This is a genomic window from Niallia sp. FSL W8-1348 (assembly GCF_038006745.1).
In the GTDB taxonomy this organism is placed as follows: domain Bacteria; phylum Bacillota; class Bacilli; order Bacillales; family Cytobacillaceae; genus Niallia; species Niallia alba.
Window position 1 is genome coordinate 115,343 of record NZ_JBBOVV010000001.1, and the last position, 57,671, is coordinate 173,013.

General features: G+C 35.4%; 55 protein-coding genes, 4 pseudogenes, 3 riboswitches and 1 other annotated feature. Of the genes and pseudogenes, 27 read left to right on the forward strand and 32 right to left on the reverse strand.

Translation table 11 applies throughout. From position 1 onward, the window contains the following. Positions 1–451 precede the first annotated feature (451 nt). A complete protein-coding gene (locus NST60_RS00680; protein WP_224428180.1) occupies positions 452–1,783 on the forward strand; it encodes a methyl-accepting chemotaxis protein in 1,332 nt (443 codons plus the stop codon). A 248-nt stretch (positions 1,784–2,031) separates the two neighbouring features. On the opposite strand, the gene lysS is transcribed toward NST60_RS00680, so the two are convergent. The 7 genes from lysS to NST60_RS00715 all read right to left on the reverse strand — a co-directional run bounded on the left by lysS (position 2,032) and on the right by NST60_RS00715 (position 7,968). Then, positions 2,032–3,495 carry a lysine--tRNA ligase gene (gene lysS / locus NST60_RS00685; RefSeq protein ID WP_224428181.1) on the reverse strand — a complete coding sequence of 488 codons (1,464 nt, stop codon included), beginning with the start codon at positions 3,493–3,495 and terminating at the stop codon, positions 2,032–2,034. 95 nt (positions 3,496–3,590) lie between these two features. After that, positions 3,591–3,872: a binding site (T-box leader), on the reverse strand. Positions 3,873–3,912: 40 nt separating this feature from the next. Continuing rightward, positions 3,913–4,404: a hypothetical protein gene (locus tag NST60_RS00690; RefSeq protein WP_198013228.1), complete on the reverse strand. Its 492-nt coding sequence runs from the start codon at positions 4,402–4,404 to the stop codon at positions 3,913–3,915. A gap of 89 nt (positions 4,405–4,493) precedes the next feature. After that, the gene (locus tag NST60_RS00695; protein WP_016204659.1) at positions 4,494–4,808 is read right to left on the reverse strand and encodes a DUF3892 domain-containing protein; all 315 of its coding nucleotides are present in this window, start codon (positions 4,806–4,808) and stop codon (positions 4,494–4,496) included. 54 nt (positions 4,809–4,862) lie between these two features. Then, the gene (locus NST60_RS00700; RefSeq protein WP_169188431.1) at positions 4,863–5,288 is read right to left on the reverse strand and encodes a VOC family protein; all 426 of its coding nucleotides are present in this window, start codon (positions 5,286–5,288) and stop codon (positions 4,863–4,865) included. Between the two features lie 690 nt (positions 5,289–5,978). Further along, complete coding sequence (locus NST60_RS00705) at positions 5,979–6,269, reverse strand: DUF4359 domain-containing protein (RefSeq protein WP_169188430.1); 291 nt, start codon at positions 6,267–6,269, stop codon at positions 5,979–5,981. Between the two features lie 301 nt (positions 6,270–6,570). Beyond that, positions 6,571–7,290 (reverse strand): YebC/PmpR family DNA-binding transcriptional regulator, encoded by a 720-nt coding sequence (locus tag NST60_RS00710; protein WP_016204662.1) that lies wholly within the window; start codon positions 7,288–7,290, stop codon positions 6,571–6,573. 282 nt (positions 7,291–7,572) lie between these two features. Then, positions 7,573–7,968: a hypothetical protein gene (locus tag NST60_RS00715; protein ID WP_341097980.1), complete on the reverse strand. Its 396-nt coding sequence runs from the start codon at positions 7,966–7,968 to the stop codon at positions 7,573–7,575. Between the two features lie 111 nt (positions 7,969–8,079). Here NST60_RS00715 and NST60_RS00720 point away from each other — a divergent pair, with 111 nt between their 5' ends. After that, entirely contained in the window at positions 8,080–9,417 is a 1,338-nt protein-coding gene (locus tag NST60_RS00720) for an ISLre2 family transposase (protein WP_341097941.1), read from the forward strand. A 12-nt stretch (positions 9,418–9,429) separates the two neighbouring features. Here the strand turns inward: NST60_RS00720 and NST60_RS00725 are convergent, their stop codons facing one another. The 4 genes and pseudogenes from NST60_RS00725 to metE form a co-directional block, all read right to left on the reverse strand. Next, positions 9,430–10,056, reverse strand: a complete 627-nt coding sequence (locus NST60_RS00725) for a methyl-accepting chemotaxis protein (protein ID WP_341097981.1) — start codon at positions 10,054–10,056, stop codon at positions 9,430–9,432. Then, complete coding sequence (locus NST60_RS00730) at positions 10,053–10,919, reverse strand: HAMP domain-containing protein (RefSeq protein ID WP_224428182.1); 867 nt, start codon at positions 10,917–10,919, stop codon at positions 10,053–10,055. The genes NST60_RS00725 and NST60_RS00730 overlap by 4 nt, the downstream gene beginning before the upstream one ends. Beyond that, positions 10,903–12,578, reverse strand: a pseudogene (locus tag NST60_RS00735) (pyridoxal phosphate-dependent decarboxylase family protein). Before NST60_RS00735 ends, NST60_RS00730 begins: the two are co-directional and overlap by 17 nt. 55 nt (positions 12,579–12,633) lie before the next feature. Beyond that, positions 12,634–14,919 (reverse strand): 5-methyltetrahydropteroyltriglutamate--homocysteine S-methyltransferase, encoded by a 2,286-nt coding sequence (metE, locus tag NST60_RS00740; protein ID WP_224428183.1) that lies wholly within the window; start codon positions 14,917–14,919, stop codon positions 12,634–12,636. Between the two features lie 221 nt (positions 14,920–15,140). Continuing rightward, positions 15,141–15,329, reverse strand: a riboswitch (cobalamin riboswitch). A gap of 79 nt (positions 15,330–15,408) precedes the next feature. Beyond that, positions 15,409–15,519, reverse strand: a riboswitch (SAM riboswitch). 221 nt (positions 15,520–15,740) lie between these two features. Here metE and NST60_RS00745 point away from each other — a divergent pair. The 4 genes from NST60_RS00745 (at position 15,741) to NST60_RS00760 (ending at position 18,869) form a co-directional block, all read left to right on the forward strand. Then, positions 15,741–16,070, forward strand: coding sequence for a YolD-like family protein (locus NST60_RS00745; RefSeq protein ID WP_016204667.1), 330 nt, complete (start codon positions 15,741–15,743; stop codon positions 16,068–16,070). Between the two features lie 15 nt (positions 16,071–16,085). Continuing rightward, entirely contained in the window at positions 16,086–17,351 is a 1,266-nt protein-coding gene (locus NST60_RS00750; protein ID WP_224428184.1) for a Y-family DNA polymerase, read from the forward strand. 231 nt (positions 17,352–17,582) lie between these two features. Further along, complete coding sequence (locus tag NST60_RS00755; protein ID WP_016204669.1) at positions 17,583–18,323, forward strand: AAA family ATPase; 741 nt, start codon at positions 17,583–17,585, stop codon at positions 18,321–18,323. A gap of 72 nt (positions 18,324–18,395) precedes the next feature. Next, entirely contained in the window at positions 18,396–18,869 is a 474-nt protein-coding gene (locus NST60_RS00760) for a hypothetical protein (RefSeq protein ID WP_101729973.1), read from the forward strand. 26 nt (positions 18,870–18,895) lie between these two features. On the opposite strand, the gene NST60_RS00765 is transcribed toward NST60_RS00760, so the two are convergent. Continuing rightward, entirely contained in the window at positions 18,896–19,141 is a 246-nt protein-coding gene (locus tag NST60_RS00765; RefSeq protein WP_224428243.1) for a hypothetical protein, read from the reverse strand. Between the two features lie 119 nt (positions 19,142–19,260). Then, positions 19,261–19,343, forward strand: a riboswitch (cyclic di-GMP riboswitch). Between the two features lie 72 nt (positions 19,344–19,415). Here NST60_RS00765 and NST60_RS00770 point away from each other — a divergent pair. Then, positions 19,416–19,610: a hypothetical protein gene (locus tag NST60_RS00770; protein ID WP_145999680.1), complete on the forward strand. Its 195-nt coding sequence runs from the start codon at positions 19,416–19,418 to the stop codon at positions 19,608–19,610. A 172-nt stretch (positions 19,611–19,782) separates the two neighbouring features. Further along, complete coding sequence (locus NST60_RS00775; RefSeq protein WP_101729975.1) at positions 19,783–20,250, forward strand: hypothetical protein; 468 nt, start codon at positions 19,783–19,785, stop codon at positions 20,248–20,250. A 19-nt stretch (positions 20,251–20,269) separates the two neighbouring features. Here the strand turns inward: NST60_RS00775 and NST60_RS00780 are convergent, their stop codons facing one another. Then, positions 20,270–21,319 carry an LLM class flavin-dependent oxidoreductase gene (locus NST60_RS00780; RefSeq protein ID WP_101729976.1) on the reverse strand — a complete coding sequence of 350 codons (1,050 nt, stop codon included), beginning with the start codon at positions 21,317–21,319 and terminating at the stop codon, positions 20,270–20,272. A gap of 185 nt (positions 21,320–21,504) precedes the next feature. On the opposite strand from NST60_RS00780, the gene NST60_RS00785 reads away from it, so the two are divergent. The 4 genes from NST60_RS00785 (at position 21,505) to NST60_RS00800 (ending at position 23,305) form a co-directional block, all read left to right on the forward strand. Continuing rightward, positions 21,505–22,062: a GNAT family N-acetyltransferase gene (locus NST60_RS00785; RefSeq protein ID WP_016204674.1), complete on the forward strand. Its 558-nt coding sequence runs from the start codon at positions 21,505–21,507 to the stop codon at positions 22,060–22,062. A 17-nt stretch (positions 22,063–22,079) separates the two neighbouring features. Next, positions 22,080–22,322 carry a DUF2164 domain-containing protein gene (locus NST60_RS00790; protein ID WP_016204675.1) on the forward strand — a complete coding sequence of 81 codons (243 nt, stop codon included), beginning with the start codon at positions 22,080–22,082 and terminating at the stop codon, positions 22,320–22,322. Between the two features lie 271 nt (positions 22,323–22,593). After that, positions 22,594–22,923: a YolD-like family protein gene (locus NST60_RS00795; protein ID WP_016204676.1), complete on the forward strand. Its 330-nt coding sequence runs from the start codon at positions 22,594–22,596 to the stop codon at positions 22,921–22,923. A 16-nt stretch (positions 22,924–22,939) separates the two neighbouring features. Then, on the forward strand, positions 22,940–23,305 hold the full coding sequence (locus tag NST60_RS00800) for a hypothetical protein (RefSeq protein WP_016204677.1): 366 nt from the start codon (positions 22,940–22,942) through the stop codon (positions 23,303–23,305). Positions 23,306–23,422: 117 nt separating this feature from the next. Here NST60_RS00800 and NST60_RS00805 read toward each other — a convergent pair whose 3' ends face one another. Beyond that, positions 23,423–23,977 (reverse strand): AAA family ATPase, encoded by a 555-nt coding sequence (locus tag NST60_RS00805; RefSeq protein ID WP_169188425.1) that lies wholly within the window; start codon positions 23,975–23,977, stop codon positions 23,423–23,425. A gap of 160 nt (positions 23,978–24,137) precedes the next feature. Here NST60_RS00805 and NST60_RS00810 point away from each other — a divergent pair, with 160 nt between their 5' ends. Both NST60_RS00810 and NST60_RS00815 read left to right on the forward strand, forming a co-directional pair. Continuing rightward, positions 24,138–24,995 carry a manganese catalase family protein gene (locus tag NST60_RS00810; protein WP_101730570.1) on the forward strand — a complete coding sequence of 286 codons (858 nt, stop codon included), beginning with the start codon at positions 24,138–24,140 and terminating at the stop codon, positions 24,993–24,995. A 418-nt stretch (positions 24,996–25,413) separates the two neighbouring features. After that, positions 25,414–26,016, forward strand: coding sequence for a cupin domain-containing protein (locus tag NST60_RS00815; protein ID WP_169188424.1), 603 nt, complete (start codon positions 25,414–25,416; stop codon positions 26,014–26,016). A gap of 513 nt (positions 26,017–26,529) precedes the next feature. Here the strand turns inward: NST60_RS00815 and NST60_RS00820 are convergent. Beyond that, positions 26,530–26,709 carry a hypothetical protein gene (locus tag NST60_RS00820; protein ID WP_040344164.1) on the reverse strand — a complete coding sequence of 60 codons (180 nt, stop codon included), beginning with the start codon at positions 26,707–26,709 and terminating at the stop codon, positions 26,530–26,532. Between the two features lie 167 nt (positions 26,710–26,876). Here NST60_RS00820 and NST60_RS00825 point away from each other — a divergent pair, with 167 nt between their 5' ends. The 4 genes from NST60_RS00825 (at position 26,877) to NST60_RS00840 (ending at position 29,822) form a co-directional block, all read left to right on the forward strand. Further along, the gene (locus NST60_RS00825) at positions 26,877–27,371 is read left to right on the forward strand and encodes a hypothetical protein (RefSeq protein WP_341097984.1); all 495 of its coding nucleotides are present in this window, start codon (positions 26,877–26,879) and stop codon (positions 27,369–27,371) included. A gap of 118 nt (positions 27,372–27,489) precedes the next feature. Continuing rightward, positions 27,490–28,614 (forward strand): IS4 family transposase, encoded by a 1,125-nt coding sequence (locus NST60_RS00830; RefSeq protein WP_100525935.1) that lies wholly within the window; start codon positions 27,490–27,492, stop codon positions 28,612–28,614. Positions 28,615–28,862: 248 nt separating this feature from the next. Then, complete coding sequence (locus NST60_RS00835) at positions 28,863–29,318, forward strand: CBO0543 family protein (protein ID WP_341097986.1); 456 nt, start codon at positions 28,863–28,865, stop codon at positions 29,316–29,318. Positions 29,319–29,351: 33 nt separating this feature from the next. Continuing rightward, entirely contained in the window at positions 29,352–29,822 is a 471-nt protein-coding gene (locus NST60_RS00840; RefSeq protein ID WP_016204683.1) for a CBO0543 family protein, read from the forward strand. A gap of 88 nt (positions 29,823–29,910) precedes the next feature. Here the strand turns inward: NST60_RS00840 and NST60_RS00845 are convergent, their stop codons facing one another. Continuing rightward, a complete protein-coding gene (locus NST60_RS00845) occupies positions 29,911–30,618 on the reverse strand; it encodes a DNA alkylation repair protein (protein WP_016204684.1) in 708 nt (235 codons plus the stop codon). 148 nt (positions 30,619–30,766) lie between these two features. On the opposite strand from NST60_RS00845, the gene NST60_RS00850 reads away from it, so the two are divergent. Together NST60_RS00850 and NST60_RS00855 are read left to right on the forward strand one after the other, a co-directional pair. Next, a complete protein-coding gene (locus NST60_RS00850) occupies positions 30,767–31,315 on the forward strand; it encodes a GNAT family N-acetyltransferase (RefSeq protein WP_016204685.1) in 549 nt (182 codons plus the stop codon). Positions 31,316–31,467: 152 nt separating this feature from the next. Then, complete coding sequence (locus NST60_RS00855; RefSeq protein ID WP_341097990.1) at positions 31,468–31,959, forward strand: CBO0543 family protein; 492 nt, start codon at positions 31,468–31,470, stop codon at positions 31,957–31,959. A 130-nt stretch (positions 31,960–32,089) separates the two neighbouring features. On the opposite strand, the gene NST60_RS00860 is transcribed toward NST60_RS00855, so the two are convergent. Further along, complete coding sequence (locus tag NST60_RS00860; RefSeq protein ID WP_341097991.1) at positions 32,090–33,742, reverse strand: ABC transporter ATP-binding protein; 1,653 nt, start codon at positions 33,740–33,742, stop codon at positions 32,090–32,092. Between the two features lie 230 nt (positions 33,743–33,972). After that, positions 33,973–34,818, reverse strand: a complete 846-nt coding sequence (locus NST60_RS00865) for an AraC family transcriptional regulator (protein WP_016204689.1) — start codon at positions 34,816–34,818, stop codon at positions 33,973–33,975. A 281-nt stretch (positions 34,819–35,099) separates the two neighbouring features. Between NST60_RS00865 and NST60_RS00870 the strand changes: the two genes are divergently transcribed. Then, positions 35,100–36,092, forward strand: a complete 993-nt coding sequence (locus tag NST60_RS00870) for a DUF3231 family protein (RefSeq protein ID WP_016204690.1) — start codon at positions 35,100–35,102, stop codon at positions 36,090–36,092. Positions 36,093–36,426: 334 nt separating this feature from the next. On the opposite strand, the gene NST60_RS00880 is transcribed toward NST60_RS00870, so the two are convergent. Continuing rightward, on the reverse strand, positions 36,427–36,870 hold the full coding sequence (locus NST60_RS00880; RefSeq protein WP_016204691.1) for a cell wall hydrolase: 444 nt from the start codon (positions 36,868–36,870) through the stop codon (positions 36,427–36,429). Between the two features lie 406 nt (positions 36,871–37,276). Here NST60_RS00880 and NST60_RS00885 point away from each other — a divergent pair, with 406 nt between their 5' ends. Beyond that, complete coding sequence (locus tag NST60_RS00885; RefSeq protein WP_016201461.1) at positions 37,277–38,392, forward strand: IS4 family transposase; 1,116 nt, start codon at positions 37,277–37,279, stop codon at positions 38,390–38,392. A gap of 220 nt (positions 38,393–38,612) precedes the next feature. Here the strand turns inward: NST60_RS00885 and NST60_RS00890 are convergent, their stop codons facing one another. The 8 genes from NST60_RS00890 to modA all read right to left on the reverse strand — a co-directional run bounded on the left by NST60_RS00890 (position 38,613) and on the right by modA (position 48,160). Next, positions 38,613–39,611: an NADP-dependent oxidoreductase gene (locus tag NST60_RS00890; RefSeq protein ID WP_341097992.1), complete on the reverse strand. Its 999-nt coding sequence runs from the start codon at positions 39,609–39,611 to the stop codon at positions 38,613–38,615. 40 nt (positions 39,612–39,651) lie between these two features. After that, positions 39,652–39,987, reverse strand: a complete 336-nt coding sequence (locus tag NST60_RS00895) for an ArsR/SmtB family transcription factor (protein ID WP_016204693.1) — start codon at positions 39,985–39,987, stop codon at positions 39,652–39,654. A 307-nt stretch (positions 39,988–40,294) separates the two neighbouring features. Next, a complete protein-coding gene (gene cydC, locus NST60_RS00900) occupies positions 40,295–42,013 on the reverse strand; it encodes a thiol reductant ABC exporter subunit CydC (protein ID WP_016204694.1) in 1,719 nt (572 codons plus the stop codon). Beyond that, entirely contained in the window at positions 42,013–43,743 is a 1,731-nt protein-coding gene (cydD, locus tag NST60_RS00905; RefSeq protein ID WP_016204695.1) for a thiol reductant ABC exporter subunit CydD, read from the reverse strand. The genes cydC and cydD overlap by 1 nt, the downstream gene beginning before the upstream one ends. A gap of 39 nt (positions 43,744–43,782) precedes the next feature. Continuing rightward, positions 43,783–44,796, reverse strand: coding sequence for a cytochrome d ubiquinol oxidase subunit II (locus NST60_RS00910; protein ID WP_016204696.1), 1,014 nt, complete (start codon positions 44,794–44,796; stop codon positions 43,783–43,785). Continuing rightward, complete coding sequence (locus NST60_RS00915) at positions 44,793–46,145, reverse strand: cytochrome ubiquinol oxidase subunit I (RefSeq protein WP_169188419.1); 1,353 nt, start codon at positions 46,143–46,145, stop codon at positions 44,793–44,795. The genes NST60_RS00910 and NST60_RS00915 overlap by 4 nt, the downstream gene beginning before the upstream one ends. Positions 46,146–46,690: 545 nt before the next feature. Then, entirely contained in the window at positions 46,691–47,347 is a 657-nt protein-coding gene (modB, locus tag NST60_RS00920; protein WP_169188418.1) for a molybdate ABC transporter permease subunit, read from the reverse strand. Between the two features lie 6 nt (positions 47,348–47,353). Beyond that, positions 47,354–48,160 carry a molybdate ABC transporter substrate-binding protein gene (gene modA, locus NST60_RS00925; RefSeq protein ID WP_016204699.1) on the reverse strand — a complete coding sequence of 269 codons (807 nt, stop codon included), beginning with the start codon at positions 48,158–48,160 and terminating at the stop codon, positions 47,354–47,356. A gap of 152 nt (positions 48,161–48,312) precedes the next feature. Between modA and NST60_RS00930 the strand changes: the two genes are divergently transcribed. After that, the gene (locus tag NST60_RS00930) at positions 48,313–49,239 is read left to right on the forward strand and encodes a substrate-binding domain-containing protein (RefSeq protein WP_169188417.1); all 927 of its coding nucleotides are present in this window, start codon (positions 48,313–48,315) and stop codon (positions 49,237–49,239) included. Positions 49,240–49,570: 331 nt separating this feature from the next. Then, positions 49,571–49,735, forward strand: a complete 165-nt coding sequence (locus NST60_RS26705) for a helix-turn-helix domain-containing protein (RefSeq protein WP_445304402.1) — start codon at positions 49,571–49,573, stop codon at positions 49,733–49,735. A 65-nt stretch (positions 49,736–49,800) separates the two neighbouring features. Here the strand turns inward: NST60_RS26705 and tnpA (NST60_RS00935) are convergent, their stop codons facing one another. Further along, positions 49,801–50,268, reverse strand: coding sequence for an IS200/IS605 family transposase (gene tnpA, locus NST60_RS00935; RefSeq protein ID WP_341097993.1), 468 nt, complete (start codon positions 50,266–50,268; stop codon positions 49,801–49,803). 154 nt (positions 50,269–50,422) lie between these two features. Between tnpA (NST60_RS00935) and istA the strand changes: the two genes are divergently transcribed. Together istA and istB are read left to right on the forward strand one after the other, a co-directional pair. After that, positions 50,423–51,859: an IS21 family transposase gene (istA, locus tag NST60_RS00940; protein ID WP_341097994.1), complete on the forward strand. Its 1,437-nt coding sequence runs from the start codon at positions 50,423–50,425 to the stop codon at positions 51,857–51,859. Further along, positions 51,856–52,620, forward strand: a pseudogene (gene istB / locus NST60_RS00945) (IS21-like element helper ATPase IstB). The gene istA and the pseudogene istB overlap by 4 nt, the downstream one beginning before the upstream one ends. Positions 52,621–52,697: 77 nt before the next feature. Here istB and NST60_RS00950 read toward each other — a convergent pair. Together NST60_RS00950 and NST60_RS00955 are read right to left on the reverse strand one after the other, a co-directional pair. Further along, positions 52,698–52,925 (reverse strand): annotated as a pseudogene (locus NST60_RS00950) (GNAT family N-acetyltransferase); the annotation flags it as partial. Between the two features lie 97 nt (positions 52,926–53,022). Next, positions 53,023–54,675, reverse strand: a complete 1,653-nt coding sequence (locus NST60_RS00955) for a glycoside hydrolase family 13 protein (RefSeq protein WP_254415004.1) — start codon at positions 54,673–54,675, stop codon at positions 53,023–53,025. A gap of 112 nt (positions 54,676–54,787) precedes the next feature. Between NST60_RS00955 and NST60_RS00960 the strand changes: the two genes are divergently transcribed. Next, positions 54,788–55,465, forward strand: coding sequence for a cupin domain-containing protein (locus NST60_RS00960; RefSeq protein WP_341097997.1), 678 nt, complete (start codon positions 54,788–54,790; stop codon positions 55,463–55,465). A 13-nt stretch (positions 55,466–55,478) separates the two neighbouring features. Here NST60_RS00960 and tnpA (NST60_RS00965) read toward each other — a convergent pair whose 3' ends face one another. Both tnpA (NST60_RS00965) and NST60_RS26710 read right to left on the reverse strand, forming a co-directional pair. Further along, positions 55,479–55,946 carry an IS200/IS605 family transposase gene (gene tnpA / locus NST60_RS00965; RefSeq protein WP_100525941.1) on the reverse strand — a complete coding sequence of 156 codons (468 nt, stop codon included), beginning with the start codon at positions 55,944–55,946 and terminating at the stop codon, positions 55,479–55,481. 918 nt (positions 55,947–56,864) lie between these two features. Beyond that, positions 56,865–57,263, reverse strand: a pseudogene (locus NST60_RS26710) (NUDIX hydrolase). Between the last annotated feature and the right edge of the window lie 408 nt (positions 57,264–57,671).

Genomic DNA, 57,671 nt, shown 5'->3' on the forward strand with positions numbered 1-57,671 from the left:
GTCTATGTTTGGTACTGTCATCCTGCTAAGATGGCAGCCCTAGCTAATAGATGATTAATACACTTCAATTGAATCCTTGTTAATCAGATGTTTATCTTATTTATCTATTCGAATACTGGTTAGGCTTACTCTGTCCTCTATACTTTACAATTCTACAAAACTTTTATAAATCCTTGTTTAACTAATCTCCACCAATCCATTTCATCTATCGTCTCTTAAGGTTAAATTAAGGTTAATTCGTAATAATAAAATCCATTATCAGTTCAAAAAGATTTGCAATAAGGAGGATCATAGAAGAATTACTTAAAAACCAGAAGAGAAAAAATGATTTTACTAGGTTTTATGCTTAAAAATATATAATTTTTTCTAATTATTATATATCCACCGAATGCCAATTTATCTATTATTAAGCATTCAAAAATATTAAACTATAAACGGCGGTCATGACTTTATGAAAAAAATATCTACAAAGATTATTCTCTTATCATTATTAAACTCTGTGTTAGTCGCTATTATTAATGTTGGCGCATCATTAATCATGAGTAGTAGCGGTAGTGAAACTGCTGATCCGACTTCGAACGTAGAAGCGGCACAACAAATGCAAACAGGATTTATGATTCCTACACCAGTATTGTGGGGATTGTTTATTTCTTTAATTATTGGCGTTATATTATCTTATATTCTAGGAAAAGCGATTGAAAAACCAATTGTGAAAGTGACGGAATTTGCCCAAAAAACGGCTGATTTAAATTTAGTTGATACAGATGATGAGTTAGAAAGATTAATAAAAATAAAAGACCAAACTGGCCATATGGCAAGAGCACTATATGAAACTAGAAAAACACTGAAGAATCTAACTTCTGACTTACAAATAGTGTCTTCAACTGTCACTAATCACTCAAATAGCCTGAGTAAAAATACAGCTGAAAATGTAAGCTCCATAACCCAAATGGTGAAAACGATAGATCAGCTTGCAACAGGTAACTCTGAACAAGCCGAGACAATGAGTGGGATTAGTAAGACTTTATCAGGTGTCGTTTCTTTAATCGATGGGATAGCTACGAAAACTTCTGAAAATGTAGAACAAGCTGCACACTCGTTAGAGTCTATTACGGAAGGTCAATCCAGTGTCGATATTCAGACAAAGAAAATGGAAGAAACGCTTCATGTATCAAATGGAGTAAATCATTCCATTAACGAATTAAAAGGAATGATTAATCAAGTTACTGGTTTTGTTGGTATTATTACCTCCATTGCAGAACAAACAAATTTATTGGCATTAAATGCATCTATAGAAGCTGCTCGAGCTGGCGAGGCTGGAAAAGGATTTTCCGTGGTAGCAGATGAAATTAGAAAGTTAGCAGAAGAAACTTCTAATTCAGCAAGTGAAATAACATCCATTATTGAAAAGACTTCTGAGAAGACAGACTTAGCTGTTTCCAATATTGAACAATCCAATAAATTAGTAGCTGAACAAAAAGAAGCCTTAAATATTACAAAAAAGGCTTTTGATAAAATTAGAAGAATGCATGAAGGTATTGTCGATGGATTTACACAAACAGCCGCCGCTATGAAGACTGTAAATAAAAATTCTCAAACAGTGTCTAATCAAATTCAAGACTTAACATCACATGTGGAAGAAGTAGCTGCAAGTACAGAAGAAATATCTGCAGCAGGACAAGAACAATTAGCTTCTACTGAAATCATTGCAAGTGCTGCTAAAGAGTTAGATATTTTAGCAGTGCAGTTAAATAAACAGATTAAAAAGTTTCAAATTTCCTAAAGGTAGATAAATCTGAAATTAGGCTGATGCTTTATTCCTTTTTATGGTTATAAAATCGCCATTTTCCTTTTGAATTTATAGAAATTAGGAAGCTGGGACATAAGTATTTTTCAACCAAATAACCCCAAACAGTTATACGAATCTTTCTTAGCATGTACGTATAATCGTTCGGGGTTTTATTCATTTTAAGAAAGAAGATTTGTGGTGATCACCCGCAGACGGAATACAGGTGAAATTACTAGAAAGTTTCATTCAATTTTTTTCGTTAATGGAAACAATATACAATCTTTAATCGTCTCACTATCTGTTAACACCATTAATAAACGTTCAATTCCGAATCCCCAACCAGAAATTGGCGGCATTCCATATTCCATTGCCAATAAGTAGTCCTCATCCATCTCCATTGCTTCTAAATCACCGCCACTTTTCAAAACTGCTTGTGCCTCTAATCTTCTTCTTTGTTCGATAGGATCTACTAATTCTGAATATGCATTGATAATTTCCGCCCCATTAACTACTAATTGAAAACGATCGGTAATTGCTGGATTATCATTATTCGCTCTTGCTAATGGTGATAAATCAATTGGGTGGTTGATTAAAAAGGTTGGTTCTATTAATTGTGGACGACACATTTTTTTATATAGAAGATCGATAAAGTTCCCCCTACCTAAAGTTTCGATACTGTCTTGTTCTAAATAAATATTTCTCCGCTTTGTTTCTTCATATAAGTCTTTTACATCGGGAAATAAATCGATATCAATGCCTGTATCTTTTAGAATTAACTCCCTAAATGAAACAACATTCCATTCTAAAGAAAAATCAATTGTTTTTCCTTGAATAGTAATAACGGTTGTATCAAAAGCATGGTTCAGAACATATAAAATCATTTCACGCATGAGAGCCATTGTATCTTCATAATTCCAATAAGCTGCATAGCCTTCCACCATTGTAAATTCTTGAAGATGTTGAGGACTGATCCCTTCATTTCTAAAGCATTTTGCAAACTCAAATACTTTTGTAAAACCACCTACAATTAATCTTTTCAAGTAAGTCTCTGGTGCAATTCGTAAATTTAATTCTGTATCTAACGAATGATGATAGGTTCTAAATGGACGAGCTATCGCACCAGAAGAAGTATGCTGTAATACAGGTGTTTCCACTTCTAAAAAATCTTTTTCTTCAAGAAATCTACGAACGGCACGCACTAACTTTGTTCGCAGTAACATCCGATCTTGTGTTTCTTTTGTCATCATTAAATCTAAATAACGTTGTCGATAACGGGTATCTATATTGCTTAATCCATGCCATTTTTCTGGCAATGGGTGCAATCCTTTTCCAAGTAAAACATATTTTTCAATCCGAAGCGTTTTTTCCTTTGTTTTTGTCGAATACATCTTCCCTTCCACGCCAATAAAATCGCCTACATCAAAAAAGTTCCCGAAATCAATAGCAGACTGCTCCCCAACCTCCTCTTTTTTCAAAAGTAGTTGCAGACTCCCTTGTATGTCTGAAATGGTGATAAAACTAAATTTACTAAACCGACGAACCCCCATGATTCTTCCTGCTACTTGAACTCCTGATGTACCATCTTCAAGCAATGACGCTTCATAAAGTTCATAGTTTGTCTGGAATCTTTCTGGATATATCAAAACCCCTTCTGATCTTAAAGTCTCTAATTTCTCTATTCTCCGAGTTGTTTGTTCCTGACTCATTCTGTTGCACTCCCGTCTTTTTGTTCGTTTATCGAATCTTTACATACCAATTTATCTATTAAAATAAAAAAACTCCCACCCCCAAGATTATTCATCTTGAGGACGAGAGTTATTATTAACAACTTCGTGGTACCACCCCAGTTTATTGATATGTTGCCACATCAACCTCTTCGGGTACGGCAACGCTAAATAGTTGATTATACCCTATCTCTATAACGGGAGATCCCGTCGCAGTATCACAAAAAAATGAACCATCATCTTTGATCCGTGCGAAAGCTCCAAGCCTTTTTTCATTAAGATCCTTATTACTCCTTTTCACCAACCGGAGCTCTCTTTAAATAATGAATCAAAATTACTCTTCTCTTCTTAGCCGAATATTCCGTATTTATTTTAGAAATATTAACTTATATAAAAATTTTAGTCAATAGAAATATTGATCATTTTTTTTAATAATGGGGCTAATACAGTTATGCTGTTTGGATGTGCTAGCATACTTACAAAGCTTGTAAATTCTTCAGCGCTTTTTATTAATTCTTTCATAAATATCCGTTCGTCAAAAAGGAATTTTTCCATTTTATTATTTATAATACGGAATAACACCTGCTTTTCTTTCCTTGTATGAATCCTTTCCATTTTCCAGATTTGATTGTGAATGAAATAACTTGTTTCTCCATATCCATTTTCCAAGTATTGTAGAGTCATTCGAAGAAACCCAATCCACATTAATTCAACATCATCGCAATGTTCCTCTGAAATAACGCTTTGATCATAATATGTTATATGTATGAACCCCTCTAGCAAACTGTTGTTTCGCATTTGGTAATCACTTGATATGCTTATTGCTTTCTCATCTGTAATATTGACTTTATCTCTTTTCAAATCAAATATATATGTGTTTATACTTATCACTCTCTCACCCCAATGGACCTTACAGCAAATATAAGTGGATCGCATAGAAGAGAATATCCAAATGAACATTCTCTTCTTCCTTTTTCCTTTTAAAAAGAAGGCAAATTATCTAAGTTATTTTCTTTAATCCCATCTGGTTCACTACGTATAATATCTCTGCCATACTTATGAAAAACATCAACATGCGCAAGCTTCCCTGCTTTTGCTTCTTCAAGGGCGGTAATATAATCTAATTCTCTTCCACTACTTGTTTTAAAAGCAATAATATCATCATCATCATTTTTACGAACTGCAACAATTTGCTCTACACCTGAATCAATTTCCTCAGCGGCTTCCATTTGCGCTTGGCCTTTTGCTTGTTGTAAGTATTCGTCATATATTTTTTGATAGTCTTTTTCATCCATAATGCCACCTCCAAAAACATAGTGTGCTCTGGGGATGATAGAGTTATGTATTATTTATTTTTGTTGATTAATTAGATATTTCTCTTTAAAGCTTGGACTTAACTCACTCCATACATCAAATTTATTTCCATCCAAATCGTAAAAGACAAAATTATTACCTGGATGCCCTCTATCCTCGATATTACCAACCGTAACTCCTTTTTCCTTTAGCAAGGAATGAAGTTTCCTTAATTGGTCAATTCCGTCTACTTCAAATGTCATGAAAAAATGCTCATTGCCTCTATGATCTTGAAAAATAGCCTTTACTCCTTCTTTTGCTTTAACAAGAAAGAAGCTTTGGTTTGCAAAGTCCAGAATGGCTTTATCTTCATTTCTGAAATTTTCTATTGCTCCTAATTTTTCTTGATACCAGTTTGAAGCTACCTCTGGATTTACAACAGGGAGATAAATCGTTCCCACTCTGTGGATTAGTGTATTCATTATTATTCTCCTTTTGAATAGGGTACAATTTCTTCTTATATTCAGCGATAAGGAAAATATATCCTTTTCTTTGTATTTTGTTTATATATAGCGTGGTTTGGCTGATATATTTATTTTTTGGCTGATTTCCTCGCTACTTTGGCTGATATATTTATTTTTTGGCTGATTTCCTTGTTACTTTGGCTGATATATTCTTTTTTCGGCTGATTTCCTTGTTACTTTGGCTGATATATTCTTTTTTTGGCTGATTTCCTTACTGAGTTTCATAATTTCACAAAAGAGATTCAGGAATCGATGTAAAATTCGTAAATCCCGATGCAACTGCCTCCAAACCAATGATTATTAATGCAATTAATGGGGAGCTTTCAAGCAAATTAGACCATAACAAAAAAACACTGTTATAGAACATATAATATCAGAAATTATTAAAATGTTTTTTCCTGATACCTTATCAATTATAGTTCAGGTTATGCTACTACCAATTAGACCCCCAAATGCAGCTATTAAAGTGCATATATTTTTTGATAGTCTGTGGATTATTGTATTCATCTTGATTAGCCCTTTTTTGATAAAGTAAGAATACTAACTTCATTCGACAAAAGGAAAAGATATCCTTTCTCTTTCTTTTGTAAAAAACAGAGTTTGGTTAATCGAAGCTCTTATCCCAGCAAAAAAGAGTAGCTTAAAATGCTACTCTCCTTCCTTTAACCATATAAAGTTATTGAATATCCCTATTGCTAACAAAGCTTTATCAGTATTATTACTATATTTTGTTTCATAGAGCGTAAACAAGACAAAATCTTTTTTCGTTGTACCCATTTTAATCAAAGATCCACCAAGTAATCCTAGTAATGGTCCCTCTTCTTGTTTAATTTGATCCCCAACCCATTCTGCATATTCATCTTTATCTGAAGGATTAGTTACAATAGAAATCATTAAGGCAAAGCAAAGTAGTAAAAGCAGCCAGTATCTTTTCTTCATAAGATCCATCCTTAATTTTTTCTTCTAGTATTTCCTAATTTATGAAAATCCATCCTAGAAATACACAACAAGAGAATCAGGGAGCTTTTATGAAAATGGGGAAATAAATTATGAAGTGGTAATGTTACGAGTCATGTTAATGTCAAGTTGTTTAGAAAAGCAAATGCTGTAACTGAGCTCGGCGAAACATTTTTGATTTTCTAATCATATAAAAACTCTTAATCACCATCTGCTACCAATAAAGAAAAGCCCCACTCTTGTATGATTTCTGTCATACAAGAGTGGGGCTCAATTCTCTATATTACTCGCCTAAATCCACATTATGATACACTTGCTGCACATCGTCTAGATCTTCAATTGCATCGATCATTTTCTCGAATTGTGCTTGTGCTTCTGGATCTAATGTTACGTCGTTTTGTGCAAGCATTGTTAGTTCAGCTACAGTGAATTCTGTTACGCCTGCTTGTTTGAATGCTTCTTGTACGGCATGGAATTGATCTGGTTCTGCATATACAATAACAGAATCTTCTTCTTCCATGATATCACGTACATCTACGTCTGCTTCCATTAGAAGCTCTAATGCTTCTTCTTCTGTTTTTCCTTCTACGCCGATAACTGCTGTTGCATCAAACATATAAGAAACGGAACCACTTACTCCCATGTTTCCGCCATTTTTACCAAATGCGGCACGAACATCTGAAGCTGTTCTATTTACGTTATTTGTTAAAGCATCAACGATTACCATCGAACCGTTAGGACCAAAGCCTTCATAGCGAAGCTCGTCATATGTTTCTTCTGAACCGCCTTTTGCTTTTTCAATTGCACGGTCAATAATATGTTTTGGTACACTATATGTTTTTGCGCGCTCTAGCACAACTTTTAGCGCTTGGTTAGATTCTGGATCTGGTTCCCCTTGTTTAGCCGCTACAAAGATTTCACGTCCGAATTTTGCATAAACACGACTAGTATTTGCGTCTTTTGAAGCTTTTTTGTCTTTAATATTGTTCCATTTACGACCCATTATGAACACTCTCTTTCTGCTTATACATTCAACTTATTTATTATAGATAAAAACATGGTACTTCTTCAACTTTTATTTGTTATGTTTCGGCATTTATCTAACTGCCGTTTCTTAAAGCCACTAATATTATACATGAAATGTTGATTTTATTCAGCTTTTTGCTCAAAACTTTATGGCGAATCTTTGACAGATCTCACCATATAAAAAGGAGCGACCCATAAATTAGACAGCATCTTGAATGATACAATCAATAATTTAGGAAGCTCCCCCTTTTTAGTAGTATTAAAGTTTAAATTTATTTACGATTGTTTGTAGTGATTCTGCCATTTGAGATAAAGTGTTTGTTGCTGACACCATTTCTTCCATCACAGCTGTTTGCTCTTCCGATGCGGCGGACACATTTTGGGCATGTCCTGAAAATTCGCTAGAGCTCTCAGATAGGTTATCCAGTGATGTGGCGATTTTACTGCCACTTTCGTTCATTTCAACCACTTTTTCTTCCATAGCTGAAATTTGATTTGCGACAATATGAACAGACTTGCGAATATTTTCAAATGAAGAGCCTGCTTCGTCCACAGTCATAATGCCTGTTCGAACGGCTTCAGTATGAGTAAAATGTTTGTGGGAGAATAAATATCCTTTTTGTCTAGTTGGGGGACTCGTCCCCCAACTAGACAAAAAGGCCACCAAGCGAAAGCGCGGTAGCTGGAAAAAATTAAGTATTAAAAAAGAGAGCTTCCTTTTGTAAAGTAGAGTTTGACTAGAAAACTACGAAAAGGAGAGGCTCTCATGAATCAATGTAACATAAAAATGCCATCATTAAAAGAATTGGAAAAAACTTTATTTCGAACACTACAAATGACGTTTCAAGAAATCCTTGTTCAAACGTTAGAAAATTGGGATCAAGAGATTGCCAAGCAACGAGACAAAAGAAGATTTGCTTTACGTGATAAACGAGAAATACGATTAGATACAGCGTTTGGAGCTGTGGAGCTGAAGCGTAATTATTATTTTGATCGTGTGACTAAAAAATATATTTGTCTATTAGATCACTATATACAGTTTCAGGGGAATAAGGGATTTAGTCCGCTACTAGAAGAATGGGGGCTAGAACTAGCGACAAATGGCTCCTCCTATCGAAAGGCGGTGGAAACGTTCGAACAATTTTTAGGCTATTCGGCGATGAGCCACGAAGCATTACGGCAACATCTTCTTCAAACAAGCGTACTTCCCGCTAAGGAAAAACGCCCTTTTCAAAAGGTATTGTTTGTAGAAGTAGATGGATTATATGTGAAGAGTCAAGAAAAGAAAAAGCGTGGATGGGAGTTGAAATTCGCCGCTGTACACGAGGGATGGAAAGAAAACGGAAAGCGAATCAGGCTCCGAAATAAAAGGCATTTTCTTTATGAAGGAAAAGAACCCTTTTGGGAAGCCTTTGAAACGTTCTTACAGAATCATTATGCGTATGATCCTACCCAAACCTTGCTTATTATTAATGGTGATGGAGCAGGCTGGATAACGGCATGTCGGGAGTATTTTCGGGAACGCGCCTTTTTCACCATGGACCGTTTTCATGTCGCTCGTTCGATGAAGCAACTAATGAAGAGCCATCCTCGATACCGCTACATGAAAAGAGCGTTAAGAAACTACCAGGTAGAAACATTACTTCTAGAGTTGAATAGCGCAGTAGGAACAATGGATACACCAGAAAAAGAAGAAAAACTAGAGCATTTCCTTGCCTTTTTAACGCATCATCAGGAAACCATAAAAGATTACCGTAGTTGGTTACAGGAAAAAGGTGTGGACACGACAGCGTATCGTCCAATGGGAAGTGCAGAGGCGATGATGAATCAATTAGCCAAACGATTAAAGAATGGAAGAGCATGGAGCAAAAAAGGGGTCATGAGCATGGCGCGCTTGTGGATTGGATTGAAGGATGACCTATCCATCCAAACGATATATGGGAAATGGGAAAAAGCCACGGAAAAATCAAAGAAAGAGCATCGAGCGAAAAGAAAAATACCCACAAAATTAGTAACAGAAACCGTGCGTCAGAACATGCCATACTTAAATCAAGCGATTGGAAAACCCGTTCACTTTGCCTTACAGGGATTAAAAGGTTTTTAAAAAATGAGAGAATCAACAGTTGGAAGAACAAAACCAATTGGAAAGCGGATACAAACTTAGAGGTTTTACTTTATAAAAAAGGGAGCTAAAAAAACTCCCACAAAAACTTGACTCAATCACGGCTTCATATCCTTTTGACATCGTCTCAACAGTTTTAATCGGCTGATCTTGGATGAAGACGATTTTTTCACTAATTTGATTTGCCGCGCTAGCTGATTCTTCTGCAAGCTTTCGAACTTCTTCTGCTACTACCGAAAATCCTTTTCCATGCTCTCCAGCACGTGCTGCTTCGATCGATGCATTTAGCGCTAGTAAATTTGTTTGCCCAGCAATATTTGTAATCAAAGTAACTATCTCATTAATTTGATTAGAACTTTCATGTAAATACTTAATGACATCAGCCGATTCGCTAACATTCGTATTAATAATTTGCATTTGCTTAATCGCTTTGCCTACAACATTCGAGCCCTCTTCTGAAATTTCGGCTGTTCCTGTTGCAGCATTCGTAACCTCTTTAATTTTCCCAGTCATATCTTCTAAATGATGCGCAATTTTTTCTACTGCCCCACTAATTTCTTCAATTGCATTTGTTTGTTCATTTGTTCCAGATGCTACTTCTTGTATCGAGTCATTAATCATCTAATAGAAAAGCTTGTTTGCTCGGTGCTAGAATATAGTTGCTGAGAAGTTGCTGCTACTTGCTCCGAGTTGATGGATACCTCACCAATTAAATCTTTTAGTTGTGTTACCATTTTGTTAACATTAGCTGTTAAAGCGCCTATTTCATCATTAGATGTCACCTTTAATGTCTCACTAGTGAAATCTCCTTCTGCCAGAGGTTCTACATATTTTGCTAATGCTACAATTGGTTTAGAAATACGTTTGCTCATCCAGTATGCAATAAGACTACCAAGTAGTAATACGATTAAAATAAGGCCTACCAATACATAGATAATTTGTGCGTATAATTCTTTTATAAAAGAAGCATCCATATCTATCCCAAGTATTGCTTGTGTCCCATCCACATGTACAAATATAGATTTGTGGGTACCAAATTCATCCTCATAAATTTCACTGAATAATTTTTCTCCTGCTAAAGCACGATTCATCTCCTCAGTAAATGGATATTCACTTCCGTTTTCCTCTGTCTCACTTAATGCAATGATATGCCCATCGTCTCCCGCTTTGCCTAAGACGTAGACATTTTCTACGTTTGTTTGTGCTTTTAAGTCATTTAATGGACTAAGCAGCTTTTGATATGCTTCTTGATTTCCTTTTTCTGCTTCTTCTATATATTCTCGTTCAATTTCATTAGCAGCTACTTGAAGATTGGCTTCTAATGTTTGTTCAAACCCTTTTAATACTTGATTTTCGACGATTCCTCGCGTAAATACTATCGTAACAGCAGTAAAGATTAAACTACTAATAATTAGCGGGAGTAAATATCCTTGTAAATTTTTCTTAAAGATAGAACTTTGTTTTTTCTTAGTAGCTAAGCTCAAGTTCTTTTTCCTCCTGTTCTGTCACTAATTCAGCGTTTTTTAGGATTTCTGCTATTCTTGGTTTCAAAAATTCAATGATTTCATCCATATGCTTTTCTTCTGTAAAAGGAGAGATAGAGAAAAATTTGGAAGCATATACTGGATAACGTTCTTCTGAATCGTTTGCTGCAATCATACACACCTTTTTCGTATCCCCAAAAAAGTATTCTTCTCTATCTCTTCCGAGTAGTTCGAATAACTTCTGATTTAGCTGATTCATTTGTTCGATTGCTGTGCTTGATGATTTACCAGCCATTTCTTCCTTCCATTCTGCTTTCTCTGCGTATAAACGGAATACGCTAACAGGCCCAATCGTAGGATTAATAACGGAAACAGTTGGAAACTGCTTTTCTAATTTTTCACGGAATGCTAGATTAACACGAACATAGTTTGCTAGTATTTGTTGATAGCCCTCGACTCCAAAAGCTTGTAATGCGGCATAAATCGCAATCGAACTTGCCACTCGTGAGCATTCTAGTGTATAACCAGTATGATAGCTGCCATAACCATGATTACCAACATATGGAGTCTCAAATTCTTCTAAATCTAGTAAACCTAGAGAGCCTCCGTCTTTTGCTAAAAATAAGCTTGTTAAATAAGGTGTCTGTCCAAGCTTTTGGAAATCAAAGCACAAACTATCTGCTAAAGATACATACTGCATGCGTTCTTTAATACTAGCTAATCCTTCTAACACATTTTCTTCAAATTGCAATGGTTTTTTTTCAAAATCATAAGAGGTAAAAAGACTATAAAAGCCACCTAATGCGGAGTCCGCATGGACATGAATATCCTCTATTCCGTATGTATCCATTAAGGATGCAATTACATCTTTTACCTCTTTTACATTGTCAATTCCAAACGAGTCAGTTGTACCAGTTGTTGCTACAATATATATAGGTATGCCGCCCGCTTCGATTACATTTACTAATTTCTCTTTTAAATCACCAATGTCCATCGAATGATCTTCTGTTGTTTTCACACGGATTAAATGGTTGCTTCCGATTCCTGTTGCTTCGACCGATTTTAGTAAGCTATAATGAGCGCCTTCTGATGCAAAGCAATATAAATTAGAAGGAATCCCTTCTTCTTTTGCTTTGGGATATTTTTTCGCAATAGCTAAGCGTAAACCTGTAAATACAGCCCCTTGTCCGCCCCATGTTGTATATCCAAAGCTTTTCGTATGATCGTATCCTACTAACTTAGACATCATGGAAACAACCTTCACCTCAGCTTCAGCTCCAGCTGGTCCATATACATCCCATAAATTATTTCCATTTACAAGAATGGTTGTCAGCATTCCAATAATCCCTGGAATACTTGCCATCGGTAATACATTGGTTACAAATTTATGTGTATGGTATGGATGTCCTTTTACTAATTCTAGTAAATCTTCAACTACTGCTTACATATTTTTCCACTTTATAGAACGATTGATTGCTCCACTAGCTGCCGATAAAAATCATCATCTCTGTTCTTTGTTTCCCCAAGAATAGATTTATTCGGATTCTTATAGGAATCTACCTCTTTAATTAATCTATTCCTTAAATCTAGTAAATACTGTTGCTGCTCTTTGTTTCCATCTTCACTTGGAAATAGGCGCTGAATCTCTTGTAGTTCCATTTAACTACCCCCTAAAAAAAACTCGCGACTAATGTCACAAGTTTTTTGGGATCTTTCACAAATTCTTCACTACTAGTTTTTCTCTTGTTTCTTTTGCTGCCTCTACCATTACCTCTAATGCACCGATTGTTTCTTCTTCATTTCTTGTTTTCAATCCGCAATCCGGATTAATCCAGAACAAGTGTGGATCAAGAACGCCTAAAGCATGTTCAATGTTTTGGGTAATTTCTTCTTTTGTCGGCACCCTAGGACTATGTATATCATATACACCAAGCCCGATTCCTTTATCATAGGTTTTCTTCGCAAATGTTTGGATAAATTCGCCGTGACTTCTGGAAGTTTCGATCGAAATTACATCCACATCCAGAGCATCAATGGCATCAATAATGTCTTCAAAATTCGAATAACACATATGTGTATGAATTTGCGTTTCTTTTTCCACAGAAGTTGTTGCAAGTTTAAAAGAGTAAACTGCTGTGTCTAAATATGGTTTCCATCTCTCCTTTTTTAATGGCAACCCTTCACGAATGGCCGGCTCATCTACTTGAATCATGCGAATATCGTTTCTCTCGAGCTCCTCCACTTCTTTCTTAAGGCTGAAAGCTATTTGTTTCGCTACTTCTGCTCTTGAAATATCATCTCTTACAAAGGACCAGTTTAAAATCGTAATCGGTCCTGTCAGCATTCCTTTTACAGGCTTAGTTGTCAGACTTTGAGCATAGACGGTTTCTTTCACCGTCATTGGCTTCACATACGCTACATCTCCATAAATAATAGGTGGTTTCACACAGCGGGAACCATAGGATTGAACCCAACCGTATGTTGTAAACTGAAAACCAGCTAGTTTTTCACCAAAATATTCAACCATGTCTGTCCGTTCGAATTCTCCATGTACAAATACATCTAATCCTAAGTCTTCTTGAATCTCAATCCATTTTTTTATTTCTGCTTGAATGAAAGTTTCATATTCTTCATTGGTTATTTCTCCTTTTCGCCATCTTAACCGCTCCTTTCGTACTTCCTTGGTCTGCGGAAAACTTCCAATCGTGGTTGTCGGAAGAATTGGGAGCGAAAAAGCTCCTTGTTGTGCTTGCTGTCTTATCGTTACATTTTCACTTCTTTCTGGCTTATCAGAAGCTCTATTTAATTCTTCATGAAGGATTTGATTATTTCTTGCTGAGGAAGCGTTTAATTTGCTAATTGCTTCTACACTTTGGTCGATTTGTGCTTGAATGGCTGCTTTTCCTTTTCTGACTCCCTCTGTTAACGTACTTATTTCTTGCAATTTTTCATCAGCAAAAGAAAGTGCTACTTTTACAATTGGATCTATTTGCTCTTCCTTCACCGTTACTGGTACATGAAGTAAGCTTGATGATGGCTGGATAATGATAGTTTCACTTCCTACAGCCTTCTGGATCTCCGCAAGCAAGCCCCATTTTTCTTCTAAATTAGTTCTCCACACATTTCTGCCATCAATAATGCCTGCTGCAAGGATTTTATCTTCAGGAAATCCGTATTGCTGAATAGATGCTAAATGTTGTCCGTCATCATGAACAAAATCTAAGCCGATTCCTGCTACAGGTAAAGAAATGATAGTTTCATAATCTGTCACGGCGTCAAAATAGGTTTGAAGAATCACCTTTAATTTTGGTGCCGCCTCTTGCAAGGTATGATATATTTGCTGCGTTATTTGCCATTCTCTTGGTGTAACATCTGTGACTAAATATGGTTCGTCTATTTGAATCCATTTCACTCCTTCTGCTTCTAGCTCCTTTAAAATCTGCGCATATAAAGGAAGATAAGATGCCACTGTTTCTTCCAGTTTATCTTCTTCATAGCCTTTTGCTAATTTTATAAAGGTCAGTGGTCCTAACAATACTGGTTTTCCTTCGATTCCTAATGCTTCTTTTGCTTCCCGATAAAAGAACAGCGGACGATTTTCTGTTAATGTTGGCTTTCTTTCCCCGAGCTCAGGTACTATATAGTGATAGTTTGTATTGAACCACTTTTTCATTGCTGCTGCTACTGCAGTTGTATTTCCACGCGCAATCTGAAAATAAGTTTGTAAAGGAACCTTGCCCCCATTATAAGCAAATCTTGATGGCACTTGCCCGAACATAGTAGCCGTATCTAATACATGGTCATAGAAACTAAAATCACCGACAGGAATTAAATCAATTCCTTGCAACTTTTGCTTCTGTAAGTTTTTCAATCGAAGGTTCTTCGTTTCTTGCAAAAGCTCTTCTTCCGAACAGTCACCCTTCCAGTAACGCTCCAATGCTCTTTTCCATTCTCTTTTTTCTCCAATTCTCGGATAGCCTAAATTAGAACTTTTGTACATTCTGCTTCCCCATTTCCTATTTTTTTATCTCAGGCAAAAGTTAGTAAAAAAAGTCTGACGTCCACATTGTATCTATATAGAAGCTCTCTACCTTCTTGCTTCTTAGATAAATAGTGGAGTCAGACTTTTATGAGATACGCTCATTTAAGTTCAGCACTAACTAGAATTGAGACAATCTTTATCCCAACACATATTCTCCCTCCTCTATATCCACGTAGAGTAGCTTGCTTACAAAATAGGCAGGTCTCCTGACTTAGAATCATCACTCCTTCTCCCCTTCCCATCTAAAAAAGACAGTGGATATGAGAATTTGCTCCTCCTCACAGTGGCGGGACCGTGCCGGACTCTAACCGGTCTTCCCTTTTAAGCTATGAAGTGGAATTCACAGCACCTATTTGCGGTTATTCAGTTTTTTCGTTCATTACGAGAAAAATAAAAACCTCCCTTATTTATAAAATAAGAGAGGCTCCGTCTTGTATCTTTATCCCCCTCTTATTTTTCAAAGCCATGAATGGCTTTGCTGGAATTAGCACCTTTTCTTTAAAAAGAATGGTTGCTGAGGTTTCAATGGGCCAGTCCCTCCACCTCTCTACATAAGAGTTTTTATTCACTTTTTCGAATTAACAAAATATTAGCACGATAAATTCTTGTTGTCAATTCTTGTTTTATTGATTATTAAGAATTCTTTTGATAATTTTGGATGCGCAAAATTTTAAACGTTATAATCTTTTTCCTCATTTTACAAGTTATTTTTCTTTTATCTCTTCTTGATTACGAACGTTTGTTCTGTTATAATAGAGCCACTGAGGAGATGATTTAAAATGCTACGTGATCGAGGCACGATTAAATGGACAGCGATGATGTTGCCAGAGCATGTTCAAAGTATAAAAGACGCTCTAGAGGAAGCAAAAAAAATAAAAATGCCTATTTTAGAAGAAGATAAAATACAAGAAATGGAACTACTTTTACTCGAAGGAATCGAATATAATCTTTTGCTTCACTATGATATTTTTAAAAATGGGACGATTTATCGTTTAACCGGCCAAACAACCTATATTGATCATTTAAAACGTGAGCTTCGTATTCTAGATACGAATAATCATACGCACTCTATTCCTTTTCACAGCTTAGTAAACATACAAAACGATTAAAAAAGGAGCATTACCGTGTTTGATTATACACAATTTCCCAATAGAGCGATTCTGTGTATTGATATAAAAAGCTTCTATGCGAGCATTACCGCTGTCACAAAAGGATTAGATCCCCTCACCTGCCATCTTGTTGTGGTCGGAAATACCGAGCAAAAGGGTAGCGTTGTTCTAGCGGCATCTCCTGCCATGAAGAAAGACTTTCGCATAAAAACAGGATCTAGGCTTTTTGAAATACCAGATGATTCAAGAATTATCGTAAGTAATCCACAAATGGGACTATTCGTTCGGGTATCGACCGAAATAACGAAATTGTTTTTTCGATACGTCCCTCCTTCTGCTGTTCATACCTACTCTGTCGATGAAAGCTTTCTTGATGTAGGCGGAATGGAAAAAAGCTTAGGCACCCCATTGGAAATAGCACAGAAACTAAAAGCAGATATTATGCGGGAGTTTGGTTTGCCTTCCACTATTGGAATCGGCCCAAATATGCTTATGGCAAAGCTTTGCCTTGATTTAGAAGCAAAAAAAGCAGATAACGGAATCAGCAGCTGGTCTTATGAAGACATTCCTCATAAGTTATGGCCTATTTCCCCTTTACGCGATATGTGGGGGATTGGAAAACGAACGGAAAAAACATTAAATAATATGGGGATTTTCTCTGTTGGCCAATTAGCGCGTTATGATTTAGCGTTGCTGGAAAAAAAATTTGGCATTATGGGTAACCAGCTTTACCATCATGCCTGGGGAATTGATTTATCTGAAATCGGCGCACCCATTATGCAGGGACAAATCAGCTATGGTAAAAGCCAAATTTTATTACGGGACTATAAGAAACTCCAGGAAATTAAATCTGTTCTCCTTGAAATGTGTGAAGATGTAGCCAAAAGAGCACGAAGCAACCATCATGCAGGGCGAACCGTCACATTAGGTATTTCATACAGCAAAGATGAATTTAGCGGCGGTTTTCTACGCTCTCGAACAATCGAAAACCCAACGAATATAACCATGATTATTTATCAAGTTTGTCTGGAATTGTTTCAGGAAAACTACCGGGGACAAACTGTTAGACAAATTTCTGTTTCTATTACAAAATTAGAGAATGATTATGACTTGCAATTAGATTTATTTGATACAGGTGGCTGGAAAAAAAGAAAGCTTGGATATGTTGTTGATACTATTCGAAATCGCTATGGATCGACTGCTCTCCTCCGTGCTGTTTCCTACACTCCTGGCGGTACTGCCTTGCAACGAGCTCAGCTTCTTGGCGGGCATAAAAAATAAAAGCTGTTTTCTAAAGAATTGTTGTTTTTTTCAATAGAAAAAAACAATTAGTTGGAAAATTGGAGCAGCTGGAATACACGAGACGCCACGGGGATTAGCGAGACAGTCTGAGACCCCAGAAGCGAATGAGGAGGCTTAAGCTTAGCCCCACGGAAAGCGAAGTGTATTCCGGCTGCGGGTAATCGCAACAAACTTTACGAAAACAGCCAAAATAAAAAATGAGGTGTATCAATGCTAAAGAGAATCCGATTAAAAGAGGAAAATATCCTGTCAAAAAGTCAATATCCTTTTACTATCCCTGCCCTTAGCAATTTAGGCTCTCTTGATTTCAAAAGTAAGGTGACGTTTTTCGTTGGGGAAAATGGATCTGGAAAGTCTACCTTACTTGAAGCTATTAGCTATCAATGCCAATTCAACACAGCAGGCGGCGGCAGAAATAACAGTTATGACGTTCATTCTTCCCAGTCCGATTTAGGAGAATATTTGCAGCTATCCTGGTCCCCTACTAAGCTAACGAATGGATTTTTTCTACGGGCAGAATCTTTTTATCAATTTGCTACACATATTGATCAACTGGATGAGCTCGATCTGAAAAAAAAATATGGAAGCTATGGTGGTAAATCATTATTAGAGCAATCGCATGGTGAATCCTTTCTCTCTCTCTTTCTTCATCGCTTTAAAGGAGAAGCAATTTATTTACTGGATGAGCCTGAAGCAGCATTATCACCGCAACGGCAACTAAGCTTTCTCCGCATCCTCCATGATTTAGCGGAAACAGAAGACTGCCAATTTATTATTGCCACCCATTCTCCTATTCTATTAGGGTATCCTAATGCAACGATACTGAGCTTTGATGGAGACCAAATAGAGGAAACAGAGTACGAAAATACGGAGCACTATCAAATCACTAAATACTTTTTACAATATCGTGAGAAAATGTTAAAGGATATATTCGAGGAAGAGGATATGTAAAAATTTAAAAAACAGGATAATCTAATCAAAAAAGTAAATAGTATAACTATCTGATTGCTTAAGGGGATTGCTATGATTGGATTATTGCTCTCTGTCTTTTTATTTAACTTTATTGCTTATAAAACAAATAAGAAATTAACATGGAACCAAATTTTACATATATGGCTATTCACTATCTCTTTCCAGCAACTTTTTGATTTATATGTAGATGTAGGATACCATGCCTACTGGTACTTCAGTAAATCAGAAGTGGATTGGGAATCCATTATTCACATTTTATTTTTAGTACCACCTGTCAATATTATTTTCCTAAATCTTTATCCGATGAAAAAGAGTGTTCTACATAAAGTTTTATTTATTTTCATATGGAATTTTATCATTGTAGGATATGAGTGGCTCACTTTACTCCCATCTCCATGGGGTTATTTTCATTATGGCTGGTGGCGACTCTCCTACTCGTTTCTCATTAACCCGATCTTATTATTTATTTTAATAAAATATTATAAGCTAATATCTAAGCTGGAGAAGAAATCCCTTTCGGCGTAATTCCTGGAGTGAGTACGCCTTAGTTTTTAGTTTTTTCTTATGATTGTTTGGTTTGGCTGATATATCGAATTTTTGGCTGATTTCTTCTTGCGTTTGGCTGATATATTGAATTTTTGGCTGATTTCCTTTTGCGTTTGGCTGATATATCGAATTTTTGGCTGATTTCTTCTTGCGTTTGGCTGATATATTGAAGATTTGGCTGATTTCTTCTTGCGTTTGGCTGATATATCGAATTTTTGGCTGATATCCCCAAACATGCGGATTAAAATCATTATTTATCCTTTCCATTTCTGCTTACTAGACAATAAATAGGACTATAAACTCACTTTTTTTACAAAAATATAAAAAAATCATGACTATATACCTTGAATTAACGGAATAACATGGTAAAATTAAATTTGGGCAAATTTTACGAAAGTAAAAGACGCAAAGCCACGGGCCTAAAGCAACTGCTATGGCAGCCGGGTTGCCAAGATTATATCGTATATCTTGTTAATAAAATCTTCCTGTCTAATTTGCCTTATAAAATTAGAAAAGAGGAATGTTATGGTTATGTTTTACCCAACTGTAGTAACTGATGAAAAACCGTGTGTTAGACATGTTGTAAAGGACAAAAATTATTGTATGTGTGGATCGAAGTATAAATCGTATTCCACCTTTAAAAGATCTGACTTTAAACGAATTGAATTTAAGCAGGTAACTGATATCACTTGTCCTTACTGTCAATCCATCATTAATTAATGATGGATTTTTTATTTTGTACGGCTTACGCTCACAGACACAGATCAACTTTCGCTACTGTATATTTTTCGATTCAAATTATCATTTTTAGGATAGTATCGAAAAATTGACGAAAACTAAAAACGGTTTCATTTTTCACCATTAAAAACTTTTAAAATGGAGATGGCGACCTATGTCGATTGTTTTTTTGCGAATATGCATGGTTTTAATAAGTTGGGGAAGCCTGTTGTTTCTTCCAAAATCAATTATCAAAAAATTTATTCCCGTCACTTTTTTCTCTGCTTCTATTCTTTTAGTTGAAACACTTTTATCCCTTATCTTTAAATGGTGGAAAGTAAAAGGTGGATTAAACTCACTAGTCGCAGATGCATTGGGATTTATATTCGGCCCTTTTGTAGTCATTAATATTTGGATATTTCATTTAACACATAAAAGGTTTCTTGTATATACATTAGTAAATTTAATCATGGATCTTATTTTTGCTTATCCGTTAAATGCATTTTTTCAAAAAGTAGGCTTCTATAAATTGAAAAAATTCACATCTATTCATTTATTCTTGACTTCATATGGCCTGTCTTTTCTTAATTACTGGTTTCAAAAATTTATCGTATCAGATAAAAATATTGGGAATGCTCGCTAAGAAGCATTCCCGATATTTTTTAGCTTTCACTTTCCCATGCTGCGATTTCTTTGCGGACAAGTGGAGCTACTTCTGTACCAAGCAATTCAATTGCTCGCATCACTTGATCATGGGGCATGCTGCCAACAGGAACATGGAGCATAAAACGAGTAATACCAACGTTTTTGCGCAAAGCAATAATTTTATCTGCTACTGTGCGTGGATCTCCTACATACAGTGCTCCGTTTTCACTCCGGGCTGCATCAAAGGTTTCTCTTGTATAAGGTCCCCATCCTCTTTCTTTTCCAAGTACATTCATTGCATATTGGGTAGACGGGAAGAAAGCATCTGCTGCGAGTAGTGTATCCTCTCCAACGAACCCATGAGAATGAGAAGCAACCGTTAACTTTTTCGGATCATGGCCAGCATGCTCAACTGCACGGTAATAGAGATCTACAAGAGGTGCAAATTGCGCTGGATTTCCTCCAATAATTGCTAGAACTAGCGGTAAACCAAGAATCCCGGCACGTACTACAGACTCACTATTTCCTCCGCTTCCAATCCATATTGGCAATGGATCTTGCACTGGACGAGGATAGACGCCTAGATTATTAATGGCTGCACGATGCTTTCCACTCCATGTTACTTTCTCTGATGCTTGCAATTTTAAAAGCAAGTCTAATTTTTCATCAAATAATTCATTATAGTCATTTAAATCATAGCCAAAGAGCGGAAATGATTCAATAAAGGAACCGCGGCCAGCCATAATTTCGGCACGTCCATTAGATAATCCGTCCAAAGTTGCAAAGTCTTGAAACACGCGGACTGGATCATCGGAAGAAAGAACGGTAACTGCGCTTGTTAAACGGATATGACTTGTTTGTGTGGCAGCTGCTGCTAAAATCATCGCAGGTGCTGAGGCTGCGTAATCTTTTCGATGATGTTCCCCTACACCAAAGACATCTAACCCCACTTTATCTGCTAAAATAATTTCCTCTACTACTTGGCGAATTCTTTCTGCATGGCTAACTACCTTCCCTGAATGTGGGTCTGGTGTAGTTTCCACAAATGTACTTATTCCTATTTCCACTATCTATATATCCTCCTTAAGAAAACACAATAATCGTAAAGCAAAATGATCACTTCTTCTCCTATTAAAACAGGAGATGTCTCGAATTACAACTATTGTGTTCACGAAGAAAAAAAGTAATGAACTTCCAATCGATTTCCCTTACAATGAAAGAACATACATAATTTAACTGGAGGGACACATAGATGTTTCAGTATACAATCAATGAGGATTTAACCTTAAGAGTGTTTCGTTTAGACGATGCGGAAGAATTTTTTCAATTAACAATGAAAAATAAAACTTATTTAAAAGAATGGCTCGGCTGGCTCGATTACACGCAAACAGTAGATGACACAAAAGAGAATATTCGCCAAAGGCTTCAAGGAATTCTTGAAACAGGAGGCTACCCAAAATCTGTTGCCATCCTGTATAAAGGAAGTATAACTGGAACAATCGGCTACAATGAGATTAACCGTACGAGTAAGATTGGGAAAATTGGCTACTGGTTAGGTGAAGAATATCAAGGAAATGGAATTATGACAAAAGCATGCCAAGCTTTTATTTCATATGGATTCACTGAATTAAATCTTAACCGTATCGAAATTGCTGCAGCAACCGAAAACAAAAAAAGCAGAGCACTTCCAGAAAGACTAGGGTTTACAGAAGAAGGAATAATCAGACAAGCGGAATGGCTTTATGACCATTATGTAGACCATGTTATCTATGGTTTGCTGCGCGAAGAATGGGAAAAGAGCCCAAAATAAAAAAAGGTGGAGTTACGATGTTTTATAAGCTTACAAAAGAACAGCAAAATGCCATGATTGCAGATATTCAATACTTCTTCTCACAAGAAAGAGAGGAAGAGATTTCTGAATTTGCCGCAGAAAGAGTACTAGACTTTGTGAAGGAATCCCTTGCTCCTCATTTTTACAATGCTGGGGTTAAGGATGCCAGAAAAATAGTCGAAGAAAGAGCAAGCTCTCTTGAAGACGAGCTATTAACGCTGGAAAGGCCTACTAAATAAGAGACTTTTGTTCTCTTTCTATCCAAAGGTGAGGCTCAGCCCTCTCCTTCTTTTTGTTCCTTTTCGAAAATCAACTCCCTATAGATTTGTTTCTATTCACAAAAAAGTATCGGACGTGATTCATCTTCCATTGTGTTCATACTCTGCGCATTTTTTCATTTACATATATTTGTTCATTTAGCATACACTAAAAACGAACAAACGTTCTTAAAAATATATTGAAAGGAACAAGCGTTCTAGTTATTATAATAGATAGAAGGAGTGTGTTTTCATGATTAAAGACCGTGGAACAAAAAAATGGGTAGCGCTAATGCTGCCAGAACATGTTGCTGCTGTGAAGGAAGAGCTATTAAATGAGAAGAAAGTGAAAAAACCAAAATTAGATCAAGAAAAGTTAAATGATATCGATTTACTGATTCACGAAGGAATGGAATACCATTTGTTCCTGCAATTTTCATTATTTAAAAATGGGTTTATCGAAATACTCATTGGAAGAACCGTTTTTATTGACTACATAAAAAGAGAACTTCGAATTGAGGAAGAAACCAATACCATTCACTATATTCCATTTCATCTGCTGATCGATGTGGAACGCTTGTAATTTAGAGGAAATCACCATGAATAGACTATCAAAGGAAGACACAAAAATACTGGAACATCTCATTTATTTGCCCCTCTTACTAACTGTTTTAGAAAGAGATTACCAGCAAGCAAAAACAACTCCCTTTAAACTTAATCAAGTTTATCTAAATTTAATTGAACATACGATGAAAAAAGTCCAAGATGACTTAAAAGGATTCAAGGAAAAAATGCGTCAAAAGAAAATAAAACTAATAAAGGGCAATTTGGATAAGAACTTTACCGAATACCATTACTATGTAGCAAACTATCACGAAGTCCATCGATTTGCTAATACAGAATTAAAAGCAAATACAGAGAAGTTATTATCTTACTATTTATTTAAGGAAAATGATGTTTTTTAAGATTTTTTTGCCTTATTAGATAAAAAAGATTAAAAATCCTGAGTGGAATGGAGCCGAGGAAACTGCACTCTTCACTCAGGAACCATATTTTTTAGCAGCATGTTTATAATTAATGCTCTAACCTTTTGTAAGATTAACAATCAAATCCCTAATAATAGGTACATCTTCTTCCTGCTTCACTGTGAATAGATAATCGGCTTCCCCTTCTGCTGGATCTAGTGCCATGCCCCCTGTTTGCTCATGCTGACGATTAAGAATCTCTTCGTAAGTAGACGCCGTTCTTAAACGTAATATATCCCGCTCACTTTTGGCAATTCGCACCTTTAGTAGGTCTATCGGAAGATTAAAATGTACAAGGACCGTCATAAAACCATTTGTTTTATAATATCGAAGCAATTCCATCCGACTTTCGCGATTACGATTAGCATTACTTAAAATAAGATGACAGTTAGAATGATTAACAGCATAATCCACGATTGTTTTTGTCAGGGCATGTTTAATATGATTAGCTCCATCCTTTGGCAAAAGTTTTTCATAATATGTCTGTAAAAATTCAGCATGATTATCTTGATCAATAACAAGCGCATTTCTAAGCCTGCTTTCTAGCATCTGGGCAAATGTTGACTTTCCACTGTGCGTCATGCCAACCGTCATGATGACTAACCTATTCATATTTTTCCCTCCATCAAATAATTACTACATTTACTCTAACAAAAGCAAACACCTTTTCCTATCAAAAAATTTCCATTTTTGAAGCTTCCTGTATAGCCTTATCCTCTTTTGGAATGATAAAAGGGATGTGCAGATTATGAAAAAGGAGATAGATGTACGCATGTATTTTTATAGAGAAGATTTAATCAATATGATTGTCCCCGACAAGCCAGATCCCAATGCCGCAAAAGTGTTGCAAGAAGCATTAGGTGGGCAATTTGGAGAAATGAGAACAATGATGCAGTTCTCTTTTCAAAGTGCCAACTTCCGCGGAAAAGCAAAGCAATATCGTGATCTTATCCGCGGGGTGTTTTTGGAAGAACTTAGCCATGTAGAACTTGTTCAATCCACGATTAATCAATTGCTGAACGACTCAGGTGAAAATATGCCAGGTAATTTAGCCAGTGACGGTGCACCTTTAGATGATGTAATCAAAGGCGGCGCTAACCCCCATCATTATATTATGGGCGCTAAATCCTCTCTTCCTGTTGATGCAGGGGGGAATCCCTGGAATGCATCTTGGGTATATGATCATGGGAATCTAATCGCAAATCTCTTAAATAATGTTGTTCTAGAGTCAACAGGAGTGCTGCAAAAATCACGAATTTATGAAATGAGCAACAACAAAACATTAAGAGAAACAATTGCCTTTTTAATCGTCCGCGATAACGCGCATCAAAATGCCTTCGCTAAAGCATTAGAAACATTAGGCGTAGATTGGGGAAAAATTCTTCCTGTTCCTAACTATGATATTAATAAATATCCAGAATGTCGAAAATATGTGGACATGGGCTTCCATAATGCACAATTTAATTTCAGGCTCGATAATACAAGAATCGGTGAGATTTTCCAAGGAACAACCCCTAGCCGAAATAACGGCGACTTGAATGTTGTTCCACCACCTCAAGGTTATCCAGTTCCAGAGCTACCAGATATGCCAAATGAACATGCACCTGGTCTTTCTGATTTAAATAATTAATTTTATATAAAAAAGAAGCTGAAACATAAGTATTTTCAACCAAATAACCCCGAACGATTATACGTACATGATAAGAAAAGTTCGTATAATTGTTTTGGGGTTTTATTCATTTTAAGAAAGACGGTTTGCGGTGATCACCTGCAGCCTGAAGGCACTTCGCTTTCCATGGAGCTGCGTGTATTCCGTCTGCTTTGTATTTCCTACTCATTATATTTTCTTTTAAAAAAATGATGGAACGAGTTGGTTTCGCCACGAAATTAGAGATTGTTCGTCTTTATCTATTATATATTTTGTTTTGTCCCAGTCTGTTTTTCTTGCCATTTCCTCTTTATCACCATTGTGATTTCAAAAGCATATAAAAAAATAAGATACTATTCCTTTTCTTTGTGCCAAAATTTATGTATTGGAGGCAAATTTCATGTCAAAGTCGGGCTATATTCCTGATAACACTAATATTCATCAATCAAGCGGAACTCCCAATCTTATTTATAATACGCGTGACAATGTGCTTTTTGAAAGAAATCCAGAAAATATCGCTTATAAAGTAACCTCTACTCAGTTGCCAGCCATGATTGGTGGGTCATTTGTCGATTTATTTTTAACAAAAGGACATATGAGAGAACCCCATTGGCATCCAAATGCTTGGGAATTGGATGTCATTGTATCAGGAGAAGCGATGATTTCCATTGTTGATCCTGATACACGGAAACTGCATCATTACCATGCAAAACCTGGTGATGTAGTATTTATACCAATGGCGTGGTGGCACTGGATTCGACCAGCCACAGATAAATTGCATTTACATCTCTTTTTTAATAATGACCAATTTGAAAGTGCGGAAGGTTCTGATACATTGCGCCTAACTCCGCCAGAAGTATTTGAAGCAGCTTATGGAATAGATTCAAAAAAGGTTGCTGATGCATTTTCAGCACTGAAAGAATCTGTTATCATCGGTCCGCCTGATTCAAGCCGAATCCAACCACCCATCAGCTTCAAAGCAAGAAAAAACGTCCCCAGATAAGATATCCATACACATTAATCAAAAAAGCATTGATTATTGAGCTTCCTTATTAGTTATATAAAGTTCAACTAACCATCAGTGGGGGTTTTCCTTGCTCCCCCACTGATGGTTAGTTGAACTAATCGGACCTTTACGGACAGTTAATCTCCCACCTTTCTTCCTCGTATACTCATAAGCTTGGGGGAGTCTTACTGTCCGTTAAGAGTGGGATAAAAAATCGCTCTACTCAGGATGAATGAGCAGAGCTTTTGCTTGTTCCTAGCTGGCAAAAATATTGGTTGTCCATCCACTTTATCATATGCATTCATTTCGATTTGGCTATTGAAAAACAGCATTTTTTTCTCCTGATTCTTGGAGAACTTACATAGTACAGATAACCAAATTTAATTTTAATGAAATAAGTGCATTATCTTACTTCTACCTCAATATATATGATCAGGCAGGTGATAATTTGATGTTACAATTGTTTCTAGAATTAGTCTCATTTCTAATCCCTATTAACAAATACAAAATCTAAAGTTTAATGGTTATGTTTGGAAACATTATGATAAAGACAGCAAGCAGTAAATATGTTTGCTGTTTTATCATCGAATCCCCTCTTCTAATCTCCACCGCTCCAACTTTCTTCGTTAAAAGGGCAACCCATTGTATATAAGAATCCCAAAATCGCAATCTAGCATTTATGTTTAGCAACTAACTCTTCCCATTCCTCTATAGACAACTAAAATCGTTACAAATATAAACACATTAAAAAAATACTTTTTAAGAATCATTTTGCATCTTTATAAATGACTCTAAATGTAAGAAATTACTATTTAAATTTCAGGTATAATTTAGTAAAATAAAGGAAATATTATGCAATGATAGGAGAAATGATCAATGTGGTTGGCTTAATAATTTCAATATTTGTTTTTAACTACTGTGCTTTCCGATTAAATAAACATTTAAACAAAAATCAAATTCTACATATCTATATTTTTTCCATAGCGTTTCAACTATTATTTGATATAATAATTGATTTTAAGCTTCATGCATATTGGTATTTTACGATAGCAATAGAGTGGCATGTTTTATTGTATGCTTTATTTTTAGTACCTCCAGTTAATATACTCTTTCTCAATTGCTTTCCATTCAAGAAATCTATTACAAAGAAAATAATTGCCATCTGCCTATGGAATTTTGCTTTCTTACTCTATGAATTCATTGCCCTTTTCCCAGAACCTTGGGGCTACTTCCATTATGGTTGGTGGAAATGGTGGTATTCCGCTTTACTTAATCCTTTTTTATTATATTTAGTTATTACATATTATCGTTTTATCCAAAAAATAGAAAAATCAACACTAGCGTCGCATTAAAATAATACAACGCCTTCCGGAAATCTGAATTTTCTGTAATATTAATGATACACAAAAAAATCCTTTATAATGGTTGGACGGTAGTAAACCATCCAAATCCAACATAAAGGACATAAGCATGGATAAGTTTACACGAAAAACATCATTTGAACAATGGTTTTCACCGATTTCCTCCACAAAACTTGAAGAATTGGTTGAAACCCATCAATTAAATTACTATACAAAGAAGCTACACATCGCTTCATTCCTGAAATTACTGCTGTTTGCGCAGCTGAATGAAACCGAAAGTCTGCGTGCTGTCAGTGATACATTGTTTTCAGACGACCTACAAAAAGCAACGAATTTGGAATCGATTAGCTTTTCACAATTAGGACGTCGATTAAATCAAGTACCGACAGAGGTGTTCCAGCAGGTGTTTCTAGATTTAGTCGCGCAAATTCATGAGAAAACGGATTTTGATAAGCGACGTAAAATGACAACACCACTGAAAATCATCGACTCGAGTACGTTGCCACTGAATTTGAACAATCATAAATGGGCTAAGTTCCGCAAAACAAAGTCAGGCATTAAGCTTCATTTACGTCTTGTTTACTTAGAAAAGGGTTGTTCCTATCCAGACAAAGCGGTGTTAACGAATGCGATCGAACATGATCGAGGTCAGCTAGAAGTACTCGTTGACGACAAAGAGTGCATGTACGTCTTTGACCGTGGCTACTTGGATTACGAGCGATTCGACCGCATGACCGACGATGGTTACTTCTTCGTTTCACGCTTGCGGAAAAACGCTGTAACTCATCAAATCGAGGAATTTGATCTTCCAAAAGATTCAACCGTTTTATCAGATGAAATGATTTCCTTGGGCACAGCACAAAGTCGAGCAGGTAATGAATTCAGACAATTGAAAGTGTTGGATTCAAAAGGAAATGAGTTACACCTCATAACGAATCGCTTCGACTTGAGTGCAGATGAAATCGCTGAATTGTATAAATCACGCTGGGCAATCGAGCTGTTTTTCAAGTGGATGAAGCAACATTTAAACATCAAAAAGTTCTACGGACAAAGCGAACAAGCTGTGCATAATCAAGTGTACATCGCGATGATCGTCTACTGTTTACATGTACTGGCTCAGCTGAGTACAAATAGTTCACGGACGTACTTACAAATCAGTCGGTGGCTAAAAGCAGCACCCTGGAAACCAGCACGTATTTGGATTCGAAAAATAGCAGGAAGAGCTGTCCCGTAAAGGTTTAACCGTTTCTGTCGCCCTCGCCAAAGGTTATAGTAAAAAAATGGATGATTACTACCTCTGTTCGCGTGTCTTCGTTTTTCTTCTCAAACGGGAATATCAGAAAACAGAATATTCAGTTAGAATTTATGCGACGTTAGTGAAAAATCAATATAACTTAATAAACTAGGACTTCACTTTTCGGATACTTTCTTTCCTAATGGTAATACTATGATTAACTATCTATTTGAGCAGGTGAAGTTACCATGAATATGGAAAGATGGATTTTAGTCGGAATTATTGCAATAAGCATTCTTGCTATTTTCTTGTTTGTTCCGAGAAAAAAAGCTAGAGAAGCGTGGGTATTATTTTTATCCCTGCAGATTATCACTTGGCCTGCTGGATTACTTGCAGTTGAATGGAAAATGATTGACTATCCAATTCAGCTTTTCTCCTTTGCAAACGAATTTAATCGTTCTAGTTTTACGTTTGAATTTTTTCTTTTTCCCGTAACAGCGATTATTTTTAGTTTATACTTCCCTAAAAAATTCAGGAAAATCGGTACATTCTTTTATTACTTCCTCTTTGCTGGATTCTTCACTTGTCTGGAAGTTATCATAGAGAGACATACAGAACTCGTGGACTATCAAAGTTGGCACGGCTCTTATACACTAATATCCGTAATGGTCACATTATTTATTAACCATACCTATTATAATTGATTTAAAAAAGAGCTAAAAGGAACGGAAATATAAATGAATAAGGAACTAGTTATTTTACTTCTTTCATGGATTGTCTGTTTGTTTTTACTCATTAAATTTATTCCAAAAGAGAAAAAACGGTATTTTCAAATTATCTTTTTATTTGCTCATGCTACAGCATGGATATTTCAACTTATCCAAGTAAATATGAAGTTAGTAAGCTTTCCATACCGAGAATTTGAGCAGGCAACAAAAATGAGTTTCTCCCTCTATTATTTAGTTTTGCCGACCTTTGCTGTTTTTTTCATTCTTTATTATCCGGAAAAGAAGAATTGGATAAGAGTATGGATTCATTACCTAATTTTCAGTAACGGTATGCATCTTTATATGTTTTTAATAGAGAGAAGCAGTGATCTTGTGCATGATATTGACTGGCATTGGTGGTTTGCTGTCAGTATTGATCTAATTGTTTTATATCTTGTTAAAAAGTTTGCTTTCTGGTTTAGGAAAGGCTTTAAAGAATGACAATAAAACAAAAGGCCAAATTTCCCTTTTTGACTATAGGGGAATTTGGCCTTTGTTTCGCTATTCTACTTGGAAAGTTTGATTAGGTTTAGCATCTTACATATTTACGTTTAAAGCCAAGCATGCCTCTATCTACTTCCTTTTGAATTCTTTCCGAAACATTAGAAACAGTGCTTTTTTTCTTGCCCTTCTTAATTTCCACTAATCCTACATCTTTAGCAGTTTCGACTGCTTTCTCATGAAGGGGCACAAAGGAAATAGCCACAGTAGCAATAAAGTTATTCATCGCCGATTTCACCGTATCTGGAGATTGGTGAATTGTATTTTTCACTTGATCGAGCATACTCGCAAGCTTACTTTCACTAAATTCAGCGTCCTGTCGATTTCCTAAAAGCCAGCAATAACAACTCCACCCAGCTGACATTCGTAGTTCTTCCCCGCTCTCAATCCATCTATCAGCAACAGCTTGGGCAAAATTTGTTTCTGCTAAAGATACTGCCACCACGAAATCGGACAGCATATAAAAATAAGCAGCATCTATCCATCGCTCAAAATCTTCCTCTGTCATAATTGGAGGATCACAAATGACACCAGCAAAATACATGGCATCATAGTTACCCGTTGCATATAGCTCTTCAGCTAAAGGCTGATTTTTCTTTATTTTTCTAGCAATCGGCTTCATCGCCCCAGTTGCTACACCAAAAACTGGCTCCTTAGCACCATTGTTCATATACATCTTTTTCAGCCTTTCCTTTCCAAGTGCTTCGAGTTCTTGCATAACGGTTTCCAAATCCATTGTATCCCTTCCTCCTCCAAAATTCTTGCATGTTATTCTTACAGACGCTTCCTTCTATCATGAAAATATAGAAAAAAAAGGATTTATCCGTTCGTTTGTTGAAGTATGTACTAAAGTCTATTGTATTTACTATTAAGGAGCATTGTCAATGAAGCATACATTCCCAATTATCGAAACAGAGCGTTTACGCTTAAGAAACGTAACTTCTGAAGATGCTAAAGATATGTTTACATACTTATCTGATCAAGAAGTTGTTCAACATATGGGGCTTGAACCATACAAGTCTGTTGAGGATGTCTTAGAGGAAATAGATTGGTACAAATCAATCTGGGAAAAAGGCACTGGAATAAGATGGTGCATTACATTAAAAAACGAAGATACCGTGATCGGTAGCTGCGGTTTTCTAAATAGGCAGCCAAAGCATTATAAATCCGAAATAGGCTACGAATTAAGCAGAAAGTATTGGGGCCAAGGCATCGCTGGCGAGGCATTAGAAGCTGTGCTTGCGTATGGATTCCAGCATCTTAACTTAGAAAGAATCGAAGCATTAATCGAGCCATTAAATATATCTTCACAAAAATTAGTGGAAAAACACGGTTTCTTACGTGAAGGTTTATTGAGACATTATGAATATACATGCGGAAAATTTGATGATTTATATATGTACTCTATCCTTAAGGGAGATTTTAAGGATTAACCAAAGCCCTGTTCTATGAGCAGGGTTTATTTAAAGTTTATCGCTACCATAGCCTTACCATATTCTTCAACTTATTCCCCATTAAAAATTCACGATGAAAAATTCTTCTTTGGTTAAACTAAAATTAAAACAAAGGAGAATGAAGAATTACGATGAAGAGACAAAAACATGAAAAAATGTTCTTAAGAATTTTATGTATGATAGGAATTGGTTCTTTCTTTCATCTACTTCGAAAACCTCCATTAAAAGATTGGCTAATTATTTTCTTACTGAAAAGTTATATAGCCTCTATTTTAGATAATCTTTTAGTAAAAAAAGGATATCTAACCTATCCAGTAAAATTGTTAAAAACATTTGATGTTAGTGTACTATTTAGCTATCTGCTTTTCCCTGTAACTTGTATCTACTACAATCAAGTAACGAAAAATTCAAGCATTGCAGGGACATTGATGAAGACCTTATTGTTTAGCGTTCCCTCTACATTTGCTGAACACTGGATCGAAAGAAAAACAAATTTAATTAAATATAAAAAATCTTGGACATCCGTACATAGTTTTCTTTCAATCGCAGGAACGTTTTTATTGGTGAAATTAATAATGGGCTTGGTTAGCAAAGCGGCTATTAGGCAATCTGGAGAGAACTGATTGCCTTTTATTCCATTTTACTATCTTTCTTATATCCTTTATAAAACTTCGTAAAAGCGAATATAAACTTGCTACTGTTCGTTTAGATTATTAATTTATCTTCTATATAAAAGGAACGACTTCATAATTCTTAAGATTTTTCTAAACACTTAGTTCCATTGTCAATTTTATGAAAATTACCGTCTTTGTAATGGAATATAATGTTCATATAATGTAAATATGCATCTGAATGCTCAATGAAAATACATATTTTATTCATTCGTAAATCAGCCAAATTCCGAAAAATTTTCTCTGCGGTGCTTATATCCAGCGAACTAGACAACTCATCAAAAAGAAGAATATCAGTGTTTGGTTTAGCTAGCGTTTGGGCGATAAGAACTCTCTTTCTTTCTCCTCCTGAAAGCCTACTACCATTCATACCAATTGGGATATCCTGATGCCGTTCTAAAACATTTTCAAGACAACTTAATGATATCAATTCATTGAATTGTTTTCTTGTTATGTTAGGATTGGCTAATTTGATATTTTCCTCGATTGATAAATCAAATAGATAGGCATCCTGCATTAAATAGGAGACATGAGGCTTCGCGATTGATTGACCACCTTTATAAAATTCCACGCTATTTTCCCCTGTATCATACAACTTGGATAAAATCTTCGCTAAGGTGGACTTACCACATCCGCTAGGTCCCATAATACATATGTTAGCTGGTTTCGTGACAGTAAAGCTCAGATTATCAATAATATTTTTATTTTCATAAGCAAAAGATAGTCCCGAAACTTCCATTGTGTCAATCGATTCAACCACAGCATTTAGGAGACTATCTTCTTTAAGGGAAAAAATACTGTATATACGGTCAAGGGAAATGCGAAGTTTTGTTGTTTTATTGCGAATCTCAACAATTTCTAAAAAAGGGTCTGTCAGCATATGGTTATATAATAAAATCGCAAGCATACTACCAATTGAGACCTGTTGTTGGTGTACCATAAATGCAGATACGATAAGGATTGTTCCAATTGATAGCATGAACAATAAACCAATAAGATTTTCTGAAATATTTTCAATGTAGCTTTGCTTTATATTAATCTTCTTTAATTTGTTATTACGCTCCTGTACTTTCGTTGTATAATGTTCTTTATATTGAAAAACTCGAATGGTTTTGATACCAGAAATCCCTTCCAGAAAAACTTTCCACAATTGATGCGATCCTTTTCTTTGGTTGGTAATATTGATATCTGTTCTTTTTTGAATTGCATGAGAAGCAAAAGCTGTTATGATACCTAATGGAACCATTATAAACGTAAGCTGAATGTTAATTGTAAGCATGTAAATCAAAGCAGTACAAAAAGAAGTAAAGGCAAAAACAGATTGGATAACAGGCTTCATTAATTCATTATTAACATAGGTACAATCTTCCATTAAAATATTGGATGTTTCAAATACATTCTTTTTCTCTAATGCCAATAGATCTGCATACATCAATTTTCGAAAAAGTTTTAGCTGTAGATTATTTCCAACATTGTATTGTACATAGTCTGCCATACTTCGGGAGATTGCTTGAAAACAATAATTTATAACTTGAAATAATACATAAAGACAGCCAAAATAGACAATTTGACTTGCTGTTGCTTCTTCCGAAAGACTGTTAACAATCTTCTCAACAAATTTAATTGGTACTAATGCAGTGATAGCAGAAATGATTAGTAAAAAGATTGTAAATAAAAACAGCCACTTTAATCTAGTTGTACTATGATCTCGAAAACAATTTATAATTTTTTGCATGATCTACTTCTTCCTATTCCATTAATTTTAAGTTTTTTCTCCTTTGCCATTTATTAGATATAAAAAATCATGTGATTTCATTCACAAAATATATTAGAATTAATAGATTTATTTAAAATTTTAAAGTAGCGGAAAAACATTGTCAATATATCCCAACACTTTCCTAACAAACAGCCCTCTCTATGAAAAAAGAAGGCTTTTTGTTATTCAAACCAACATTTATAAAAGTCTTATTTAGAAATGATTGGCACCCATAATTCATGCCGTGGTTTGTGTCCTGGCCCATAGTAACATTCCATGCATGGTAGATTGGCAAGTTCATAACCAGATGTAGGAACCCACTCGGCATATAATCGTTTCCAGGCTTCTACAATATTTGGAAAAACAGCCCATGTTGCTGGTGGAATAATTAATGTTTCCATTCCTTCCCTTGCATCGCCATCATACCGAACACCCGTAAAATAATTAAATGCTTCATCCATTATGGCCGCTTCTTTCCCACACACACCCAAGATCCCTTCCAGCGAACACTTTGGATTTTCCCATGACAGATCAATCAATTCCTGCATAAATCCATCTTTTTTCGCCTTACTCCAAATCGTTGGAATTGTTTTAAACGCTCGACTTGTTTTAACCGAATTACTCTTCCCAATGATTCTTAATTCAAAGTCTAAATTTTCGATTCTATATTCCATTTCCGTATCTCCTTTTATGGATAACTGAAAGGAGATTTTAGGAAAGGCCTTCAGTTGTGTTCCTTGCTGGCGGCATTCCGAAGGTTTTATTCCATGTAATTTTTTAAAAGCGCGAGAAAAAGCATCAGCTGATTCATACCCATACATATTCGCAATCTCTAAAATTCGCTTATCGCTTTTTTGCAACTCAAACGCAGCAAGAGTTAAGCGTCTGCGTCTAATATATTCGGATAAAGAAATTCCTGATATAGATGCAAACATTCTTGAAAAATGAAATTCCGAACAATAAGCAATCTTCGCTAATTGTTTGTAGTCTATTTCTTCTTCTAAATTCTCTTCTATGTAGTCTAAAACATTGTTCATTCGATCAAGCCAATCCATACATTTCCTCCTTTCGTTATCTATTTTAAGAAAATGAAAGACGTTTCGTACGACATTTATTGCCTAAAAAAGTAGCTTTTATAGAGGTAAAGGACAGCTGTGGCATGACTCCACATTCGTGGAATAATATTTGTTGCTTTTAGCAAAAAAAGAAATTTTAGATTCTCTCCGTTCTTTCCTCTATTTCAATCTATAAGCTCCCTTCATCTCCTTACAAAAATTAATAGCAAAAAGATATTTAGGGCATACTATCATCAGTTTAATAAATTGGAGGTCCATCTATGAATAATAAGCAAAGATTAACTTCTTCAGAAATTACAGGATTGTGGACGCAATATATTCAAAATACCATGTCGACTTGCATTAGTAAACATGTTTTAGCAACAGCTAAAGATCCAGAGATTCTTTCTCTTTTTAAATTTACTTTAAATCTCTCTCATAAACATTTAGAAATGGTTAAAGACTTTTTTAAGTCTGAAAATATAGACCTTCCAAATGGATTTACAGAAAATGATGTTCATTTAAATGCTCCGGCTCTATTTACAGATAACTTTTGGTTAATTTACATACATGATATGACCTTGCATGGTCTATCCGGATACACTCTTTCTTTTAGTAATTCCGCCAGAAAAGATGTCCGAAACCATTTTTATCAATGCAATATTGATACAATGGATCTTTATAATAAATCAATTGAAGTTCTATTAGATAAAGGAATCTATCAACGATCTCCTTATTTTTCTACAAAACAAACTGGAAAGTCTCCTACCCAACTAACCTATATAATGGACTCATTTGGAGACAAAAGGCCTTTGAATACTATGGAGGCAGGAAATATTTATTTTAATTTAAAGAAGAGCATTGTAACGAAAACACTACTTAATGGGTTTAAACAAGTTATTCAAGATAAAGAAATTCTTAAGTTTATGGAGCAGTGCTCACAAACAATTCATAAGAACATCAGTATTTTCACTTCTTTATTTGAAAAAGAAAATCTTCACTCTCCAAACTTACTAGATGGAGAAACAACAAATTCTGTAGTTGCACCTTTCTCAGAAAGACTAATGACCTTTCATATAGGTTTTCTATTTCATTTAGCAGCAACGTATTATACAACTGCCATGATAACAAGCATGAGAATAGACATACTAGGACATTGCGACGCAGCCATTTTAAGAGATTTAAAAACAATTTCGTTGTTCGGTAAACTAATGATTAAAAAAGGATGGATGGAGCAATTACCAGAGGCAGATGACCGAACAGAATTAACTTAATTTTATATTTACATTAAGAAGAACAAGAAACATAAATAAAAGAGATGCCGTTTTAAATGGACATCTCTTTTTTAACCTTTCATTTGAATTAATCGTAATCCATTTAAAATAACGATTAAAGCTGCTCCTGTATCGCTTAATACTGCCATTCAAAGAGTTAACATCCCGGGAATATCATTACTAACGCAATAATTTTAATAAGAATAGAGAACCAAATATTTTGTTTAATGATTGCTTACTTAGTTTGATGGTGTGTGGAAGGATTTTGAAGGTCTTCTTGCACTAGCCAACCTTTATAGTAAAAGAAACTTAAATAACAATTAGAAAAGGAAGCTTAACCTCCAATATAAACACTTTCACATGTTCCAGCTTTTGGTTCATAAAAACAGTGATCTTTATATTGACCTGCAAAAGGTTGGTCATACCATGTTGGAGGGCACGGAGCATATGGATTAAAATACCAAAGAGCATATTTCCCTGGGTGCTCTCGCCAATAATCTAAATTTTGTTTTGCTAATTTCTTTTCAGCAGCTCTGGCTCTTTGATAAAACACATTCCCTTTTTGAACCGCTTCAAAAGAATAATTTCCTCCTTGTACTTGAAAAATGACTTGTGAAATGGTTCTTAAATCTACAAAATCTGTACAATCCGCTTTAAGGCGATTAACAATTACATTTCCAACGTATAACATTCCTTGCGGTCCTTCACCTTCGGCTTCTGCTCTCATCATCCTTGCCATTAAGTCAACATCTGAACTTTTGTAACTTACTCTTGGCATTTTGTCACCCCTAAAATATAGTATGAAAAAGTCTTTATTGAAAAGTTCTTATTTTATAGTTTTATTCAACGAAACCCCCGTAAATTCCCCAAAAAATAAATGTTATTCCTAAATTAAGAAAGAATACTAGTCCTTATGTATTAGATCAACGAAAGCCTTCCAGAAAAATAGTTTAAATGAAGCTATCACAAGATGATTGTTGAGATTTAACAAAAAACCAGAGTAACAGGAGAAACTCTGGTGAAAATTTATTATCTATTTAAATTCACTAGTGTTGCATTAATTTATTTTCATTATTAAAAATACTCAAAATGTTCAATTTTATTATTTTGTGCAAAGAAAAAGTCCTTTATAATGGATAAGTCAGGTGGTAACCCGTCCAAATCCACTAAAAAAGGACCAACACATGGACAAGATTACACGAAAAACTTCATTTGGACAATGGTTTTCACCAATAAATCTTCAACTTTTTGAAGAAACCGTGAAAACGTTGAAATTAGATTACTATACGAAAAAACTAAAAACAGACTCATTTCTAAAATTACTCCTTTTTGCACAGCTACAAGAAGTCGAAAGTTTGCATGAGCTAAGCGATTGTCTTTTCGACGACCAACTACAAAAAGGCATTGATCTTGATTCAATCAGTATTTCTCAGCTCTCACGCCGATTAAACGGTATAAATCCAGATTTATTTCAAAGGCTTTTCCTTGATTTAGTCGCACAAATTCATGCAAAAACACATTATACAAAGCTTATTATGCCGTTAAAAATCATTGATTCAAGCACATTGCCACTTAATTTGACCAATCATAAATGGGCAAAGTTCCGCAAAACAAAAGCGGGTGTCAAGTTGCATTTGAGACTTGTGTTTATGGAAAAAGGGAGTTCCTATCCTGAAAAGGCTGTTTTAACAACGGCAAAAGAACATGATCGTGGTCAGCTTGAAATCATGGTTGATGATAAAGAATGCATGTATGTGTTTGACCGTGGCTACCTAGATTACGAGCGCTTTGACCGAATGACAGATGATGGTTACTTTTTTCTTTCAAGGCTACGGAAAAACGCAGTCATACGGGAAGTTTATAATTTTAAACTACCCGAGAATTCAGCTGTTTTGTCAGATCAAATGGTGTTGATTGGTACGACTCAAAACCGTGCTGAAAATTACTTTCGTCTTCTAAAAGTGATGGATTCAAAAGGAAATGAACTGCATTTAATTACCAATCGTTTTGATTTGAGTGCCGAAGAAATTTCAGAGATGTACAAATCACGGTGGGCAATTGAGTTGTTCTTTAAATGGATCAAACAGCATCTCAGCATCAAAAAGTTCTACGGTCAAAGTGAATGGGCGATTCAAAACCAAGTGTTTATCGCACTGATTGTTTTTTGCCTACATGTTCTCGTACAACTTGAAACAAGAAGTAAGCGAAAAACCTTACAAATTAGCCGTTATTTAAGGGCTGCATTGTGGAAACCAGCCCATATCTGGCTTCGAAAGATTGAAGGGAAAGCCATCCCTTAATAAGCAAATTGTTGTTGTCGCACAAGTCTAATTGTAAAAAAAACCCAAATGGATGGAGCCACCTTTGAATAGGTATTTACCTTTTTGGCTCTAAACAAGGAGGATAATCAGACTGAAAATTGCGACAATATTTATGCAACACTAGTGATTTAAATTGGGATAAGTCATAGAAAATCATGAGAAATAGGTAAGCTAAAACTTTTTTCGCTTCGTTTGATAACTATCTGACTTTTAAAATAATTTTCCCTTTTGCCCTGCCAGACTCCGCATATTCCATCGCCTTTTGAGCATCTTTAAAAGAGAATACTCTATCAATTACAGGTTTGATTTTACCAGTCTCTATAAAGTCTGCAATGATTTGTAATTGTTCTCCACTTGGCTTCATAAACAAAAACGTATATGAAACATTATGTTTTTTTTCAAGTGCCGTAAGTTTATGACTTGCTGCTGAAAACAATAATGTTTTAATAAATCCTGAACCATATTCTTTACCAAAACGAGCATTCGGCACTCCCGAAACGGAAACAATTTTTCCTCCGCCTTTAATAATATCGAATGATTTTTCGAGTATCTTGCCCCCAAGTGTATCAAATACGGCATCATAATCTCTCAGTATCTCTTCAAATTTTTCTGTTTTATAATTAATAATTTCATCTGCACCAAGAGATTTTACTAAATTCGTACCAGCTTCACTAGCAGTTGTTGCAACAGTGGCACCCATTAATTTTGCCAGTTGAATGGCAAAGGTTCCAACTCCACCAGCTCCAGCTTGAATCAAAATCTTTTGTCCTTTTTTTAATTGCATGATGTCGTGTAACGCTTGATAAGATGTTAAGCCAACCAGAGGGATTGATGCAGCTTCTTCAAAACTCAAATTTTTAGGTTTTAAAGCTATATCATTTTCATGAATAGCAATATATTCTGCGAAAGTACCAATCTTACTCTTACGTGGACGTCCATATATTGCGTCACCAACTTTAAAACGCGTCACTTTTGAGCCAACCTTTGCCACAATACCAGAAAAGTCATTACCTAGGATAAGCGGCATTTTATACTTAACTAACAATTTCACTTTCCCATCCCGTATTTTAAAATCAATAGGATTAAAACTAGCAGCATGAATTTCTGCGAGTACCTCATATTCACCCATTTCAGGTGTGGGCATTTCTGTCAATTGCATTGGGACTTTCCCATACCGATCTATAACCATTGCTTTCATAATCTATACCTCCAAATAATGTATATTTCTATTTATAATTTCAATAAAAGTCCTTCATTAACTTTTCAATATCCAACACAAGCGTTTTTAATAAACTTAATTTCGTCCGTACATTAATATAATAAAAGTTTTTTGTTCCTTCTTTACGCATTAAAATAATACCAGCATCTCGCAAAATTTTAAGATGATGTGACACAGCAGGACGAGAAAGATGTGTTTGCTCCGTAATTTCACCGACACGTAAGCCTGTTTGACAATCCGTTCCCATTAAAACTAACAAGATAGATTGCCGTGTTTCATCCCCAATCGCCAATAGTACTTGCTGACAATTAACAAAATCTTCTTTGATAATAGCTAGTTGATCCTGCTTATTCATTCATTTAATACCTCCAAATTCGGTTTAATGGTTTAAGTTGACGAACCATATTACCGAATCCAATACTATATTATTATTGGATTCGGTGCAATATTGAGAAAGAAAATCGAGACGAATCAAATCATGTGTTTAAAATAAAACCCTAGGCAAATGGCTAGGGTTTGTAAAGCATACAGCGTCTATTAAAAGAGAGAATATTTTCTTTAATATCGACATACCGGATAGCTGATTGTATTTTATTCCTAATGAAAGCTGCTTGTTAATTTAACCAGAATAGGAAGCAACTAAGGATTTTTTGAATTCGTTCTTAAAGCAAACTTTCTTCTAAAACCTTCATTTTATAAAAATATTCTTGTTTATTCATTAAATCGTTATAAGAACCACACTCAACAATTTCTCCATGGTCCATTACAATAATTTGATCCATATGCTCTAAACCATTTAAGCGATGGCTAACTAAAATAAATGTATCCTGTTCAGCGTATTTAAAAATTTCCTGATAAACACTTTGTTCTGTCTGTGAATCGAGCGATGAGGTTGGCTCATCTAATAACCATAGATGCCCTTTTTTCAAAAATGCTCTTGCAATAGCCAACCGTTGTTTTTCACCGCCTGAAAGATTTTCTCCTTTTTCTAACACGCGATGATCTAGTGAAAAATGTTCTAGCTTCACTTTTGCTAATGCTGCTTCCATTTGCGTGTCACTAAGTTGTGATTCAGCTAATTGAAGATTTTCACGAATAGTGCCGTAAAAATAATAATTTTCCTGTAAAACAACTCGCGTTTGTTCCCAGATTGCCTCACTAGATACAGTCGACGTGTCAAAATCTCCCCAATAAATCTTTCCATCATCTACATATTGTAACTTTAAGATTAGCTGAAGCAAGGTGGATTTTCCGGAGCCACTAGCACCGACAATCGCTGTCTTTGACCCGGCTGGTATCACGAATGATAATTTTGGAATCGTTTTACGCCAATCCCCCATATAAGTGAATTGAACATCTGTAAACTGTAATGACGGTGCAAGGCTAGGTAATTTATTTATAGGAATCTCCCTACTATCTTTAACGAAACTCGAGTCTTCAACTACTTCATATAACCGTGTTGATGCATCTCTGCTTTCTTGCATATAAATAGGAAAAACAGCCATCGGTGCAGCAGACTCAAAGACAGTTAAAGAAATCATGACAAGCATCGCCAAGAATATCCCCTCAAGCATCCCATTTGCAACGAAATAGGCTCCAACTCCTATGACAAGCCAACTTGTTACAAAAGTCATAAAACCATTAAACGATTGACTAGATACTTTATTTAAATTTTCTACTTTTTGTTGGTTAATATACGATTCAGAATGACTTAGAAGCTGTTGTTGTTTACTTGGTAATTGATGAAACAGCTTTAATTCACGAAATCCATACATTACCTCTGTAATATGTGTTGATAGATTACCACGCTCCTGCCTCACTTTCCCCTTAATCTTAACTTGCTTTAAGGAAAATAAGGCCGGAATGATAATAGTGGTTAAAAAAAATCCAAGTAAGAGAATCACAGCAATTGCGAGTGAATAAAAGCAAACAAAAAAGATGGTACTGACAAAAACAAGCAAAAGAACTAACGGAGGATAAAACACCCTTAAGAAGAAATTTTGCAGGCTTTCTACGTCTCCAACAACACGAGCCAATAAATCCCCACTTCTATACTTATGAAAAATTTGGGGAACAAGTGGCGTTAATTTTTCATAGAAAGCTATTCGTAAATTACTTAGAATTGTAAATGTTGCGCGATGGGAATAAAGTCGCTCTCCATACTTTGCTCCTGCTTTAACAAGACCAAGTAACTTAACTGTTGAAGTCAATATAATTAATGTATAAAAGGGAGGAATTAATGCAGACTTAGATATTAGATAACCGCTCGCAGCAAATAAACCGACACTGCTAATTCCAGCAATAAAACCGCATATGACAGCAATGTTAATATCTTTTTTCTCCATTAACATCAATTTTATTATTTTCTGCAGTGCACTCACTATTTTCCCCTCCCTTTTTGGATCATTACTAACTCCTTATATGCCGGTGAATTTTCTAATAATGACTCGTGTGTTCCAACAGCTTGTAGCTGTCCATTTTCTAAAAAAAGAATTTGATCAGCATTTTTTATCGTATGTAAACGATGTGCTACAGTAATCACCGTTGCTGTTTCATTTAATTTCTGAATCGATTGCTGTAAGATTTTTTCAGTAGCTAAATCAAGTCCACGCGTTGGTTCATCCAACAATACAATATGTGGTTTTTTTAGAAAAGCACGTGCAATAGATACTCTTTGCTTCTCTCCACTGGAAAGTCCTCTTCCTGCTTCGCCAATTCTAGTATCAAAGCCTTGTTCTAATGTTTCAATCAGTGATGCAAGTCCCGCTAATTTCGCTGCTCCCTTAATTGCTTCTAAGCCAACCTCTTCTGTAGTACCCATCGCAATATTTTCACCTATCGTTCCAGAAAAAATATAAGGGTTTTGTGATATATAAGAAATTTGTCCCAACCAAGCAGATTCTGTATATTTGATGAGATCTTCTTGATTAATGTAAACCGAGCCCTTGTCAGGAGTAATCATACCTGCTATTAAATGAAGTAAGGTTGTCTTTCCTGCACCACTAGCGCCTACAATAGCAATTTGTTGCTTAGGTAAGAAAGTCGCTGTCACAGTTTGCAATCGAAAATTTGTATTTGAATAAGTAAAATTCACTTGATCAAGCTGAATAGTTGGTGGCTCTTTCCACTCTGGAAAAGTTTGTTTTCCCCATAAAGTAGGTTCATCTTCTTCATCAAACACTTCCAATACTTTTTTCGCTGCTCCCATGCTGCTTCTACCATTATGAAACGTTACTCCAAGTTCTTTTAATGAAGTATAAAATTCCGGAACCAATATTAAAATCAGAAATGCAGTAAAAAAAGAAATACTTTCATATATAATTAATTGAATAGCAAGTTCTAAAGCTACAATTCCAATACTTAACATTGATATAAGTTCAAGTGCAAAAGATTGTGTAAAGGCTATTTTCAATATTTCTAGCGTAGTATCGCGAAAGCTTAAACTACTTTTTTCTAATGCTTCTTTTTGCCGATTTGTTTGTGCAAATAGCTTTAATGTTACAAGCCCTTGTAAGGTTTCTAAAAACTTACCAGAAAAAGAAGCTAGTTTCTCCAACTTCTCCTCTGATTTTTTTTGTGTTTTAATACCAATCACTATCATATAAATTGGAATAAATGGAGCAGAGACCATTAAAATAATGCCTGAATTCACATGCTGTGTAAGGATAACGATAAGCATTAAAATTGGCACAAATGTACTCTGCATAACCTGTGGGATAAACTGACTATAAAAACTGTCCATTTCATCTACACCATCAAGCAGCATACTTACTTTTTTCCCCGTCTGACCTTTTTCAGCTAATTGGACAGAATTAGCAACATATTTTTTTAATAAAGTCTTACGTGTATCAGACTTTACATCGCTCGCAATCGTAACACCAATCCGCTTACTTACATAATCCGTACTGGACCTTACAAATAAAATCGCAAGTAACATTAGCAGCCACGGGATAACTGCTGAAAACGTCTGGTTTTTTAGAAACACACCATCGACAATGCTTGTCATCACATAAGCCTGTGCAACAATTGCGATACCCAGTATCAAGGTTAATCCAAGTAAATAATAAATCTTTTTCTTATGCATCCAAACCGTTTTCTTTAAATTTTGCATGAACGATTCCGCCCTCTAATTTAGAATTTAGCGTATTCATCATTTTTTTCCTTTGGCATAATCTGCATCAAATAAAAATAAGCGCATCAATAAGATTAGGGAAGGAACTAATAATAAAAGTCCCCCAATAAAAGCAATTATAAGCGCCAGCGCCATGGATGGATTTGTAACACTATCTTCTATATTGATGTATGGATAGAGCAAATAGGGGTACTTAGCCATTCCGTATCCGAAAAAGGCAAAAAAGAATTGCAGCATAATTGCAATAAAGGCCGTACCATAATTTCTGCCAATATATAATAGACTAATACCAATTAAGAAAAACCCCATCGATAGACCAAATATCCACCATAAATCCAACATATTTTCGTAGTTAACCCGATTTCTCTCACTTAAAGCAATCATAGTTGTTAACGCCATAATAATGGTTGGCGTTGCCCAGAATAATGCCCATTTTCGTACCAACTGTAGTGCTGCAATATCTTTTGCTCTTGATGCATAATAGGTAATGAAACTTGCACTAATAAATAAAACAGAAACAATAGCTAACGCAACAATACTCCATGCTAATGGACTAGTAAATAACTCAAAAAACTTTAAAGAAACATGACCATTTTGTTCAGAAATAAAGCCCCCTTCTGAAATCGTTAAGGCGACCGATAACGATGCAGGAATGAATAGCCCTGTGGCTCCATATAGAAACATATAGATATTACTTTGTTTTGAACCATAATTTTCAAAAGCGTAAAAGGACCCTCGAATTGCTAACAAGATAATGGCAAAACTTGCAGGTACAAGTAATGCTGATCCATAATAATAGGCTGAAGACGGAAAAAAACCGACGATTCCCACAAAAAAGAAGACTAAAAATACATTCGTTACTTCCCAAACAGGCGATAAATAGCGCGAAATAATTTGATTAATGATATGGTCTTGCTTTGTAATCTTTGCATAGTAAGCAAAAAATCCTGCACCAAAATCAATAGATGCGACAATTAGATATCCGTATAAAAACAACCATAACACCGTAATTCCGATTACTTCATAACTCATTTTTTAACCCCCTCTTTCCATTCAGGGTAATGTTTCTCCAACTCAAGTTCTGCTGGATTATCTTTAAATAATTTTCGTAAAGTTATCGTAAATAATGTCCCGAGTACAATATACAGTGCTAAAAATAAGAAAAACATATGCAAAATATATGGTGAGGTAGTTGCTGCCTCATCAACAGTCATGTAACCTCTTACGATCCAAGGCTGTCTTCCTAATTCTGCAAAAACCCACCCAAGTTCCACAGCTAACATTGCAAGGGGACCACTAATGGCGATTAGCCAAAGCATAAATCTACTGTGTTCGTTCCAGCGTTTAAACCTGTTTAACACAATATACAAAAAGGAAATACCTAATAGGAAGAAACCAATGGATACCATAGAATCAAATAAATAGTGGATGATTAATGGTGGTCTTTCCTCTTCTGGTGTGGCTTCCAAACCAGTTACCTCACTCGTAAAGTCACCGTGTGCTAAAAAGCTTAAAAATCCAGGTACTCTAATCGCTCCAACGACTTCATTCTCTTCATTCAACCATCCAAAAAGAAGGAGATCAGCATTCTCTTCTGATTCAAAAAGCCATTCTGCCGCAGCTAACTTTTCTGTCTGATGTTTTGCTAAATATTTTGCCGAGACATCACCTGCTAATGCAGTTATCACTGAGAATATAAACATAGCGATAACCGTCATCTTTAGTGCTTTCTGATGATATTCACGAGCCCCTTTGTTTCTTAATAGCGCAATCGCAGCAATCGTTGCTAAAATAGCAGCAACTGTTAAATAGGAACCACCTAACACATGAAAAATTCTCGTTGGTGATGATGGATTTAACATTGCTTCTAACGGATTGACCGCTACAAATTCTCCACCGACCATCTTAAAACCATTTGGTGAATTCATAAACGAGTTTACAGTAGTAATAAAGACTGCTGACATACCCGCCCCAATCACAACTGGCAATGTCAATAACCAGTGCGTATATTTACTTTTGAAACGATCCCATGTATATAAATAAATGCCTAAGAAAATAGCCTCAAAGAAAAACGCAAAAACTTCCATAAATAATGGTAAGGCAATCACATTACCTGCCAGTTGCATAAAGTTTGGCCATACTAAAGATAGCTGCAGGGCAATTGCTGTCCCAGTTACTACTCCAATTGCAACAGTAATAACAAACCCCCTAGACCATCTTTTCGCTAATAATTCATAGTGTTTGTCTTTTTTTCTAATGCCGATAAATTCAGCTAATGAAATAAACAATGGTACTCCGACCCCTAATGTTGCAAAGACTATGTGAAAAATTAGGGTCATTGCGGTGATTAATCTACTAATCGTAACCGTATCAAAATCCATGTTTTCCCTCCTCTTTAGTTTTTATTAGGATGTTTTCATAAAGTTTGTGGGTATTAACCCGCAGTCTGAAAACATTTCGCTTTCCATGAAGCGAGCGATCTCACCTGTCTTGCTAATACCATAGGAGTCTAGATGAGTTCAGGTTGCTCATAGATTAAACAATTAATTTTCCTCTTTTAGTAAGTGAAATAATGAGCATAATAAAGCTGTATCATCATCTATATAAACTTTCTGGAATTTATTAAATTCTAACTCCATTTATATTCATGATTCTCTTTTAGAATACCCAAATTAATCTACACTTATGTACTTTACTAACTATACAAACACTAAATAAACATTAACACTATTATTATGATGTTAACACAGAAGACAATCATTAAAATGTGTACATTTTGAGAAGGATTTTTCTTCCATTTGTTTTTACAACATAACGAAAAGGACCAATTCATCATTTGAATTGGTCCGAAAACATTTTAAAGGAGATCACTATGTAATTTTTAAAATTATCTTCCAGTAACTATAATAATTACTTATTCATTCCTTCAAGACCTAATAAAATATACGCATACCAACATAAAGAATGAAATTACGATAATGCTTGCAACCCATAACCAAGCCATATCCATATTGCCTGAATCGATCGCAACATAAATAGCTGTTGGAATGGTTTGCGTTTTGCCAGGAATATTTCCTGCAAACATTAAAGTTGCCCCAAATTCGCCTAATGCTCTGGCAAAACTCAACATTGCTCCTGAAACAATCGATTTAAGTGCAAGAGGCAAAGTGATGTACCATAATACTCTAAATGCATTTGCTCCATCTACACGTGCAGCATTTTCAATATCACTATCTACAGCCTCAAAACCGGTCCGAGCAGATTGATACATAAGTGGAAAAGCAACAATTGTTGAGGCGATCAGTGCAGCCCACCAAGTGAATAAAACAGGTTGGTTAAAAATCCATTCCATTAAATGGCCAACTGGACTGTTCCGACCAAAAATCATAAGCAGCAAAAATCCGACAACTGTGGGAGGTAACACTAATGGTAATAAAAATATTGTATCAACGAGAACCTTCCCTTTAAATTTTCTATTAGCCATAACTTTACCAAAAAACAACCCCAAAACAATTACTAATATAGTGGAGATAGATGCAATCTCAATGGATAATTTAACAGGTGACCAAAAGTTACTTGCCATTTTTTATTACTTAAGATCCTTAAATCCGTACTCTTCTAAAACCTTTATTGCTTTATCGCTTTGTAGATAATTATAGAATAGTTCGGCTTCTCCAAGATGGGAACTATTTTTTATGATCCCAACTGGATAGATAATCGGATCATGTGAATCATCTTCTGCTGTAGCAATAATTTGCACTTTTTCAGAAGTTAAAGCATCTGTTTTATAAACAATACCGGCGTCAACATTAGTCGTCTCCACATATGTAAGAACTTGGCGAACATCCTTTGCATAAACAACTTTTTCCTCTAGTGTACTCCAGAGGCCTAAATTTTCTAATGTGTCCTTACCATATTGTCCTGCTGGTACGGATTCTGGTGTTCCAAGTGCTATTTTAGTTGCTTTTGGTAAATCTTCAAAACTTTCGATCCCCTTAGTTGAATCTTTCGGTATTACCAATACTAAGTCATTTCCGACTAAATCAATCCCATTACTCTCTTCAATAAGTCCCTCATCCACTAAATTCTGAAATTTATCCTCGGCTGCTGAGAAGAAGATATCTACAGGAGCCCCTTGAGAAATTTGTTGTTGGAGTGCACCTGATGCCCCAAAATTATAATTAAGTTTTATAGTTGGATTTTCCTTTTCAAACTCTGTTTTAATATCCGACAACGCATCTTGCAAACTAGCAGCAGCAGAAACGGTCAACTCCACCTTCTCTTTACTCGTGTCTTGATTGTTATCCGCTGTCTCTGTTTGTTCATTAGTTGAACATCCAGAAATAAAAAGCAATAGTATTAGCATACAAGATAACGCTTGATAAATTTTTTTCATTTCAAATCCCCCTTTTTTATAATTAGTTATAATTGATTATAACTAATTATAATTACTTATTATATCGAAAATGAAAAAATTCTTATATTTTTCTCTATATAAATGTACTTTGGGAGAATTATTAAGTTAAAATACAAAATGGAGGGATGTAAATGTCAAAAGAATTTTCCTATACCATTGAAGAAGTGTCTCAACTTTTAAAAGTATCCAAATTAACCCTTTACGACCTTGTAAAAAAAGGAGAACTTCCTGTATTCCGAGTGGGAAGACAAATGAGAATAGATGCTAATGATTTGAATACGTATATTAACAGACAAAAGAACAACCAAAGCACTATGGCTCAACCATTCGAACCGAAAAGGGAAACAAAAGATCCTTTTAGCATAGTAATTAGTGGACAAGATATGGTTCTTGACATACTTGGAAGATATATTGAAAGAAATTCCCCCTATCATGCATTGCGTTCCTATACAGGAAGTTTAAATAGTCTTATATCCATGTATAATGGGAAAATGGATATTGTTAGTTTACATATGTTTGATGGATATACAGGAGAATACAATGTCCCTTATGTCAAGAAAATTTTAGTAAGCCGCCCATATATTCTACTCAATCTTTTATCTAGAAGAGCAGGTTTTTATGTAAAAAAGGGAAATCCCTTAAACCTTACTTCATGGACTGATTTAAGGAGAAAAGATATAAGAATTATTAATAGAGAAAAAGGTTCGGGAGCTCGGATATTACTTGATGAGCAGCTAAGAATTAACGAAATTCCTTCAGGTGAGATCATAGGATACGATCAGGAAGAAACTAACCATCTAAGCGTCGCTTCCGCTATCTCTACTGGAATGGCAGATATAGGAGTGGGCATTGAAAAAGCCGCCAAAATTGTTGGAATTGATTTTATACCATTAATTACAGAACGCTATGATCTTGTAATGATTAAAAATGATAGTACGGAACTGCTGATTAACACAGTGAAGAATATTCTATCCTCCAGCCAATTTCGGAAAGAAATTGATTCTTTGGGAGATTATGATACCTCTATAACGGGCGAAATTATTTATGAAACATTTTAAAAAGAATTACTTCGCTTCTTTTAGAGTATTGCAGAAAATCTCACGACCAATAGAGCCTAAATACACTTCTTGTAGACCAAGATAAAAACTTTATACAAAAAAAAACAGTTTCGCTATGACGAAACTGTTTTTTTTTGCATACTTTTATCGTCTTATTTCATAAAGTGAAGCTTCCTGTGACTGCTAAACTAGAGTAGACAGTTTTTGCTAGATAAAAAGAAACACTTATTTACCCAAATATACAAATATAAGTACCATCCATTGTAAAATGTTTATATCAAAACATACTCATCAGTGGAGGTAGCAAAAGGTGGATAAGTGGGAAATGTATATGGAAATACATCAGCTAATAAAAAAGGGTTTTAGCAAGAAAAAGGTAGCAGAAAAACTAGGAATCTCAAGATCAACCGTTCATCGTTATCTAAATCAAAACCACCAGTGTGAACTGGTGGTTTGCTCTGCGGCTAAAAGCCTCTCTTACCGGCCTCGGCCTTAAAGGCCCACTGAAAAGGTTTCCCTTCTGCACCACATTCACTCACCAATTCTAAAGAATTTCTTTATTTACTTCCGATTTTTCTCACCCGTGAACGGATCGAATTCTTCGAACAACGTTAGCTGATCAGCCATATAATCTTCTTTCAGCTGATTTCTTATATATTCTTGTATTTGTTTCTTATTTCTCCCCACGGTATCAACGTAGAAACCACGACACCAAAATTTACGATTCCCATAGCGATATTTCAAATTCGCATGTCGATCAAATATCATCAGGCTACTTTTTCCTTTTAGGTAACCCATGAACTGCGATACACTTAATTTTGGTGGAATACTAACCAACATATGGATATGATCCGGACAGGCATTTGCTTCATGTATAATGACACCTTTTCTTTCACATAGCTCTCTTATGATTTGTCCTATACTCTTTTTGTATTTGCCATAAATAATTTGCCTTCTGTATTTTGGGGCAAAGACTATGTGATACTTACAATTCCATGTTGTATGTGCTAAACTGTTCATGACCTTCATAAGGGCATACCTCCTTCTTGCGTGAGATAAAGTGGTCGGGAAACCAACTTTATCCTACCATGAAAGGAGGTTTTTTTGTTACCTCGCTATAAGCTCTCCGGAACCCCCGGCATAGCCAGGGGTTTTCGAAACCATCAAAAAGAATCCTTCGGATATGTCTGAGTGGGTAGACTCTCTTCAGTCGAGAAGTAAGAAATTAGATCCTTATAAAGAACTAATTTTATCCTGGCTGAGAGAACATCCAGATATGTCAGCTGCACAAGTAGAAGACTGGTTAAAAGAGAAGTATGAAGATTTTAAAGTAGGTGAAAGTACGGTTCGCTCCTATGTTAAAGAGCTTCGAGACGAATATAAAATAAAAAAGGAAACTTCACCACGAATCTATGAAGCTATACCAGATACACCAATGGGTGAGCAAATTCAAGTTGACTTTGGTCATACTAAGCAAAAAACTAGTGATAATAAAGAAGTTAAACTTAACTTTATTGCCTTTGTATTATCCAATTCTAGGTATAAGTATAAGGAGTGGTTAGATAGGCCTTTTACTACCCAAGATGTGATTGCAGCACATGAGAATGCATTTAGGTGGTACGGAGGGATACCAGGAGAATTAGTATATGACCAAGATAGTTTAATTGTGGTAAGTGAAAATGGAGGAGATTTAATTCTAACGCAAGAGTTCCAACAATATAAAGAATCTAGGAATCTAACCCTTCGTGTTTGCCGTAAGTCGGATCCAGAAAGTAAAGGAAAAATTGAAAATGTAGTTGGTTTCATTAAACATAACTTCGCTAAACACCGAGTCTTTCATAACATTGATTCCTGGAATGAACAAGGATGGGAATGGCTTAATAGAACCGGCAACTATAAAGTTCATCATACAACAAAAAAGAGACCGGTCGAAGTGTTTTCCCTGGAAAGACAACACTTACGACCAGTCACCAAAAATCTAGATGTAAAATATAACTATGAAACTAGTATATCAAGATGCGTCCATAAGGACAATACTATTCGTTATTTATCGAATCGTTATTCTCTTCCATTGGGGACGTTTGGCAAATATGAAACTGTCTGCATTAAGAAAACCGAAGAAAAGGAATTAATCATTTATAGCCATGAAACAGGAGAAATCATCGCAAAACATACTATCCCTGACGGGAAGGGATTATTAATTAAAGACAGAAAACATAGCCGAGATAGAACAAAAGGTATTGATGCATTTATGGATACCGTTGCCCAACAATTTAATGACAGTGAGATAGCTTATGATTATTTACAGACAGTAAAAGATAAATACCCTCGATATATTAGGGATCAGCTCCAAATGATATTAAAAGAGACAAAAGTAAATAACAGGGAAATTCTATCGGCAGCATTAAATGAATGTATAAAAAGGAGCCTTTATGGTGCGACAGATTTTAGCGATGTCGTTGCCTATTTAAAACGACACCGACAAGTTGGAGATACGGTGCATGATACCGCTGAGAATGTAACACACATAAAAGGAGTTTCTGGTTGGATTATGGAGACGGAGGCTCAAAAAAGAGAAGTGGATGCCTACACTGCCATATTGGAAGGTGAACCTGTATGAGTCAGCTAAATCAATTACAAGATTTGATGAAGACATTACGTTTAACAGAAACAGCAAATCACCTTCCTGCATTAATAAGAGAGGCTGAGCAAAAGGATTCGTCCTTTACTCAGTTCCTCTTCGATGTAGCAAAATATGAACAAACTCGAAGAGAAGAAAAGCAATTAGAGAAACGATTTAAATGGGCTACATTTCCTTTCCAGAAGACATTAGAAGAATTCAATTTAAAAGAACAGAAGTCATTAAGCAACAAATAGCTAAATAGATTAAAAGATTTAACCTGGATAGAACAATTACACAATATCATTCTATTGGGGCCACCAGGTTGCGGGAAAACCCACATTTCAATCGGGTTAGGTATCGAAGCGTTAAACCAAGGTTACAAGGTGATCTTTACTACGATGGGAGACCTTATCAATGTATTGAAAACGGAGGAAATCACACGTAAATCACAGACAAGAATGAAAAGAATAAGAGACGCTGACTTAGTTATTATTGATGATTTGATGTTTATGGCGATGGATCAGCAGGAAGCTAATATATTTTTTCATTTAATCAATGACTTATATAATCAATCGTCCATCATTTTGACATCAAATAAAGCCCCCAAAGAGTGGGGAGAATTATTAGGTGACCAAGCAATTACAACAGCTATACTAGATAGAATTTTACATCGGGTTGAAATAATTCATTTAAATGAAGATAGTTATCGAATGAAACATAGATCGACCATATTTGGGCAAGAAAGTGTTTCAAATTAATGAGCATAAATTGTGTCTTTTTACTTGACGGTCACACTTCCATCAGCGGGGGGATTTCCTTCATTTCCCACTGAGGGTTTTCCTATACCCTTTTTCTGATAATCAGGATGAACTACTATATCTTGAATATAGAAATAAATAGCCCCATCGCCAACAATTCTGCCCATCCCTACAATTTGTTCATTATCTTTGATTGTGAGGCAGTAAATAGAATTACTTAAGGATGTCTCCGCCACTTCAAAATTCATATAATCAGTCCATCCCACAGAGTCACACAAATATTTGTATTCTTCCAATGTTGGCATATTCGCTTCAATCTTAAAGTTTTTCAAAATGTTTCTCCCATCCTCCCACACTATCTAAATTCTACTAAGCTTCTTATCTATGCTATTACTCATTATATCAAACCTTTCCTTCTTTAACTTCATACATAATAGCTTCGTAAGACCGCAATTTTATCTTTTTTAGATCTAAACTTGAGTTATTGTAATTACTAATTAATATCTCTGCTTTTGAGTTATTAGACATTTCATAAGAAAACTCTTTTTCATGCTCGTAAAAGTTACAAACAATTAAAATTTTCTTATTCTCTAAAATACGTTCATAGGCGTAAATACTGTCATCCTCAGGATTGAGAAGATGATAAGTACCATAAATAAGAGTAGTATTATTCTTCCTCATATTGATTAATTTTTGGTAGTGATAAAAAATAGAATTTTTATCATTGAGAGCATTTTCGACATTGATAAAAGTGTAATTGGGATTTAGTTTCATCCATGGTTTCCCTGTAGAAAAACCTGCATTTTTTTCATCAGACCATTGCATCGGCGTTCTCGCATTGTCTCTTGCTTTCAAATAAAACGATCTCATAATTTCTTCTTCACTAAAACCAGCTTTTATCCGTTCTTTATAGATATTTTGAGTTTCAATGTCGATATAGTCATCAATTGAGTCAAAAGCAGCATTCGTCATACCAATTTCTTCTCCCTGATAAACATAAGGTGTACCCTTCATTCCATGTAATAAGGTTGCCAACATCTTCGCTGATTCGACCCGATATTCACGATCATTGCCCCATCTAGATACAATCCTTGGTAAGTCATGATTGTTCCAAAATAGGCTATTCCACCCTTCTTGATCAAGAGCGTATTGCCATTTACTTAATACCTGTTTTAACTCGACTAATTCTAATTTCTTTAAATCCCATCTTTGCTTACCTGGTACCTTATCTAATTGCATATGTTCAAATTGAAACACCATATTTAATTCTTTTCGGTTAGGATCAGAATATAATTTTGCATTCCCTGTTGTTGCTCCCCATGTTTCCCCAACAGTTAGTAAATCGTGTTTTCCGAAAGTATTATGATACATTTCTTGCAAATAACCGTGTAACTTGGGACCATTTTCCTTAATAAGGTTATCTGGTTCCTTCCCTATTAAATCAATGACATCCATGCGAAAACCACTTATACCTTTATCAATCCAGAAATTCATCATGTCCCAAATGCTCTGTTTCATCTCTTCATTTTCCCAATTTAAATCAGGTTGCTGTTTGCTATAAAAGTGTAAATAATATTGACCTGTACTTTCATCATATTCCCAAGCTGATCCACCAAAATTAGAATTAAGTTCATTTGGCTCCTGACCATTTACCGAATCACGCCAAATATAATAATCTCTAAAGGGGTTATCTTTTGATTTCTTAGCTTCAATGAACCATGGATGCTGATCTGAAGTGTGGTTTACAACTAAATCCATAATAATTTTTATGCCTCGCTCATGACTCTCCAATAACAGTTTATTCATATCATCCATTGTTCCATATTCAGCCAAAATAGAATGATAGTCACTTATATCATAGCCATTATCAACATTAGGAGATTCATAAACAGGGCTTAACCAAATAACATCAATCCCTAGTTTTTTCAAGTAATCTAATTTTTGTATCATACCTTTTATATCACCAATTCCATCACCGTTACTGTCATTAAAGCTACGAGGATATATTTGGTATATTACACTTTTATGCCACCATTTTTGCTGAAATTTTTCCATTTGGATCCCCCTTTTTGTATTAGACTCATTAATTCAGTATAATTAATTGCTATTATTACTTCTTGCACTTTTATAAAAAAAATAGCACTATTTTCACTTTAGGAGAAAATTTATGAATAAGAAAACTTTAAAAGAACAGTCCACACATGGTACTCCATTATTTCCGTTGCACATATACAGCAAGGTTAGAGAAAGAGAATACCATGTAGACTTCCATTGGCATGAGGAACTAGAGTTTATTTTTGTTGAAAACGGAGTAATGGAGATAACTATAAATGCAGAAACATTACAAGTTGCAAAGGGGCAGTTTCTTTTTATCAATTCTGGTGACTTACATAAAGTTACCTCAAAAGGCCCCTCCATTCACCATGCCATAGTATTTCATCCGCAAATATTAAATTTTGACTATCCTGATATAAGTCAAAGTTCTATTATTAATCCTATCAGTAAAGGATTTCTGCGTTTTCCATCTACTGCTGAAATTAAGGAGGACGTAAAGAAATATATAGTCGATAAGCTTAAAACAATCATTGCATTAAACAATGCTGAATCTGACTTAGCTGCCTTAAGAATTAAGATCACATTGCTAGAAATTATTTTAGGGCTTTATGAGAACCAACTTTTTGGAAAATTACAAACGAACATTAAAGAGAAGCAAGAAAACATAATCAAAACCACCAGTGTGAACTGGTGGTTTGCTCTGCGGCTAAAAGCCTCTCTTACCGGCCTCGGCCTTAAAGGCCCACTGAAAAGGTTTCCCTTCTGCACCACATTCACTCACCAATTCTAAAGAATTTCTTTATTTACTTCCGATTTTTCTCACCCGTGAACGGATCGAATTCTTCGAACAACGTTAGCTGATCAGCCATATAATCTTCTTTCAGCTGATTTCTTATATATTCTTGTATTTGTTTCTTATTTCTCCCCACGGTATCAACGTAGAAACCACGACACCAAAATTTACGATTCCCATAGCGATATTTCAAATTCGCATGTCGATCAAATATCATCAGGCTACTTTTTCCTTTTAGGTAACCCATGAACTGCGATACACTTAATTTTGGTGGAATACTAACCAACATATGGATATGATCCGGACAGGCATTTGCTTCATGTATAATGACACCTTTTCTTTCACATAGCTCTCTTATGATTTGTCCTATACTCTTTTTGTATTTGCCATAAATAATTTGCCTTCTGTATTTTGGGGCAAAGACTATGTGATACTTACAATTCCATGTTGTATGTGCTAAACTGTTCATGTCCTTCATAAGGGCATACCTCCTTCTTGCGTGAGATAAAGTGGTCGGGAAACCAACTTTATCCTACCATGAAAGGAGGTTTTTTTGTTACCTCGCTATAAGCTCTCCGGAACCCCCGGCATAGCCAGGGGTTTTCGAAACCATCAAATAAACGTTACTCCCCAACCCAATATAGAAAGAAATTTTATATGGAGAATTGCAATAATGGATTACTCTTAAACTAACCTGATGTTCTTTGCTTAAGTAAAGAATTCATTTCATCAGCAATAAGTGGTAAATATTTATTCAATAGAACAAGGATAAAGACTCTCAACTCCAACTACCACTTTCTTCTTACTCCATGAGATAGTGGCGTTCATTCATCTGGTGAAAACCACTTTTCCTCTTACTCTACAAAATAGTGACGTTCATTCATCTGATGAAAACCACTTTCCCTCTTACTCTACGAAATAGTGGCGTTCATTCATCTGATGAAAACCACTTTTCCTCTTACTCTACGAAATAGTGGTGTTCATTCATCTGATGAAAACCCACTTTTCCTCTTACTCTACGAAATAGTGGTGTTCATTCATCTGATGAAAACCCACTTTTCCTCTTACTCCACAGAATATTGGCGTTCATTTTACTTATGAAAACCACTTTTCCTCTTACTCTACGAAATAGTGGCGTTCATTCATCTGATGAAAACCACTTTCCCTCTTACTCTACGAAATAGTGGCGTTCATTCTATTGATGAAAACCACTTTTCCTCTTACTCTACGAAATAGTGGTGTTCATTCATCTGATGAAAACCACTTTTCCTCTTACTCCACAGAATATTGGCGTTCATTTTACTTATGAAAACCACTTTTCCTCTTACTCCACAGAATATCGGCGTTCATTCTGCTTATGAACGCCTGTTTCACTCAAGCTCCCGTTAATGGATTTTTAAAGTATTTCTAATACTTCATTAATTGCCCAGCTTTGATGATCATGAAATAAACTTTCTACTGCTTGAATTGGTTCCATCCATTTAAGAAAATGACCTTCTTCTGTTGGTTCACCTATTTGTTTTACCATATTGCATAAATAGAAATATCCTTCACTAAGATAATATTTATATTCATTTGTAGAATAAAAATATCTTCGAGCATTCCCTATGAATGGACCTATTTCTATTTCCATTCCCATTTCTTCCAAGGCTTCTCTTATTTAACACTCTTGGTGTGTCTCCTTGTTTTCTATTCCTCCACCAGGGAGAAAGTATTTGCCATCACTAGTTTGCATGATGGCAATTTTATCTTTCTGATTATTAAATATTATACAATAAGCCGCAGACCTCTTTATCTATTCTTTGCCTTCTTCTATTTCGCCAAACGAGATTATATTCAAAATTTCCACCTCTAGATTTATAAACTTTTTTCATTCTTCTTCCATTTACTTGTACAATAAAGCTTCTATACTTTATTAACATTAGGTGAGGGTGAATCTAATAAAGTTTAATCACGTACCATTACCATCAGAGACCTATCCACCGTTTTCTGAATCTTGTATAATCGTAGTTATCCAATTTCCAACCATTTTCTCTCCTTCTTCATAATTACTTATCTCATCAGGCAATATTTCCATCGTCTGATACTTCTCTGGGAGATTATACACTTTTCTCCTTAATTCTTTGTTTCTATCGATTCATCATCTATAAGTATTACTTTCTTATTATCAATTGTGACAAATGAACGAGCTGTATATTCTATC

Excerpts from the sequence above, each read along its gene's own strand:
- NST60_RS00835 (WP_341097986.1), top strand. The coding sequence starts at position 28,863 with ATGAATATGGAAAGATGGATTTTAGTCGGAATTATTGCAATAAGCATT.
- NST60_RS00915 (WP_169188419.1), bottom strand. The coding sequence starts at position 46,145 with ATGGATTTTGATACGGTTACGATTAGTAGATTAATCACCGCAATGACC.
- NST60_RS00700 (WP_169188431.1), bottom strand. The coding sequence starts at position 5,288 with ATGAATACACTAATCCACAGAGTGGGAACGATTTATCTCCCTGTTGTA.
- NST60_RS00870 (WP_016204690.1), top strand. The coding sequence starts at position 35,100 with ATGAATAATAAGCAAAGATTAACTTCTTCAGAAATTACAGGATTGTGG.
- NST60_RS00680 (WP_224428180.1), top strand. The coding sequence starts at position 452 with ATGAAAAAAATATCTACAAAGATTATTCTCTTATCATTATTAAACTCT.
- NST60_RS00755 (WP_016204669.1), top strand. The coding sequence starts at position 17,583 with ATGCTAAAGAGAATCCGATTAAAAGAGGAAAATATCCTGTCAAAAAGT.
- NST60_RS00745 (WP_016204667.1), top strand. The coding sequence starts at position 15,741 with ATGCTACGTGATCGAGGCACGATTAAATGGACAGCGATGATGTTGCCA.
- NST60_RS00765 (WP_224428243.1), bottom strand. The coding sequence starts at position 19,141 with ATGATTTTAATCCGCATGTTTGGGGATATCAGCCAAAAATTCGATATA.
- NST60_RS00805 (WP_169188425.1), bottom strand. The coding sequence starts at position 23,977 with ATGAATAGGTTAGTCATCATGACGGTTGGCATGACGCACAGTGGAAAG.
- NST60_RS00790 (WP_016204675.1), top strand. The coding sequence starts at position 22,080 with ATGTTTTATAAGCTTACAAAAGAACAGCAAAATGCCATGATTGCAGAT.
- NST60_RS00720 (WP_341097941.1), top strand. The coding sequence starts at position 8,080 with ATGAATCAATGTAACATAAAAATGCCATCATTAAAAGAATTGGAAAAA.
- NST60_RS00855 (WP_341097990.1), top strand. The coding sequence starts at position 31,468 with ATGAAGAGACAAAAACATGAAAAAATGTTCTTAAGAATTTTATGTATG.
- metE (WP_224428183.1), bottom strand. The coding sequence starts at position 14,919 with ATGTACAAAAGTTCTAATTTAGGCTATCCGAGAATTGGAGAAAAAAGA.
- NST60_RS00885 (WP_016201461.1), top strand. The coding sequence starts at position 37,277 with ATGGACAAGATTACACGAAAAACTTCATTTGGACAATGGTTTTCACCA.
- NST60_RS00770 (WP_145999680.1), top strand. The coding sequence starts at position 19,416 with ATGGTTATGTTTTACCCAACTGTAGTAACTGATGAAAAACCGTGTGTT.
- lysS (WP_224428181.1), bottom strand. The coding sequence starts at position 3,495 with ATGAGTCAGGAACAAACAACTCGGAGAATAGAGAAATTAGAGACTTTA.
- NST60_RS00695 (WP_016204659.1), bottom strand. The coding sequence starts at position 4,808 with ATGGATGAAAAAGACTATCAAAAAATATATGACGAATACTTACAACAA.
- NST60_RS00910 (WP_016204696.1), bottom strand. The coding sequence starts at position 44,796 with ATGAGTTATGAAGTAATCGGAATTACGGTGTTATGGTTGTTTTTATAC.
- modB (WP_169188418.1), bottom strand. The coding sequence starts at position 47,347 with ATGGCAAGTAACTTTTGGTCACCTGTTAAATTATCCATTGAGATTGCA.
- NST60_RS00775 (WP_101729975.1), top strand. The coding sequence starts at position 19,783 with ATGTCGATTGTTTTTTTGCGAATATGCATGGTTTTAATAAGTTGGGGA.
- NST60_RS00705 (WP_169188430.1), bottom strand. The coding sequence starts at position 6,269 with ATGAAGAAAAGATACTGGCTGCTTTTACTACTTTGCTTTGCCTTAATG.
- NST60_RS00795 (WP_016204676.1), top strand. The coding sequence starts at position 22,594 with ATGATTAAAGACCGTGGAACAAAAAAATGGGTAGCGCTAATGCTGCCA.
- NST60_RS00850 (WP_016204685.1), top strand. The coding sequence starts at position 30,767 with ATGAAGCATACATTCCCAATTATCGAAACAGAGCGTTTACGCTTAAGA.
- NST60_RS00725 (WP_341097981.1), bottom strand. The coding sequence starts at position 10,056 with ATGATTAATGACTCGATACAAGAAGTAGCATCTGGAACAAATGAACAA.
- NST60_RS00860 (WP_341097991.1), bottom strand. The coding sequence starts at position 33,742 with ATGCAAAAAATTATAAATTGTTTTCGAGATCATAGTACAACTAGATTA.
- tnpA (WP_341097993.1), bottom strand. The coding sequence starts at position 50,268 with ATGAAGGTCATGAACAGTTTAGCACATACAACATGGAATTGTAAGTAT.
- NST60_RS00930 (WP_169188417.1), top strand. The coding sequence starts at position 48,313 with ATGTCAAAAGAATTTTCCTATACCATTGAAGAAGTGTCTCAACTTTTA.
- cydD (WP_016204695.1), bottom strand. The coding sequence starts at position 43,743 with ATGCAAAATTTAAAGAAAACGGTTTGGATGCATAAGAAAAAGATTTAT.
- NST60_RS00960 (WP_341097997.1), top strand. The coding sequence starts at position 54,788 with ATGAATAAGAAAACTTTAAAAGAACAGTCCACACATGGTACTCCATTA.
- NST60_RS00810 (WP_101730570.1), top strand. The coding sequence starts at position 24,138 with ATGTATTTTTATAGAGAAGATTTAATCAATATGATTGTCCCCGACAAG.
- NST60_RS00840 (WP_016204683.1), top strand. The coding sequence starts at position 29,352 with ATGAATAAGGAACTAGTTATTTTACTTCTTTCATGGATTGTCTGTTTG.
- tnpA (WP_100525941.1), bottom strand. The coding sequence starts at position 55,946 with ATGAAGGACATGAACAGTTTAGCACATACAACATGGAATTGTAAGTAT.
- NST60_RS00830 (WP_100525935.1), top strand. The coding sequence starts at position 27,490 with ATGGATAAGTTTACACGAAAAACATCATTTGAACAATGGTTTTCACCG.
- NST60_RS00815 (WP_169188424.1), top strand. The coding sequence starts at position 25,414 with ATGTCAAAGTCGGGCTATATTCCTGATAACACTAATATTCATCAATCA.
- NST60_RS26705 (WP_445304402.1), top strand. The coding sequence starts at position 49,571 with ATGGAAATACATCAGCTAATAAAAAAGGGTTTTAGCAAGAAAAAGGTA.
- NST60_RS00825 (WP_341097984.1), top strand. The coding sequence starts at position 26,877 with ATGATAGGAGAAATGATCAATGTGGTTGGCTTAATAATTTCAATATTT.
- NST60_RS00710 (WP_016204662.1), bottom strand. The coding sequence starts at position 7,290 with ATGGGTCGTAAATGGAACAATATTAAAGACAAAAAAGCTTCAAAAGAC.
- NST60_RS00890 (WP_341097992.1), bottom strand. The coding sequence starts at position 39,611 with ATGAAAGCAATGGTTATAGATCGGTATGGGAAAGTCCCAATGCAATTG.
- NST60_RS00845 (WP_016204684.1), bottom strand. The coding sequence starts at position 30,618 with ATGGATTTGGAAACCGTTATGCAAGAACTCGAAGCACTTGGAAAGGAA.
- istA (WP_341097994.1), top strand. The coding sequence starts at position 50,423 with ATGTCTGAGTGGGTAGACTCTCTTCAGTCGAGAAGTAAGAAATTAGAT.
- NST60_RS00800 (WP_016204677.1), top strand. The coding sequence starts at position 22,940 with ATGAATAGACTATCAAAGGAAGACACAAAAATACTGGAACATCTCATT.
- NST60_RS00955 (WP_254415004.1), bottom strand. The coding sequence starts at position 54,675 with ATGGAAAAATTTCAGCAAAAATGGTGGCATAAAAGTGTAATATACCAA.
- NST60_RS00785 (WP_016204674.1), top strand. The coding sequence starts at position 21,505 with ATGTTTCAGTATACAATCAATGAGGATTTAACCTTAAGAGTGTTTCGT.
- NST60_RS00880 (WP_016204691.1), bottom strand. The coding sequence starts at position 36,870 with ATGCCAAGAGTAAGTTACAAAAGTTCAGATGTTGACTTAATGGCAAGG.
- NST60_RS00760 (WP_101729973.1), top strand. The coding sequence starts at position 18,396 with ATGATTGGATTATTGCTCTCTGTCTTTTTATTTAACTTTATTGCTTAT.
- modA (WP_016204699.1), bottom strand. The coding sequence starts at position 48,160 with ATGAAAAAAATTTATCAAGCGTTATCTTGTATGCTAATACTATTGCTT.
- NST60_RS00895 (WP_016204693.1), bottom strand. The coding sequence starts at position 39,987 with ATGAATAAGCAGGATCAACTAGCTATTATCAAAGAAGATTTTGTTAAT.
- NST60_RS00865 (WP_016204689.1), bottom strand. The coding sequence starts at position 34,818 with ATGGATTGGCTTGATCGAATGAACAATGTTTTAGACTACATAGAAGAG.